Origin of the sequence: uncultured Flavonifractor sp., assembly GCF_944385615.1 — a bacterium.
Taxonomy (GTDB): domain Bacteria; phylum Bacillota; class Clostridia; order Oscillospirales; family Oscillospiraceae; genus Flavonifractor.
The window spans coordinates 1-57,671 of record NZ_CALWXV010000004.1 but is presented as its reverse complement, the minus strand read 5'-3'; the positions used below and the strand labels follow the sequence as shown (position 1 = coordinate 57,671).

Annotated in this window: 47 protein-coding genes (1 of these 47 running past the window's edge); 23 read left to right on the top strand and 24 right to left on the bottom strand. The window is 57.9% G+C overall.

Going from position 1 to position 57,671, the window contains the following annotated elements:
- The 17 genes from Q0J75_RS02450 to Q0J75_RS02370 all read right to left on the bottom strand — a co-directional run.
- Positions 1 to 62, bottom strand: partial view of a flagellar hook-basal body complex protein gene (locus Q0J75_RS02450; RefSeq protein WP_297196457.1) — the 5' end (the start) only. It extends 1,039 nt beyond the left edge of the window; only the first 62 of its 1,101 coding nucleotides appear in the window; the start codon lies at positions 60 to 62; its stop codon lies off the left edge, out of view.
- 91 nt (positions 63 to 153) lie between these two features.
- Positions 154 to 537, bottom strand: coding sequence for a TIGR02530 family flagellar biosynthesis protein (locus Q0J75_RS02445; RefSeq protein WP_297196455.1), 384 nt, complete (start codon positions 535 to 537; stop codon positions 154 to 156).
- A 33-nt stretch (positions 538 to 570) separates the two neighbouring features.
- On the bottom strand, positions 571 to 1,167 hold the full coding sequence (locus tag Q0J75_RS02440; RefSeq protein ID WP_297196453.1) for a flagellar hook capping FlgD N-terminal domain-containing protein: 597 nt from the start codon (positions 1,165 to 1,167) through the stop codon (positions 571 to 573).
- A gap of 28 nt (positions 1,168 to 1,195) precedes the next feature.
- Positions 1,196 to 2,401, bottom strand: a complete 1,206-nt coding sequence (locus Q0J75_RS02435; protein WP_297196451.1) for a flagellar hook-length control protein FliK — start codon at positions 2,399 to 2,401, stop codon at positions 1,196 to 1,198.
- Positions 2,402 to 2,435: 34 nt separating this feature from the next.
- Positions 2,436 to 2,885, bottom strand: coding sequence for a flagellar export protein FliJ (gene fliJ, locus Q0J75_RS02430; protein WP_297196449.1), 450 nt, complete (start codon positions 2,883 to 2,885; stop codon positions 2,436 to 2,438).
- A 14-nt stretch (positions 2,886 to 2,899) separates the two neighbouring features.
- Entirely contained in the window at positions 2,900 to 4,201 is a 1,302-nt protein-coding gene (locus Q0J75_RS02425; protein ID WP_297196447.1) for a FliI/YscN family ATPase, read from the bottom strand.
- Between the two features lie 15 nt (positions 4,202 to 4,216).
- Positions 4,217 to 5,038, bottom strand: a complete 822-nt coding sequence (locus tag Q0J75_RS02420) for a FliH/SctL family protein (protein WP_297196445.1) — start codon at positions 5,036 to 5,038, stop codon at positions 4,217 to 4,219.
- Entirely contained in the window at positions 5,031 to 6,086 is a 1,056-nt protein-coding gene (gene fliG / locus Q0J75_RS02415; protein ID WP_297196444.1) for a flagellar motor switch protein FliG, read from the bottom strand. The genes Q0J75_RS02420 and fliG overlap by 8 nt, the downstream gene beginning before the upstream one ends.
- On the bottom strand, positions 6,083 to 7,693 hold the full coding sequence (gene fliF, locus Q0J75_RS02410; protein WP_297196442.1) for a flagellar basal-body MS-ring/collar protein FliF: 1,611 nt from the start codon (positions 7,691 to 7,693) through the stop codon (positions 6,083 to 6,085). Before fliF ends, fliG begins: the two co-directional genes overlap by 4 nt.
- Before the next feature lie 31 nt (positions 7,694 to 7,724).
- On the bottom strand, positions 7,725 to 8,036 hold the full coding sequence (locus Q0J75_RS02405) for a flagellar hook-basal body complex protein FliE (protein WP_297196440.1): 312 nt from the start codon (positions 8,034 to 8,036) through the stop codon (positions 7,725 to 7,727).
- A 56-nt stretch (positions 8,037 to 8,092) separates the two neighbouring features.
- On the bottom strand, positions 8,093 to 8,539 hold the full coding sequence (gene flgC / locus Q0J75_RS02400) for a flagellar basal body rod protein FlgC (RefSeq protein WP_297196438.1): 447 nt from the start codon (positions 8,537 to 8,539) through the stop codon (positions 8,093 to 8,095).
- A 15-nt stretch (positions 8,540 to 8,554) separates the two neighbouring features.
- Complete coding sequence (gene flgB, locus Q0J75_RS02395) at positions 8,555 to 8,941, bottom strand: flagellar basal body rod protein FlgB (RefSeq protein WP_297196436.1); 387 nt, start codon at positions 8,939 to 8,941, stop codon at positions 8,555 to 8,557.
- Between the two features lie 668 nt (positions 8,942 to 9,609).
- Positions 9,610 to 13,056, bottom strand: coding sequence for an S-layer homology domain-containing protein (locus tag Q0J75_RS02390; RefSeq protein ID WP_297196434.1), 3,447 nt, complete (start codon positions 13,054 to 13,056; stop codon positions 9,610 to 9,612).
- Positions 13,057 to 13,340: 284 nt separating this feature from the next.
- On the bottom strand, positions 13,341 to 18,293 hold the full coding sequence (locus Q0J75_RS02385; RefSeq protein WP_297196433.1) for an S-layer homology domain-containing protein: 4,953 nt from the start codon (positions 18,291 to 18,293) through the stop codon (positions 13,341 to 13,343).
- A 54-nt stretch (positions 18,294 to 18,347) separates the two neighbouring features.
- Complete coding sequence (locus tag Q0J75_RS02380; RefSeq protein ID WP_297196431.1) at positions 18,348 to 18,923, bottom strand: PilZ domain-containing protein; 576 nt, start codon at positions 18,921 to 18,923, stop codon at positions 18,348 to 18,350.
- Complete coding sequence (locus Q0J75_RS02375; protein WP_297196429.1) at positions 18,920 to 19,264, bottom strand: EscU/YscU/HrcU family type III secretion system export apparatus switch protein; 345 nt, start codon at positions 19,262 to 19,264, stop codon at positions 18,920 to 18,922. The genes Q0J75_RS02380 and Q0J75_RS02375 overlap by 4 nt, the downstream gene beginning before the upstream one ends.
- Positions 19,251 to 20,690, bottom strand: coding sequence for a hypothetical protein (locus tag Q0J75_RS02370; RefSeq protein ID WP_297196427.1), 1,440 nt, complete (start codon positions 20,688 to 20,690; stop codon positions 19,251 to 19,253). Before Q0J75_RS02370 ends, Q0J75_RS02375 begins: the two co-directional genes overlap by 14 nt.
- A 146-nt stretch (positions 20,691 to 20,836) precedes the next feature.
- Here Q0J75_RS02370 and Q0J75_RS02365 point away from each other — a divergent pair, with 146 nt between their 5' ends.
- Genes Q0J75_RS02365 through cheB form a run of 4 tightly spaced genes read left to right on the top strand, consistent with a single transcriptional unit; the run spans position 20,837 to position 25,502 of the window.
- On the top strand, positions 20,837 to 23,032 hold the full coding sequence (locus Q0J75_RS02365) for a chemotaxis protein CheA (RefSeq protein ID WP_297196425.1): 2,196 nt from the start codon (positions 20,837 to 20,839) through the stop codon (positions 23,030 to 23,032).
- Positions 23,033 to 23,051: 19 nt separating this feature from the next.
- Positions 23,052 to 23,525, top strand: a complete 474-nt coding sequence (locus Q0J75_RS02360) for a chemotaxis protein CheW (RefSeq protein ID WP_297196422.1) — start codon at positions 23,052 to 23,054, stop codon at positions 23,523 to 23,525.
- 16 nt (positions 23,526 to 23,541) lie between these two features.
- Entirely contained in the window at positions 23,542 to 24,387 is an 846-nt protein-coding gene (locus Q0J75_RS02355) for a CheR family methyltransferase (protein ID WP_363315698.1), read from the top strand.
- Positions 24,388 to 24,407: 20 nt separating this feature from the next.
- Entirely contained in the window at positions 24,408 to 25,502 is a 1,095-nt protein-coding gene (gene cheB / locus Q0J75_RS02350; protein ID WP_297196419.1) for a chemotaxis-specific protein-glutamate methyltransferase CheB, read from the top strand.
- Positions 25,503 to 25,564: 62 nt separating this feature from the next.
- On the opposite strand, the gene Q0J75_RS02345 is transcribed toward cheB, so the two are convergent.
- Both Q0J75_RS02345 and Q0J75_RS02340 read right to left on the bottom strand, forming a co-directional pair.
- The gene (locus Q0J75_RS02345; RefSeq protein ID WP_297196415.1) at positions 25,565 to 26,521 is read right to left on the bottom strand and encodes a late competence development ComFB family protein; all 957 of its coding nucleotides are present in this window, start codon (positions 26,519 to 26,521) and stop codon (positions 25,565 to 25,567) included.
- The gene (locus tag Q0J75_RS02340; RefSeq protein ID WP_297196413.1) at positions 26,521 to 27,312 is read right to left on the bottom strand and encodes a ParA family protein; all 792 of its coding nucleotides are present in this window, start codon (positions 27,310 to 27,312) and stop codon (positions 26,521 to 26,523) included. The genes Q0J75_RS02345 and Q0J75_RS02340 overlap by 1 nt, the downstream gene beginning before the upstream one ends.
- Positions 27,313 to 27,557: 245 nt before the next feature.
- Here Q0J75_RS02340 and fliD point away from each other — a divergent pair, with 245 nt between their 5' ends.
- The 3 genes from fliD to Q0J75_RS02325 are packed head-to-tail and all read left to right on the top strand — an operon-like array spanning position 27,558 to position 30,745.
- Complete coding sequence (fliD, locus tag Q0J75_RS02335; protein ID WP_297196411.1) at positions 27,558 to 29,921, top strand: flagellar filament capping protein FliD; 2,364 nt, start codon at positions 27,558 to 27,560, stop codon at positions 29,919 to 29,921.
- A 27-nt stretch (positions 29,922 to 29,948) separates the two neighbouring features.
- Positions 29,949 to 30,323, top strand: a complete 375-nt coding sequence (locus Q0J75_RS02330) for a flagellar export chaperone FliS (RefSeq protein ID WP_297196409.1) — start codon at positions 29,949 to 29,951, stop codon at positions 30,321 to 30,323.
- An 11-nt stretch (positions 30,324 to 30,334) separates the two neighbouring features.
- Positions 30,335 to 30,745: a hypothetical protein gene (locus tag Q0J75_RS02325; RefSeq protein WP_297196407.1), complete on the top strand. Its 411-nt coding sequence runs from the start codon at positions 30,335 to 30,337 to the stop codon at positions 30,743 to 30,745.
- A 78-nt stretch (positions 30,746 to 30,823) separates the two neighbouring features.
- Here the strand turns inward: Q0J75_RS02325 and Q0J75_RS02320 are convergent, their stop codons facing one another.
- Complete coding sequence (locus Q0J75_RS02320; protein WP_297196405.1) at positions 30,824 to 31,699, bottom strand: C39 family peptidase; 876 nt, start codon at positions 31,697 to 31,699, stop codon at positions 30,824 to 30,826.
- 74 nt (positions 31,700 to 31,773) lie between these two features.
- Between Q0J75_RS02320 and Q0J75_RS02315 the strand changes: the two genes are divergently transcribed.
- The 6 genes from Q0J75_RS02315 (at position 31,774) to Q0J75_RS02290 (ending at position 41,962) form a co-directional block, all read left to right on the top strand.
- Complete coding sequence (locus Q0J75_RS02315; RefSeq protein WP_297196403.1) at positions 31,774 to 32,490, top strand: cell division ATP-binding protein FtsE; 717 nt, start codon at positions 31,774 to 31,776, stop codon at positions 32,488 to 32,490.
- A gap of 90 nt (positions 32,491 to 32,580) precedes the next feature.
- Positions 32,581 to 34,398 carry a methyl-accepting chemotaxis protein gene (locus Q0J75_RS02310; protein ID WP_297196401.1) on the top strand — a complete coding sequence of 606 codons (1,818 nt, stop codon included), beginning with the start codon at positions 32,581 to 32,583 and terminating at the stop codon, positions 34,396 to 34,398.
- Between the two features lie 263 nt (positions 34,399 to 34,661).
- Positions 34,662 to 36,707, top strand: a complete 2,046-nt coding sequence (locus Q0J75_RS02305) for a cell division FtsA domain-containing protein (RefSeq protein WP_297196399.1) — start codon at positions 34,662 to 34,664, stop codon at positions 36,705 to 36,707.
- The gene (locus Q0J75_RS02300; protein WP_297196398.1) at positions 36,704 to 37,423 is read left to right on the top strand and encodes a hypothetical protein; all 720 of its coding nucleotides are present in this window, start codon (positions 36,704 to 36,706) and stop codon (positions 37,421 to 37,423) included. The genes Q0J75_RS02305 and Q0J75_RS02300 overlap by 4 nt, the downstream gene beginning before the upstream one ends.
- Before the next feature lie 245 nt (positions 37,424 to 37,668).
- Complete coding sequence (locus Q0J75_RS02295; protein ID WP_297196396.1) at positions 37,669 to 39,657, top strand: methyl-accepting chemotaxis protein; 1,989 nt, start codon at positions 37,669 to 37,671, stop codon at positions 39,655 to 39,657.
- 307 nt (positions 39,658 to 39,964) lie between these two features.
- The gene (locus tag Q0J75_RS02290; RefSeq protein ID WP_297196394.1) at positions 39,965 to 41,962 is read left to right on the top strand and encodes a methyl-accepting chemotaxis protein; all 1,998 of its coding nucleotides are present in this window, start codon (positions 39,965 to 39,967) and stop codon (positions 41,960 to 41,962) included.
- Positions 41,963 to 42,082: 120 nt separating this feature from the next.
- Here the strand turns inward: Q0J75_RS02290 and Q0J75_RS02285 are convergent, their stop codons facing one another.
- Positions 42,083 to 42,484 carry a bacteriohemerythrin gene (locus tag Q0J75_RS02285; protein WP_297196392.1) on the bottom strand — a complete coding sequence of 134 codons (402 nt, stop codon included), beginning with the start codon at positions 42,482 to 42,484 and terminating at the stop codon, positions 42,083 to 42,085.
- Between the two features lie 260 nt (positions 42,485 to 42,744).
- Between Q0J75_RS02285 and Q0J75_RS02280 the strand changes: the two genes are divergently transcribed.
- From Q0J75_RS02280 to Q0J75_RS02235, 10 genes are all read left to right on the top strand, one after another.
- Positions 42,745 to 43,047, top strand: coding sequence for a flagellar biosynthesis anti-sigma factor FlgM (locus tag Q0J75_RS02280; protein ID WP_297196390.1), 303 nt, complete (start codon positions 42,745 to 42,747; stop codon positions 43,045 to 43,047).
- Positions 43,048 to 43,054: 7 nt separating this feature from the next.
- A complete protein-coding gene (gene flgN, locus Q0J75_RS02275; RefSeq protein ID WP_297196388.1) occupies positions 43,055 to 43,501 on the top strand; it encodes a flagellar export chaperone FlgN in 447 nt (148 codons plus the stop codon).
- Between the two features lie 12 nt (positions 43,502 to 43,513).
- Positions 43,514 to 45,169, top strand: coding sequence for a flagellar hook-associated protein FlgK (gene flgK, locus Q0J75_RS02270; protein WP_297196386.1), 1,656 nt, complete (start codon positions 43,514 to 43,516; stop codon positions 45,167 to 45,169).
- Positions 45,170 to 45,201: 32 nt separating this feature from the next.
- The gene (locus Q0J75_RS02265) at positions 45,202 to 46,329 is read left to right on the top strand and encodes a flagellin (protein ID WP_297196383.1); all 1,128 of its coding nucleotides are present in this window, start codon (positions 45,202 to 45,204) and stop codon (positions 46,327 to 46,329) included.
- A gap of 57 nt (positions 46,330 to 46,386) precedes the next feature.
- A complete protein-coding gene (locus tag Q0J75_RS02260) occupies positions 46,387 to 46,992 on the top strand; it encodes a DUF6470 family protein (protein WP_297196381.1) in 606 nt (201 codons plus the stop codon).
- Between the two features lie 15 nt (positions 46,993 to 47,007).
- Complete coding sequence (gene fliW, locus Q0J75_RS02255) at positions 47,008 to 47,454, top strand: flagellar assembly protein FliW (RefSeq protein WP_297196379.1); 447 nt, start codon at positions 47,008 to 47,010, stop codon at positions 47,452 to 47,454.
- A gap of 6 nt (positions 47,455 to 47,460) precedes the next feature.
- Positions 47,461 to 47,718, top strand: a complete 258-nt coding sequence (locus Q0J75_RS02250; protein ID WP_297196501.1) for a carbon storage regulator — start codon at positions 47,461 to 47,463, stop codon at positions 47,716 to 47,718.
- A gap of 69 nt (positions 47,719 to 47,787) precedes the next feature.
- Entirely contained in the window at positions 47,788 to 48,873 is a 1,086-nt protein-coding gene (locus Q0J75_RS02245) for a response regulator (protein ID WP_297196377.1), read from the top strand.
- A gap of 316 nt (positions 48,874 to 49,189) precedes the next feature.
- The gene (locus Q0J75_RS02240) at positions 49,190 to 54,010 is read left to right on the top strand and encodes a M60 family metallopeptidase (protein ID WP_297196375.1); all 4,821 of its coding nucleotides are present in this window, start codon (positions 49,190 to 49,192) and stop codon (positions 54,008 to 54,010) included.
- A complete protein-coding gene (locus Q0J75_RS02235) occupies positions 54,007 to 55,431 on the top strand; it encodes an S-layer homology domain-containing protein (protein ID WP_297196372.1) in 1,425 nt (474 codons plus the stop codon). Before Q0J75_RS02240 ends, Q0J75_RS02235 begins: the two co-directional genes overlap by 4 nt.
- A 68-nt stretch (positions 55,432 to 55,499) precedes the next feature.
- Here the strand turns inward: Q0J75_RS02235 and Q0J75_RS02230 are convergent, their stop codons facing one another.
- Genes Q0J75_RS02230 through Q0J75_RS02220 form a run of 3 tightly spaced genes read right to left on the bottom strand, consistent with a single transcriptional unit; the run spans position 55,500 to position 57,429 of the window.
- A complete protein-coding gene (locus Q0J75_RS02230) occupies positions 55,500 to 55,805 on the bottom strand; it encodes a hypothetical protein (protein WP_297196369.1) in 306 nt (101 codons plus the stop codon).
- Positions 55,802 to 57,259 (bottom strand): recombinase family protein, encoded by a 1,458-nt coding sequence (locus Q0J75_RS02225; RefSeq protein WP_297196367.1) that lies wholly within the window; start codon positions 57,257 to 57,259, stop codon positions 55,802 to 55,804. The genes Q0J75_RS02230 and Q0J75_RS02225 overlap by 4 nt, the downstream gene beginning before the upstream one ends.
- Positions 57,260 to 57,288: 29 nt before the next feature.
- Entirely contained in the window at positions 57,289 to 57,429 is a 141-nt protein-coding gene (locus Q0J75_RS02220; RefSeq protein ID WP_297196365.1) for a hypothetical protein, read from the bottom strand.
- Between the last annotated feature and the right edge of the window lie 242 nt (positions 57,430 to 57,671).

Genomic DNA, 57,671 nt, shown 5'->3' with positions numbered 1-57,671 from the left:
AGAGCCTGCATGTGGGTCTTCAGGCCGGAAATAGCCGCGCTCATAGCGCCTGTCATAGCCATGTGTATTTGCTCCTTTTCCAATCGTGGCGCCGCCGGGAAGCCGTCCTTCACACGGCCCCCAGAGCCTCCTTACGGTCCTGCCCTCTGTGATTCACAGGAACACGGCACCGTCAATGTTGGTAAAAATGCTGTCTTTCATCTCCGCTTCAGAAAGAGCGGTGATCACGCGGTTGTTGGGAACGTTGACAATAAAGGCCAAACTCTGATCCAGTGCCAGAATATTGGTGGCGCCCTTGGCCTGGGCTCGCTCTACCGAGTCACCCAGCCGTTCCAGAAGCGTCGGAGTCACTTCGATCCCCCGCTCCTCGGCCCGGCTCAGGGCGTGCTTGGAAAACGCCACCTGACGGGTTTGGGTACGGGCCAGCTCCTGCTGCAGCACTGAGCCAAAATTGCCTTCTCCGGAGGTCTGTGTCCTGCGGGCGTCAACCTGTCCGGTCAACCCGTTGGATCCCACCGCATGGATCGATCCCACCATGGGAACACCTCCTTTATTGTACCTTGAGGCTCCTTAGACCTCCGGCGTCTCCTGGTCGCCGCCTTCGGTACCGCCGGTACCTCCGGTCTCGCCACCTTCGCCGCCTTCGCCGCCTTCCCCTTCCTCGGGAATCTCAGGCAGAGTGCCCACAGCCATAATGCTGTTCAGGGGATACATCTCATCATCGATAAAGATCACCGGGACATTCTCATAAGTACCGGTACCCTGCACAGTGCCCACAACTTCCTCAATCTTGCCCTCTTCATTGTAGACGCCGACCGTAACGGTCTTGCCTACCAGAGAGGCCGCATAGGACATGGTGGTGGCGGCGGTCAGGTTCTCCAGACCAGTCTGCACCGTATTCATCATCTGGACCACCGACATCTGGACCATCTGGTTGAGCATATCGGAGGTATCAGCGGTGTTGTCAATGGTCTGATTCTGCAGCTGCTGGACCATAAGGTTCAAATAGTCGGTAAAGTCCAGGCCAAAATCGTTATCGTCTTTGACGGTATACCCCAGGTCCTCGACCTCTTCCACCGTCAGGTTTCCGCCGCTCTTAGCTGCGGCGTAGCTGTTGACGTTCTGGAAGGTATCCAGAGACATGGGCATGAAATCGCTGCTCTCCATAGTTGTTCACCTCTTGCTTGTGCGCCGTTTATACTGCTTCGGTCTGGCTGTCTACCAGGCCCAGACGCAGCTGGTGGAGGAAGGATTCCGCCTCCTGGCGCGGAGTATGCTGCTGTTGTTGCTGCTGTTGCTGTTGCTGCTGTTGCTGCTGCTGGTCGTCGGGCTGCTGCCACATGGACTGGCTCTGCTGAGGCTGGGGCACCTCCACCCGTACCTGGCTGTTGGTGTTCTCCTGCAGCAGCATACCCAGAGACGAGGCGTGGTCGCTCAGCAGTCTGGCGGTCTGCTCGTTCTCAGCGTGGAGCACCACGTGGAGAATACCCTCGGGGCTGCGGGTGAATTCCGCCACCACAGTACCCAGGTTGGCGGGGGTCAGCTTGATCTCCAGCCGCTGTTCGCCCTGCTGCAGCGCCGTCTTCAGCATATCGCCCAGCTTGTTTTCCACCTCCTGAGCGGGGGCGGTCATATCCACCTCGGCGTCGCCCACCCGGACAGGAGTGGCCTCCACATCCTGGAACAGCGGGGTCTGCCAGCTGCTCACCGCAGCGTCGTCCAGCTTCTGATCCTGACTATTCTGGGGCGCGGACTGGGTCAGATCCTGAGCTTGGTCCTGCTGGGACTGCTGAGCGGTCTGCTGGGTGGTCACCACGGTCTCCTGGGTCTGCTGAGCGGAAACGTTCTGCCCATTCAGAGCGTCGGCGGACTGGTTGGTCTGCTGGGTCTGCTGAGGCTCCTGAGCCTGCCCGATCACCTGCGCCTGCTGGGGCTGGACCTGCTGGGTCAGGCCATTGTCAGCCTGTACCTGGGGCATCTGGACTGCATTCCCATCCACAGCAGTCTCAACCACCGGGGTAAGGGTCTGGACCGGAGCGGTCACGGCGGCCTCGGGCGCCACCTCTCCCTGCTGCACCACAGGCGTGATCGTGACGGTTTGGTTCATCAGGAAGGGCGCCAGAGCCGCGGCCTGCAGCTCCATGGTCTCAGGCTGTTCCTCCGGCTGGGGCTGCGTGGGATCTGCCGGCTCCTGAGCGGTATTGTCCTCCGGCTTCTGTGTGCCGTTGGTCTTGTCTCCGCTCTGCTGGGTCAGCTGGTCCCGGCGCTGGTCCAACAGCTCCTGGAACGAGGTACCCTGGCTGTTGGCGCTGCTCTGGCTGCTGCCGTTGGACTGGGACACATTGGGTACCTGCCAGGCGGCCTGCATGGTCATCTGCAACAGCATATCGGTCATGTTCATCTTTTTTCACCTCCTTTCAGTGTTGGGATTATGTTCAAGAGTCGCTCCTCCCCGCCCGCACGGCGGAGACCAGCTCGTCTATGAACAACTCATCTTGTTTTTGTTCGGCCTTCCGGTAGTCCTCTTGCTTCTTTTCCTTCAGCTTCTCCAGCATAGCGGCGTCCTGGTGCGCCTGGAGCATCTGAATCCGCCGCTTTTCCGCCTCGGCCTCCAGATCCCGCAGGGCCTTGGTCTCACGGGCAATCTCCCGTTCCAAAGCCCGCAGGCCCACCTCAAAGCCCATGGCGTCGGCAATGCTGATTCCGGCGGCGGCCTCCTCCCGGAACTGCTGGTTGGTCTCCTGGTAGCGCTGCTGCACCGCCTCCAGGCGCATACGCTGCTCCTGGACCCGGCGCATGGCCTTACCATATTCATTCTGCCGCCCCTCCAGCACCTGCTGGCGGTAACTCAGTACACTATCCAGGCCAAATCGGAACTTTTTCATGGGTACTCCTTTTCTTACAACAGCTTCCGCATCATGTCCAGGTCCTCGTCATAGGAAAAGCCCTCTCCGATGCCCTGCATCAGAAATTGCTGGATGCCGTCGATCTTGCTCAGCGCGTAGTCCAGCTTGGGGTTGGTCCCCGCTTTGTAGGCGCCGATGGACACCAGGTCCAGATTCTTTTCGTAAAGCCCCATGATATCCCGGATGCGGGCCGCCAGCTGCCGGTGCTCCGGGGAGACGATATCGGTCATCAGACGGGAAATGCTGGCGCCCACGTCGATGGCGGGGAAATGGTTGCTGTTGGCCAACCGCCGGGAGAGCACGATGTGCCCGTCCAGAATACCGCGGACGGTATCGGCGATGGGTTCGTTGGTGTCGTCGCCCTCCACCAGCACGGTGTACACGCCGGTGATGGAGCCTTTCTGGAAGTTTCCGCTGCGCTCCAGCAGCTTGGGCAATTCAGAATAGATGGAAGGGGTGTAGCCTCTGGCCACCGGGGGCTCTCCCACCGCCAGGCCGATCTCACGCTGAGCCATAGCAAAACGGGTGAGGGAGTCCATCATCAGCAGCACGTCATATCCCTGGTCCCGGAAGTACTCGGCCACACCGGTGGCTACCGAGGGACAGCGTTTCCGCAGCATGGCGGGCTGGTCGGAGGTGGCCACCACCAGCACCGAACGGCTCATACCCTCCGGGCCCAGGTCCTTCTCCATAAACTCCAGCACCTCACGGCCACGTTCGCCCACCAGCGCGATGACGTTGATATCCGCCTTCACGTACTTGGCGATCATGCCCATCAGGGTACTCTTGCCTACGCCGGAACCGGCAAAAATGCCGATTCTCTGGCCCTTGCCCACAGTAAGCATCCCGTCAATGGCCTTCACCCCGAATTCCAGCCGTTCCCGGATGGGGGGGCGGGCCATGGGGTTGATGTAGGTAGCCCCATCCACGCAGAAGGGGGTCCCCCCTTGGAAGGGACCCTTTCCGTCAATGGGCTGACCCAGGGCGTTGATAACCCGCCCTTTTAAAAAGGGGCCCATATTGAGGCTCAGCCGCCGGCCGGTATTGCGCACAAAGTTGCCGGCGGAAATGCCGCTCATGTCGGAGTAGGGCATCAGCAGGATATGGTCGTTTTTGAAGCCTACCACCTCGGCCATCACCTGACCGCCCGACTCTCCATTATAAATCTGGCAAATGTCCCCTACCGCCGCCCGGCCGCCGGAGGCCTCGATGGACATGCCCACAATATTTTCAATCTTACCGGTGTAGCTGACGGTCTGGGCCTGCTGCACCCGCTGGATCATCTCTTCAAACAAGCCCGCCGCCTCCTCTCATCCGCCGCGGAGAATACCCTTCAGATTGTCCAGCTGCGTGGGGACGCTGGCATCGATGATCTCGTCGGGCATCTCAATGATGCAGGTACCCGACTCGTCGTTGGCCATGGGAATCAGTTTGATGTGGTCGGACAATCCGGCCAGAGAGGCGGTGAGCTCGGGAGCAATCTGGGCCAGCTCCCGGGTGTCGCAGCCGCCGATGTAAATGTGGACCCACTCTCTCCGCCGCAGCCGTTCGGTGGCCATCTGCACCATGCGCAGGATGACCTCCCGGCTGCTCTTCAGGCTGATATGGATCACCTTTTCCGCCACCGCGATGCTCAGGTCGCACAGCTCATCCTGGACCTGCAGCATCAGATCCTCCTTGGCCTGGGTGGCCCGTTGCAGGAAGGCTTTGATCTGCTCGGTCTGCTGCTGGAGCTGTTCCTCCAGCTTGGCCTGGTTTTCGATCTGCGCCTTGGCCATTCCATCGGTATAGCCCTGGCGGAAACCCTCCTGCTTGGCCTCTTCCTGAAGCTGCTGGATCTGTTCGGCGGCCTGCTGGCGGTATTCCTCCAGCAAAGCCTCACCCTCTCGCCTGGCCTGCGCTACGATCTCATCGGCCTGGACCTTGGCGTAGGAGAGCATGGCGGCTGCGCTTCCCTCCGGCTCAGCGTCCTCCGCCTCTGCCCCCTCCTGGTTGGAGGGGGCAGAGGGTGACTCCTCTTCCTCAGGCGGAGGCAGATCAACGGAGTCCTCCTCCAACTCAATCTCATCGGCCTGGGGGAAGCTGTATTTATCCACCTGGGGCCGAAGAAAATGTTTAAAGATGTTAGGCAATGATATCGTCCTTTCCGCCCTTGAGGATGATCAGCTCGTTCTTCTCCTCCAGGTCCCGGATCACGCCCACAATGCGCTGCTGGGCCGCCTCCACGTCCCGGATACGCACGTTGATGGTAACCTCCAGATCGTCCCGGATGCTCTGAGCCATACGGGCAGAGACGTTGGTAAAGATCTTGTTGGCCACCTCGCTGTTGGCGCCCTTGAGGGCCAGCACGATATCCTTGGGATCGCAGTCCCGGATAAAGCGCTGCACCGACCGGTCGTCCATGGTAACGATGTCCTCGAAGACGAACATCCGCTTGCGGATCTCGTCGGCCAGATCGGCGTTGTAAGAGGACAGGCGGTCGAAGATGCTCTTCTCGCTGGCACGGTCCAGATTGTTCATCACGCCGGCCACGTAGTCCACGCCGCCCACCTTTACATTGTTGGTGGTCATGATGCTGGAGAATCGCTTCTCCATCTCCGCCTCGATGACCTTCACGGCCGTGGGGGAGGCGCTCTCCATGGTGGCGATATTCTCCACCACCTTGACCTGCCGCTCCGGGTCCAGCTCGTCGATGACCGCCGCCGCCTTCTCCGGGTCCACATAGGACAGCACCAGGGCGATGGTCTGGGGCCGCTCATGCTGTAAGGCTGCGTACAGGGATTTCTCGTCCGCTTTGTTCAGGAAAGAAAACTCCCGGTTTTTCAAAGACTTGGTCACCTTGTCCAGCAGCATACTGGCCGTCTGGCTGCCGAAGGCCCGCTCCAGCACGGCCCGGGCGTACTCCAGTCCGCCCTCGGTCACCGCCTTGTTGGTCATGCACATCTGGTAGTACTCGTTGAGCACTTCCTCGGTGGTGGCCGCGTCCACATAGCCCAGCTTGGCGACCTCCAGAGTGATCTGTTCCACGTCCTCCGGGTCCATGTACTGGTACAGCTGAGACGCCTTCTCGGTTCCCAGCGAGATGATGACGGCTGCCGCCTTCTGTTGGCGGGTCAGCTCTTTTCTTGGCTGGGTGGGCGCGGCTTTCCCCTGGACCGAATCCGCTGCCATTTCACTCATGTCGCTCGTTCACCCTCTCGCAACCAGTTTTTCACCATTTGCGCCGCGATCTCCGGATTGTCCTCGGCAAACTTCCGGACATCCTGCCGCAGCTCCATACTCTTTTCAGTCTCCAGGTCCATGATCTCCGCCTGCTGGGTCTCCTGCTCAGGCTGCTGAGCAGCAGCCGCAGCTGCGGCCTCTTCCTCCAGCTTCCGGCGCTTCTTCACCCGCCGGCGGTGGATGAGGAACATCACCAGCAGCAGCAGCAGGAACAACACGCCGCCGCCAATGGCCGCGTACAGCATCCAGGCGGGAACGCTGTCCGGTGTCAGCTCGTCCACAGGCGGCGTATCGCCCTGATTGAAGGGCGCAATAAGAATGGAGATCTTGTCCTGCTCGTCCTCCGCAGAAATACCGGCAGCCCGTGCCACGTGGGGATACAGGCTGGCCGCATTGGTGTTTCCGGCCACGTTCTCGTTGATGGTGACAGACACCATCACGTCGGTGATGTATCCGGCTACCCGCTCCACCTGCTGCTTCTCGGTGTCCACCAAGTGGTCTTTCTGGCCGGAGGTACTAATGGAGGTCTCGGTACCATTGGGCTGGGCCTGATTCTCCACATAGGTATTCAGATCGGCGTTGGTGTCCGCGTTGGGCTCGGTACCCACCACGCCGCCAACGGCATCCTCCCCATCCCGGATGATCTCATTGCTCCAGATCTCAGAACCAATGATGCTGTCGTCACTTCCCTGGGCCCAATCCTCCAGAGAATAGTCGGTGGAGTCGGTATAGGTCCGATTCACATCTACCACGGTGTTGACGCTGACGCTGACGTTGCCCTCGCCGTACAGCGGGAGCAGCACCTGCATCACCCGGGTACGGATGTTGTTGTTCCACTGCTCCTCCAGCTTCAGCTTCAGCGCAGAGGCATCCTGCAAGTCGGTAAAATCGTCCTGCAATGTATAGGGGTTGCCATAGGTATCTTCAATGGCTACATTCTCCACGTTCAACCCGGCCAGACCCCGGCTGACCAGATTACGGATAGCACTGACCTGATTATCGGTAAGTGTCTTGCCGTCCTCCATGGTCACCGTTACTGTGGCGCTGGCGTCCACCTTGTTGCTGCTGTCCAGCACATAGGTGTGATCCTCGCCGGGAGTCAAAAAGACTACCGCCTCCTTGACGCCGTCAAAGTTGCGGATAACCGCCTGCATCCGGTCCTGCAGCGCATAGAGGACCAACTGATTGCGCTCGGCCTCGGTGGTCAGGCTGCCTACATTGTCAAAATAAGTATCATATCCATAGCCGGAAGAGGGATAGCCCGCCTGCAGCACCTGAGCCTTCAGCAGAGCTTCCTGGTCCTCCGGCACCAGTATGGTGTCTCCCTCTACCTTATATTGAGTCACACCGTTTTCCGACAAATAGGTAAGAATGCCAGACATATCGGTCTGGCTCAAATCAGCAAACAAGGTGGTGTAGGGCCGATTGCTCACCACCACCATGATTACCACCAACGCCACCACCAGCGCCAGCACGCCACAGCCCAAAAGCACCTTCAGCTTTCGGGATATGGACTTCCACCGCTGCCACACACCTGCGGCAACTTTTTTCACTTTATCTCCCATAACAACTCCCCCGGACCAGCTGTTCTAATGATTACAGGCTAATCCGCATCAGCTCGCTGTAGGCGTCCAGCGCCCGGTCACGCATCTGTACCAGCAGCTGAGTGGCTGTCTGGGCCTGGGACGCGGCAATGGTAGCCTCCGCCGGATTGTCCAGCTGGCCGGTCACCAAGGCATAATAGGCCTCATTCTTGGCCGCGTCGGTCTCCTTTACGTTATTCACCATAGACTGAAAGATCTGGGTAAACATAGAGCCCCCGGAGCTGCCGGCGCTTACGCCGGTAACAGCCTGCCCGGAAGCGCCCTGAAGGGCCTGGATAGGAGCCAAGGTTTGCAAACTTGTCATTTTATTTTCCTCTTTTCTCTACCGTCCTAAGGGGCGGATGGGGGCGGCCGCCCTAATTATTTTCCAATCTCCAGGCCTCTGGCTGTCACCTGCTTGAGCACATTGAAGGCAGTAACGTTGGCCGAATAGGCCTGCGAAGCGGCCATAGCGTCGGAGATCTCCTTGATCAGGTCCACGTTGGGCATTTCCACATAGCCCTCTTCGTTGGCGTCAGGGTTGGTGGGATCATACACCAGCTTGAAATCAGACGGGTCCTCCACAATCTCAGTTACCCGTACGCCGCCCTGGGAAACCGTCTCGCTCCGGGCTCTGGCCAGGGCCTGCTCAAAGGGGGTCTGGTGCTCCTGGGCCTCAAACACCACAACCTTCCGCCGGTAGGGGCCGTCCCCTCCTTCGGTACGGGTGGTGTTCTGGTTGGTAATGTTCTCTGAAATCACATCCAGACGCAGCTGCTGCGCCGTCAGGCCGGAGCCTACCACGTTCATAGAAGTCAAAAAGGCCATGACTTACGCCCCTCCTTATCCTGTAATAGCCGTGCGGATCAAGGTCAGATCACTGCTGATGGCGTTCATGACATACTGAAGCTGATAGCCGTTACGGGTCAGCTCCACCATCTGCTCGGTGATGTTGACGCCGTTCTCATCCATCCGGGTGCTCTCCTCGGCCTCCTGGACCGAAATGGATGCTCCCTGAATGGCGTCGCGCATCTCCTTCACGGCGCTGGTGCTGTCGCTATAGGCCGACTGGACGGCCTGCTGCAGCGACTCCTCAAAGGTGACATATTTGGTCTTATAGTTGGGTGTCTCCGCGTTGGCGACATTGTCCAGAATACAGCTCTGCTTGGTCCATAAAAAGTCCATGGATCTTTGCAGCATCAGCGAGGTGTTGCTCGATAAAAAGTCCATTCTTCCCTGCTCCTCCTTCCACCGGGCCTGAAAATAACGGCACCGTCCCGAAAAAAACGCTTCTCTGCAAAATCGCTCCGCATTTTCTCCATGGAATGGTGCTCTTCGACATATTTTAGCTTTTTTATTGTAACGCAGCACTTTGGATTTTGCAAGTAAAAAAGCGAAATATGATTGGTTCAATTTGCCTTTTTACAAACTTTTTTTCTTAAATTTCAAATCCATTCGGCAGGATTTTACAATGCCCTTGGTTCTTTGCTGTGTTGCCCCTTTTCTGGCGATGCAGTTCCGATTTATTTTATATTCCCTGCTTCAGCAAAGTATTTCCCACAAAAAATTCAATTGGAAGGATATTTCCAACCCTACAGAAATTTGTATACCGATTCGGTTGATTTTGTTAATTTGTATAGTTTATAGTCTTTATACCAAATAATTTTTATGTATTTAAACAAATTTTATAATTTTACCGAGAATCCCCCTCCATCAGTTTATACAAATCTATATTATGGTAATTTACGCAGGTAAATGCCAAATATTATTCATATAATATGTGATTTACCAGAATTCTCTTCAAAATCCATAGGAATTTATATAAAAAATGGCCGCCTTTCGGCGGCCATTGGAATCAATCCTCTGGTTTATTGTGGGGCATGGCTTTCAGGCCGGGGTTACAAGGTCAGGGTTCTGGCCAGGACCACCGCCATTTCGGCGCGGGTCATGGTCTGTCCCGGCATCAGTCTGCCCATGTTGTCCCCGGAAAAGATGCCGTTTTCCACCAGCACTGCCATAGAGCTTCTGGCATAGCCCGACACGCTCTGCCAGTCGGAGTAACCATACAGGGCGCTCTCGTTGCCGCTGCCCAGGCTCCAGCCGGAGACCTGCATGGCCCGGCAAATCATGACCGCAGCAGCCTCCCGTGTGATGGGAGCGTCGGGGCGCATGGTGCCGTCGGGATAGCCGGTGACCACCCCCGCGGCGTAGCAGCGCTGGATGGCCTGAGTATAGTAGGCTGAACTGGACACGTCAGAGAAGGTATAGCCGCTGGCGTCAGGCAGATGGAAGGCCCGGTCCAGCATCACCAGGAAGCTGCCGCGGGTGATCTGGGTCTGGGGGAAGTAAATGCCGCTGCCGGTACCGGTGACCACCTCATTTTCATAGAGGAAGTCCACCGCCGCCGCCGCCCAGCCGTAGGAGGTCATGTCGGTAAAGTAGCGGGAGGTGGTGTTGGGTGTGACCTGGATGCGCACCGCACCCTGGAAGGTACCGCCGTTGGAGTCGGTGCCGGTATAGCTGAGGGAAACGGTGCCCGAATAGCCCACCTTGGGCACAAAGGTCACCTCAGACAGGTTGGGGGTGCCGCTGGTAGAATAAACCGTGCTGCTGCGCACCTGACTGCTGGCAGAGCCAATCCCATTGTAACGGTAATACAGGTGTCCGCCGTAAAGGAGGCTGTCCACACCGGTGAACTGCACAGACACCAGGGAACCCTGCCCCCGCTGGGCGCAGGCGGCGGAGAAGTCGGACACCCGGAAGGTCACCGGCTGATAGGAGGTGGAATAGCTGATGGCGCCCGCCTGGCCCTGGTTTACCTTGATGGTGATGGTGCCGGTAAACTGGGTACCCTCAGTGCTCCAGCCGGTGAAGCCCATGGAGAAGGTGCCGGAATAGCTGTTGCTGGGCACAAAGCTGACCCGATCCAGATAGGGCGAGGAGGTGCGGTAGTAATTGCGGGAGGCCGTAACCTTGGTGCCGGTCTTGGTAGATGTATTGTAGTCATAGTACAGGGTGCCTCTTGCCGCGTCAGGCAGGTTGAAGCGCACATAGCTCAGACTGTTGCCGGTGGCAAGGCGGCAGTAGTTGTCAAAGTCGGCATCCTGGAAGGTGATCACATTGCCGCCGGTTACCTCATAGCTGAGGGGATCGGGGGCGCTGACCACATCGATTTCCACCGTGCCGGAGAAGCGGTCACCATCGGTGCTCCAACCGGTAAAGGGGATAGCGACCACGCCGGAGGCCGAGCTGGAGGCCACAAAGGAGACGTCATCCAGTCTGGGGGTAGAGGTACGATAGTAGTTGCGGCTGTCGGACACCTTACTGTCGTAGCTACCGGATGCGGTGTACTTATAGTAGAGGGTGCCCTGAGAGGAGGCCGGGAGGGTAAAGCGGACATAGCTCAGACGGCTGCCGGTCAAATCCCTGCACAGATTGTTAAAGTCATCGGCGTCAAAGGCGGCCTTCCCGCCCTGGAAGGTGGTATAGCGCAAAGCGCTGCTGCTCTGGGAGGAGACAGTGATCCCCACTTCCCCATAAAAGCGGTTGCCGTTGACGTCCCAAGCGGTAAAGGGAATGGAAACGGTACCCGCAAAGTCCTCCTGGGGCACAAAGGCCACGTTGTCCAGGTAGGGGGCGGAAGAGCGGTAATAGTCCCGGCTCTCACTGACCGTGGAGGTGTAATTGCCGGTGGAAGTAAAGTTGTAGTAGAGGGTACCCTGGGCGGAGTCGGGCAGAGTAAAGCGGACCCGGTCCAGGTTGTAGCCGGTCAGGGAGCGGCAGAGGCTGTTGAAGTCGCTGTCGTCAAACGTGACCCAACTGCCTTGTGCGGTTTTGTAGGTGAGGTCACCGGAGGCAGTGGCACCGGAGACTTTGATGGTAACTCTGCCCCGGAAGGTGGTGCCGTTCACGTCCCGGCCGGTATAGGGAATGGACACCTCACCGGAGGCCCCCGCCGCCGGGAGGAAATAGACATCCCCCAGGTTGGGAGAACCGGCATACTTGTACTGAGTGCTGGCCGACACCTCAGTGCCGGGATATTGCTCGGAGAGGTAATTATAGTAGAGGGTTCCCCGGCTCTCGTCAGGCAGGGAGAAGGTGACATAACTCAGGTCGCCGCCGGTCTGGTCCCGGCAGGCCCGGGCAAAGTCGGAGGCGTCAAACTGGACGGCGTTGCCGTTGGCGGCTGTGTAGGCAACGCCCTGGGAGGCGGACACGGTCACCTCGATGGTGCCCTGGAAGAACTCGGTCCCTGAGGCGTAGCCGGTATAGGAGATAACGGCGGTACCCTCAAAGTCGGACTTGGGGACAAAGGAGACCTCGGACAGGCCGTTCTGGCCGTTGCCGGGCATGAGGTAATAGTTCTGTCCGGTGCCCACACCGGCGCCGGTATCGCCCTCGTTGGTGTAGTGGTAATAGAGGGTGCCCTGGTCAGTGGAGACAGACAGGCCGCCCACATAGCTGAGGGACCTGCCCAGGACATTGGAGCACTGGTTTTGCAGCTGGTAGGTCAGGGAGGAGAAAGACAGAGGAGCACTGACACTGGCGGAGGCGTGGATGACCTGGGCATTGTTGCTTTTTACCGTGACTTTACAAGAATCGGAAAAGTTATAGCCCTCGATCTTGGCGGTAACGGTAGTCTCACCTACCGACACACCCATCAGATAACCGCTGTCCACGGTAACGATACTGGTATCCGCGCTGGTCCATACAATGGTGCTTTTTTTCAGGGCTTCGCCGTAAATGGTATATTTCAGCGTATAGCTGCCCCGCTGATTGATGGTCACATTTTCATCATCCAACACAATACCCTGAACCGTGACGGTACAAGCCGCCTCCAGCCCGTTGGCCTTGGAGGTAGCAATGATCTTGGTTTCGCCGGGGGCTACAGCGGTAACCTCACCAGTAGCCTCGTTTACCGTTGCTATGGCTGTATTTTCGCTGCGCCAGGTAACGGTCTGGTCCAAGGTATCGGGGGTAACCGCCGCTGTCAGCGTTGTTTTCTGTTCAGGCGCCAGCTCTATTTGATTCGGGGTAACACTTACCCCATCCGGAACATTGGGGGAAACCAATACATTACAGGTCTGGGGTGGCAACGCGGTACCATCTGCCCTGGTTACAGTTACTGTAATACTGACTTCCTTAATATTGTCATTTGTTTCTGCCGTTTTCAATGCCTGCACGCTGGCGGTCAGGCTGCCGGAGGCCGGGGTCACACTGACTTCTTGGGGATCGGTACTGGTCCACTCAACTTTAACCCCCTGAGGAATGGTGGTAATTTCCTGTCCCGAGGCATCTTTCAGTGTAGCTGTAAGGGTACCGTTCTCCCCCACTTTTAAGGACATGGTGGTTTGGCTCAATGAAACAGAGTTTGGTACTACAGTTTCCTGGACACCATTATCTTGGCTGCCGCCATCTTGTATGATTCCAGCACCATCTCCGCTCTCCGCTCCATCTACCGCAACTGCCGCAGGCGTTAGAGCAGCAAGCATAACAAGCGCCAAAAACAAGGACAGCAACCGTTTTCTTATGGATCTTTTCATTTCAATCCCTCCTCTGAATTTCCACACAAGAAACGGAAACGGGCGGGCAGATTCTGCCCGCCCGTTTCTTTCGATCCATATGAGATTTAATTTCCCGCTCCAGCAGCAGGACGATAATCGCCGCTGATAACAACAAATTCCGCGGTCGTCAGCCAGTCACCAATACCGCCGCTTCCAACCTTAAATTGGAGAGTAAATGCCTGCTTGGTACCGTTCATGGCTGCGTCACTCAGTACACCGATATTGGACAAGGTAAAGGTCGCCCCATCCCCAATGTCCTTAAAATCAATGGTAAACGTACGGGTTGGCGTTTTGAGCCAGCTAGAAACCGTAAATCCAGTAGGTTTACCTGCCGCATCAATTACGGAAATATGTCCTGTGCTGTCAGCCGTATTGGCTACATTTCCGTAGGGAATCTGATACACCGGCCGCAAGGTATCCTTGTCGCCATTCGTGCTGTTGGGCAGATAATCCATGTAATAAATCGGCTCATTGAACTGGAGGGTCAGTTGCCCGGTATACTTATTATTTTGGGGGTCACTTTCAGCCATATTCAATGTTCTTCCGACATACACAAGATAAGGCGGCTCACGGTCGGGGATGTGCACATTTTCCACTGCCTTAAAGGAGTACGCGCTGCCCAAGGCATTCTGTGCCGTAGCCAGACAGTAGAAGTAGGTGGCGTTTTCTTCGCTCTGCATGGCATCTGTAAAGTCAACCGACTGGGAAACTTCCTTCACTGTCTCCAGCTTACCGGTGGCCACAGGGGATCCGCCGCCGGTGCTGCGGCGCTGAATGATCTCCTGTACCCTGTCCTTCAAAGGCTGGCTGGCATAGTAATCAAAGTAGGACATTCCGGTGTCCTTATCCCAACTGGTAAGCATGGCGTCCAAAACTTTCATAGGATTGCCATCCTTATCCTTGGGTCCAACGCCGTTAAAACTGCTGTCCAGGTTCTCGCCTGTCAACTCCTCATTAGTAAATACAGAGGGCAGCTGATTGGGGGCAAACAGGGCGTAATCCAGTTTGGCGTTTTCCGAAGTTTCAAAGGACACATCCGGGTTGGTGGCCTCCAAGGTAATGTAGGGAATATCCACATCCGAGGTCACAAACCGGTAGGCATACACTTCAGAATAGGTCTGGTTGGACATACCCTGGATGACAAAATAGACGATATACTTGGTGTTTGGTTCAAGATCTTCCACAAACTCTTCAATCTCAGAAGGGCCAAGGGACGTGGAACCATATTTGATACGGGGATTGGCTCCATAGGTGGTACTGGCGTTCACAATGTCCAGACGAGCCGGCGTGGAAATCTTCTGATTGTAAACAAACTCCATGCCGTTATTGATATAGAAGCCTGCTTCGTCCAGTCTCTCATAATCCGCTTTTTCGTCCGAGAAATTCTTTGTTCCTTCCTCACCCTTCACAGTTCCCGATGTGGGTATCGTGGGAATGGGCGCCACCACATAGTAAACCGTGCCGGGACGATCCAGCATTAAGAACATATCCACCACAGAAGCGCCCGCCTCAAAGGTGGGGTGCCCGTTGGCAAACTTCGGCGGAGTTTGATCGCTGAACTGCTTGATCAGATTGAAGTCATCCGGCTGGCCGATATTGGTAAGGGCGGAAGGCACCATATTATTATAGTTGTCCACCGTCAGATTGTTGGCCAAGGTTTGCAGATTGTTGGTACTGCCCGCCAGAATATTGATCCCGATGTTGATGCGCTGGCTCCAGGTGTCAGGGTCAGTCAAGCTGCCCACCTGCGTGAAATGAATGGCATACTCATATTCGGCATTTTCCTTCAGCGTATTGAGCTGATTGAAGTCAGGCGCATTGGTCTGGTCCAGGAAATGCCGGGTCAGACTGATACCGATCCGCTCCGAGCCGTCCGGCACCGTAATCGTCTGCGTACCCAAGTATTCCCATCCGCTCTGAGCGCCGCTTTCCGTATTCCGGGCGTAGAGTTCAAATACCACGCTGGTATCCGACCAGATGATCATATCCCAGTCAATACTATCGGCAGTATTCTCCGTGGTCATAGGCGTGAGCGTCCAGCTGACATCCACACGGTTTTCAACATCAGTTTTACCAGAAAGATCCAAGCTGGTAATATTGGGATTGCTCAGATTCACGATAGCAAAAATCGTCTTAAACCGGTCCAGCGTGGTTTTACCCATGACATTTTTGGTCCCGGAGGTATCTGCAATCGTGTTTGCCTCAATCTCAAAGTAATATTCAGCGCCGCTTTTCAGATTCAACGCGCTGAAGGTATCCACCGTTTTCGTGGGGAATGTAACCACGGTTTTACCGTCTTCCAGAGTGATTTCGGCATAGCGGTAATCGATGATCCATTCATCCGTGGATTTATTGGTGGTGGCAGTTGCCTCCGGTACCAATTCCGGTCTGCCGTTTCCGGTATCCACATAAAACTTGATGCTGTTGCGGAGGAAATTCGCCATCGTTTCTCTTGCGGCAGCATCATTGCCGCCAGCCTGTGTCACATTTTGGTATAGCTGAACCAAAGTGGTATTGGTGTCTACCGTCTGTACCTCTTCACTAAATACCAAGCGAATGTCCGTATTCGGGTAAGGCGTCGTCTCATCATCCCCATTATATTTGGTAAACTCCTGGGTTACCGTGGGGGCATTGGGGTCCAGCGTATGGATGGTGATCTTACCCACCGTAGCCGAGAAGTTCCCCGCCTTGTCCTGGGCCACATAGTACAGATCATAGGCCTTTTCCGGGTCCAGACCACTGACGTTGAAGGACACATCCTTACCCTCGGTCATGTTGGTCTTGCCGCTCTTCAGGGCGTTCATGCCGTTCATGACCTGGATCTTGGCGTTCTCACTGGACAGGTCCACCGCGCCGCTCTGACCGGCCAGAGGCTTGGGATACTCCTCACCCTGGGCCACGACCACCCAGTAGAGGGTGCCGTCCTCGTTCAGGTTGGCGTACAGACCCACCGAGTTTTTCTCCACCTTGTTCACCGTGGGGTTGGTGTTAAAGACCGGCGGCGTCTTATCCACCGTGGTGAAGTCCAGTTTCTTCACCGCCGAGCTTTGTCCGTTGTCCACGTCGGTGAGCCACAGATAGAGCTCATAGCTCTCCAGCTCGGCCAAAGGCACATTGTTTACATCAAAGCTGTAAGCAGTGTTCTTTGTCACGTCCATGCTGCCAAAGCCCAGGTTGCCGGTAACAGCGTTGGCCTTGAAGTCGTTGGCCGTGGGCGCGGTGCTGCCCTTGGGCAGGACCGCCCAGTACAGCCGGCAGGTCTTGGTGGGCATCACGGTGACCTGCGCCGAAATGTTGGTGATCTTGGACATGTAGGGATAGCCCTTGGCAAAGTCCGGCTTGCTGTCGTCGGGGGTGGTGAAGGAAATGACCTTCAGGGGGCTGCGCTCCCCGCGGGCGTCCACAAACACCGTGGACAGGTAGTAAGATCCGTCGGAGGTCAGCTTGCTCAGGGCCGCTGTCCCCTCCTGACCGGAGCCGGTCAGAGCCACGGTGCCGCTCAGAACCACCTTGGGCTGGTAGGCCGAGGGGTTGATCAGTTCATCCACGCTTACCGAGCCGTCGGTCACCGCTGTCAGGGCCCAGTACACCGTGCCCTTTTTATTGGCGCTGAACACCGCTGTGGCGGTGGTGGGCGCCAGGTCCTTGATCTTGGGATAGCCCGCGTACAGCCGGGGGTCCGCCGAGGACTCCGCCGCCGCCGCGCTGTCCATCTCCTCGCCGTTGATGTTGGCGGTAATGCCCGGGCGGATGGTGATCTGATCGGGCAGCATGGGTACCGTGCTGCCGTTGGCGTTGACGGTCAGCTTGTCGATGTCGCCGGTGCCGCTGACCTCCACGCCGGTATCCAGGTTCACATTCTCCACCCGGCTGCCCCCGGCGATGTGCAGGGTGGAGTCTACAGCGGACTCATCCACCGTAATGGTGTGGGCCTGTCCGCTGGCCAGGGAGAGGCTGCTGTTGGGAACCGTGTTGAGCACTTCTTTGATGTTGCCCGCCAAGGTGAGAGACATGCCCTCTTCCCCATCCATGGTGATCTTGCTGATGCCGTAGCCGTCGGCGGTGTTGTCCTCCACATAGGCGTCGGTACGGATAAAGGCCTCATCAATGACGCCGTCGCCCTCGGTCTTCACGGACAGGGGCTGATTGCCGATATTGTCCACGATCATCTTGGGCGCGCTGACGTTGCGCAGGACGATACTGTCCTCGCCGCCCTCACTGGCGCCGCCGCCGCAGATGATGATCTCCCCCAGCACAGTCACATTTTCCAGGGTCACATGGCCCAGGTCCACGCCGGCGGTGATGTACAGATTGCCGCCCACCACCGTGTCCCGCAGGGTGGTGCCGGAGGCGGTAATGGTCACATTGCCCCACACGCTGCCCAGGCTGTAGTCGCCGGCCTCCAGCAGCGGCGTACCCAGAGCGTTGGTCAGCAGCAGCGCCGCCTGGCCCCGGGTCAGATTGTCCTGAGGTCCGAACCGGCCGTCAGGGTAGCCGTTCATCACCCCGGCGTCGGCGATAGCGGTGATGTAGCCACGGCTCCAGTTGCCCATGCTCCGGCTGTCGCTGAACTGGGTGTTCTCACCCACCTCCGGCTGCATGGCCAGCACCCGGGCCAGAATGACCGCCGCTTCCTCTCGGGTGATGCTGGCCATGGGGGAAAACAGGGAGGCAGAGGTACCCTCCATGTAGCCGATCTGGTAGGCGATGCTCACGTCGTCGGCATACCAGTCGGTGTTCTCCACGTCCGTAAAGGGGATTTCCCCTGTGCGGGCATAGCCAAAAGCCCGGTTGATCATGGTGGCAAACTCCGCGCGGGTGATATCGTTGTTCTCGTTCAGATTGCCTGCGATATCGCCCCGCATGACCCCCCAGTCCACCACTTGATTCAGGGCGGCCTGCATATCGGTGACGGCTTTTGCCTCCGGTACCATTATCACGGCAGCCAGAAGTACGGCCAGCAGTGCGGCCGCTCCGCCGCCTGCCAGACGTTTGAACCAGTTTCTCCAGCCTGTCATGCCCATCTCGTCCTTTCCAATACAGATTTCGCGTCCGGTGGTTCCTTGTTCCGGTCAGGTGCCCTGCAGCTGCAGGCTGAACACCGCCTCCCGCACCATGTTCTCCTCCTCCCGCAGCAGGGAGGGGAACCGGGCGGAGTACAATGGAGCGCCCTCCACCCCGGCCCGCCAGTGCAGGATCTCCATGTCCAGCAGCAGCGGCTGGTTGGTGACCGGAATGACCACCTGTACCAGCTCCCGCTCCTCCAGGGGCCTGGTACAGTAAAAGCCCAGTCCGCCGCAGCTCAGGTCCCGGCTGACGATGGCAGCCCGTCCCTTCCATTTGCCGGACTTGGGGTAGATAAAGCTGTCAAAGCGGACCGGGATCCGCAGGTTCCGCCGCAGGGACTGCTCCAGCGGACGGATGGGCTCCACCACGATGGTCTTGCCCTCCCGGCGGACGATCCGTACCTCCAGAGCGGGCACGGCGTCGGAATTGCCCACCAGCTCCAGGTTGGTGTGCTTGGCGATCTCCTCCAGATCACCGTCGTCAATGGTCATTCGCCATTCCGCCTGCTGCGGGGCATACTTCGAGGTGCCGTGGGCCACGGCGTCTCCCCGGCTGTCCAAAATCAAGTATTTGTAAGTCATGTCTCTTGTTCCTTCCCATTCTGCTCCAGCAGGGCCTTCCGCTCCCGCCGGAATTTTTCCGGGTCCTTAGGATCAAAATTCAAAAAGTACACATAAATATCCACTACCGCCTGATAGAGCTCCTCCGGGATCTCCCGGCCCAGCTCCATCTGGGTCAGCACGGTGGCCAGGGAGGTATCCTCGTACACCGGCACGCCGTTGTCTCCCGCCACCTCCACAATTTTTTCCGCCAGGTGGCCCATGCCGGAGGCCACGATCACCGGCGCGCCGTCTCCCGGACGGTATTGCAGGGCCGCCGCCCGCTTGGCCGGCTTGGCCGACGATGCTTCAGACTTTGACATTCACGCCCCGCTTCCCTTCAAACAGATTTGGAAACACCTGGGTCAATGTCAGCGGCGTTTCCAGCTTGGAGACCTGGATATTGCTCCCCGACAGCTGATGCCGGGCCAAAATCTCCTTCATATCCTCCGCAATGATCTTGCTCTGGTCGGAGACCGCATCCGGCCCGTAGATGCGCAGGTCCACCTGGTCCTGCCGGGCGGCCAGCGTGATCTCCAGAAAGCCCAGGGACTCCAGATCCAGCTTGAACAGAAACTGCACCTTGTCCCCGGCTCCTCCGTCTCTTTGCTTCTGCTCCTCCTCCGCGTCCGGGTCCACCCACATCTCGGAGTACATCATCTTGCCGTTCCACTCCAGGGGGAATATCATGTGGTTGAGCGGCATATACACACTCTCATGGACGAGCAGAGCCCGGACGATCTCGGCAAAGGACTCCCGCACCTCGGCGCCGTACTCCCCCCGCAGGGCCTTGGCCGCCGTATGGGCCAAGGTCTGGACAAAGGTACTGTCGGCCGAACGGGTAAAGTCGTTCTCCTGCAGCAGCTTTAGAATGGCCGCGTCGTCCAGCTTGTTCAGACCGCTGAGCAGCTCGCTGTAGCCGCCCATCTGCCGGAAGGCCCCCAGCAGCGGACCCTCCGCCCCGTTTTCATAGCGGGCGGTGTTGAGCACCAGCAGATTGAGCAGCGCCCGCAGCGGGCCCCGCTCGTGGACCCGCTCCACATAGCTGCCCAGATAGGGGATGATCTCCTTTTGCAGCAGAGCCACATTTTCTCCCCGGGCCCCGGCCTGAAGGCCGTTTTCCAGCCGGGCGGTCATCTCCTCCAGCTGGCCGTGCCAGCTTCTGGGCATATAGTCCGGCATCTGCTTGAGCAGGCTGACCAGGTTTTTTCCCAGATGTCCGGTGGAGGAAAAATCACTGTACCGCCGGGCAAATTCCAGGATAGCCTGCCGGGCGTTTTCGCTGGGCAGCTGCCGGTAGGCCTGGCGCAGCAGGGAGAACAGCGCCCCGGAGAAGCGGTTGCCTCCCCGTACCTGTTCCATGAACATCTGCTGAAAGCCCTTCTCGTCCAGCTGCAGCATCTGCATCAGCTGGGCCATCTCCTGGGCGATGCCCGCCTGAAGCCCCGGCGTGGTGGCCATGCTCCGCAGCAGCACCATGGTCTTGCCCAGCAGCTGGGCCAGCTCCGGCGTCTGCCGCAGCTGCTCCAGGAAGGTTTGCAAATTGGAATCATAGCGCAGCACATCCGACTGCAGCGCGTCGTTGGCCCCCTGCTGATCACTCCTGGCATCCGGGCGTCCCACCCGCGTGGGGTCTGGAATGTTCTGGATCTGGGGGTCATTGGGCCGAATTGCCGTTTGTGCGGCCCGGTTATTGTTCACATTATCATAGCCGGGGACACGGTTTGCCGCCCCCAAAAGGTCTGCCATAGTACGCTCCACCTCTTGCTGATGAGCTGGGGGCGCAAAAAGTCTGGCCCGCGCCCCTGGATATTTTAACAATTGCTCTTAATTTTCTGGAAATTTGAGTCGATAAGAAAATAGAAGTCCAACGCCAAGGAAGGAGCGTGCCGCTTATGAGCGCCGGCAGCGATAGCATTTTAGATGCCTTTTTATATGAAACCAACACTCTGCTGGAACAATTGGACAGCATCGTACTGGCCGCCGAACAGCAGGATAGTTTCTCTCAGGAGGACATCAACACCATCTTCCGAATCATGCACACAGTCAAGGGCTCCTCGGCCATGATGGAGTATAACTCCCTGATGACCATCGCCCACCGGGCGGAGGACCTGTTTGCCATCATCCGGGATAAAACCATGGATATCGTCCCGGAGGGGCTGCGTCCTGAGCTGTTTGACTTACTGTTTCAAACCATTGACTTTTTCCGTCAGGAGCTGGAGCACATCGAAAACGAGCAGCCCCTTACTGAAAATATCGACACCCTGCTGCAAAAAGTTAATAGACTGATCGAGCAAATTCGCTCCGGCGGTCAGCAGCCGCCGGAGGAGGCCACCGCTCAGGGAGAGGCCGCCTCCTCTGCCGGTTCCGGCCAGTCGGAATTCCCCTATGGCTTGCAGGTCTTTTTTGACGAGGGCTGCGGCATGGAAAACCTGCGGGCCTATATGCTGGCCTCCTCGGTGCGGGAAGTCTGTTCTGAAAACGACTTTATCTATGAGCCCGAGGGCGTGGATTCCGATCCCTCTACCGCCGACCAGATCGTGGAGTCCGGCTTTACCCTCTTCTTCCGCAACCAGGCTGACCGGGACAACGCTATCCACTCCGTGACCGCCACCGGCTCGGTCCGCTCCTATCAAGCAGTGGATCATTCCGCCTCTGCGGCCGCGCCGGCCGCACCTGCAGCCCCGGCGCCCGCTGCGGCTCCCGCTCCCACCCCTGTGCCCCAGCAGCCCGCCGCCCCGGTGGCTCAGGAAGCCCCGGCGCCTGCGCCGGCTCCGGCTCCCGCCCCCACTCCTGTCCCCGAGCGCCCCGCCGCTCCGGCGGCTCAGGAGCCCGCTCAGCCCGCCAAGAGCGCCCCCGCCAAGCAGACCCAGGCGACCCCCGTCTCCCAGAAGAGCGAGGGCGGCCCCCATCACAAGGAGAGCCTCATCAGCGTCAACCTGAACAAGCTGGACCAGCTGGCCGCGGTGGTGGGCGAGATCGTCATCACCGAATCCATGGTCACCGCCTCTCCCGACCTGAAGGGTCTGAAGCTGGACGCCTTCACCAAGTCCGCCCGGCAGCTGCGCAAGCTCACCGACGAGCTGCAGGACGTCTCCATGTCTCTGCGCATGGTCCCCGTGTCCGGTACCTTCCAGAAGATGAACCGTATCGTGCGGGATATGTGCAAGAAGCTGGGCAAGCAGGCCCGGCTCACTCTGGTGGGCGAGGACACCGAGGTGGATAAGACCATCGTGGACAGCATCGGCGACCCCATCATGCACATCGTCCGCAACTCCATGGACCACGGTGTTGAGGAGAACGTGCAGGACCGCATCAACGCCGGCAAGAACCCGGTGGCCGAGATCATCCTCTCGGCCCGCCACACCGGCAGCGAGGTCATCATCGAGATCAAGGACGACGGCCAGGGCGTCAACTATGACGCGGTCCTCAACAAGGCCATCCGCAACGGTCTGGCCCAGCCCGACGTGGAGTACTCCCACAAGGATATCCTCAACTTCCTCATGGCCCCCGGCTTCTCCACCAACGCCGAGGTCACCGAGTTCTCCGGCCGCGGCGTGGGCATGGACGTGGTAAAGAAAAATGTGGAAGAGGTGGGCGGTACCGTCTCCATCGCCAGCGAGCCCGGCGTGGGCATGACCACCACCCTGAAGATCCCCCTGACCATGGCCATCATGGACGGCATGGAGGTGTCGGTGGGCGGCTCTATTTTCACCATCCCCATCCATAATATCCGCCAGTCCTTCAAGATCTCCGACAACGACCTGATCCGGGACGCCACCGGCGGGGAAATGTTCAAGTGCATGGGCAGCTTCTATCCGGTCATCCGTATGCGGGATCTGTACCAGATGGAAGGCGGCGTCACCAACATCGAAGACGGCATCCTCATCTGGCTGGACTCGGGCGAGAATTCCTATTGCCTGTTTGTGGATGAGCTGCTGGGCGAGCAGCAGGTGGTGGTAAAGCCCCTGCCCTCCTATCTGAACCGCTTCAACATCAAGGCCAGCGGGATCGCCGGCTGTACCATTCTGGGCGACGGCAACATCAGCATCATCCTGGATGTGTCCAACCTGTACACCTATGCCCAGTAAGGAAGAGAGGTAATTCACCATGCAAGAGGACGTTTTATTCCAGAGGGAGCAGCCCGACTCCGAGACTGAGGAAGTCGCGGCCGTCCAGACGGAAAAATATCTGCTGTTCGTATCCGACGGGCTGCTGTTCGGCGTGCCGGCGGAGGCCGTGGTGGAGATCATCACCGGCCACACCATCACCAGACTGCCCCTGGTGCCCGGTTATATCCGGGGCATCATCAACCTGCGCGGCCAGATCATCCCCATTGTGGATATCCGGCATCTGCTGGGCCACGGGACCTGTGAAAGCGACTGCATGATGATCCTGCAGTCCAACGGCACCCAGGTGGGCATTTTGGTGGATCAGGTGCAGAAGATGGTGGATCTGGATGTATCCGCCCTGCTGCCTGTCCCGCCCCAAAGCTCCAACGAGTTGGTGTGCGGTATGTGCTCTCTGGAGGACGGAGAGACCATGCTGGCCTTTGACTGTACCCGTCTGATGGACCACGCCTAAGGGAGGGCGCCCATCCATGGAAATGATGTTTCGCGATCTGGTCATCACCGATGCGGATTTTCAGCGGCTGGTCACCTTTATCCATAAAAATTACGGCATCGACCTGAGCAAAAAGCGGCAGCTCATCACCAGCCGTCTCTCCCACTCGCTGAAGGCCAAGGGGTATCCTGATTTCAAATCCTTTCTGGAGCATCTGTTCACCAGCAAGGACCCTGAAGATCTGGAGCTGGTGCTCAATAAATTGACCACCAACTACACCTATTTCCTGCGGGAAAAGGAACACTTCACCTTTCTTCAGAACACTGTCCTGCCCGAGCTGGAGAAGCGCCACCAACGGGACAAGGTGCTGTCCATCTGGAGCGCGGGCTGCTCCAGCGGGGAGGAGCCCTATACTCTGTCCATCTATCTGAAGGAATATTTCGGCACCCAGGCCAATCAGTGGGACACCCGGATTCTGGCCACCGATATCTCTCAGCAGGCCATGGCAAAGGCCAAGGCCGCCGTCTACCAGCCGCCGGCGGATATGCCGGCGGAGTGGCTGCGGCGTTACTTTGTCAAGAACAAAACCGGCCAGGACAGCTATACCGTGGCCCCGGTCATCCGGAACAATGTGATTTTCCGCACCTTCAATCTGATGGACCCCATTCACTTCAAGCTGAAGTTTGACGTGATCTTCTGCCGCAATGTGATGATATATTTTGATCAGAGCACACGGGACGCATTGATTCAGCGTTTTTATGACGCTATGACTCCCAACGCCTATTTGTTTATCAGCCATTCGGAATCTCTGGGCCAGACCCCTCTGTTCCGCATGGTGGCTCCGGCTGTCTACCGTAAAAGCGGCGCCCCGATCCGCTCATAGGAAGGAGCGAACAACCCATAATGTTACCCTCACAGCATAAAATCCGGGTGCTGGTGGTGGACGACTCCGCAGTGGCCCGTACCTTTCTGATCAAAGGCCTGTCCAGCTTTCCCAATGTGGAAGTGGTGGGCTACGCCATCAACGCGCTGGACGCCAAAGCCAAGATCCTCCGGCTGAATCCCGACGTCATGACCCTGGATGTGGAGATGCCCGGCACCAACGGCATTGATTTTCTGGCCAAGCTGCTGCCGGAGCACCCCCTGCCGGTGATCCTGGTTTCCAGTCTGAACCTGCGGGTTTTTGACGCGCTGGCCGCGGGCGCGGTGGATTTTGTCCGCAAGCCAGACAGCGCAGAGGGCAGAGACGCCTTTTTCCGCTCTCTGCACCAGAAGATCGTGGTGGCCTCCTGCGCCAAGGTAGTGCCCCCCCACCGGTCCGAGCCCCATACAGCGGCGGCCCCTGCTGCTCCCGCTCGCTCGGCTGCTCCAGCTGCTCCCGCCGCCCCTGCCATTTTGGGCCGGAGCACCGGCCTGGATCTGGACCGGACCATCATCGGCCTGGGAGCCTCTACTGGCGGTACCGAAGCCACCCTGGAGGTTTTGAAGCGCCTGCCTGCCGATATCCCCGGCATGGTCATCGTCCAACATATGCCCCCCGGCTTTACCGAGATGTACGCCCAGCGCCTCAACAAGCTGTGCGCCATGGAGGTACGGGAGGCCAAAAACGGCGATGAGATCCACCGGGGTCTGGCCCTGATCGCCCCCGCCGATCTCCAGGCACGGGTGGTGCGCATGGGCACCCGGTATACCCTCTCCTGCCAGCCGGGGGAGAAGGTCAGCGGCCACCGCCCGTCGGTGGACGCCCTGTTCTCCTCCATGGCCACCCAGGTAAAATGCCACATGGTGGGTATTATTATGACCGGCATGGGCCGGGATGGCGCCAACGGCCTGCTGGAAATGCGTAAGGCTGGAGCCTATACCATCGGCCAGGACAAAGACTCCTGTGTGGTGTATGGGATGCCCTGTGTGGCCCACGAAATCGGGGCTGTCGCTGTTCAGGCCTCCTGCTATAACATTGCCTCGGTGCTGATGCAGCACCTGAAAAACGAGCGATAAATCGTCTAATTGGGTACAAAAATGACCGCCTTTTCAGGCGGTCATTTTTTATAGTTATGGATTTAGAGTATGTGTCTGGGGGACTCCATCACCGATTTGCAGGCCTGGATCACCTGGGCGATAACCATGGACTCAAATTTGGAGCGATACAGACTGAGAGTAGGAATGGCGGTATCCCCATTGAGCACCACATACTTGGAGGGCAGACGGGTCAGGGCCAGGGCTCGGGCGTCGGCCAGACACCGGGGGCAGGTACACAGGCCGAACATCCGCACATAGCGCTCCAGCCGTTCCTCCACCAGCAGCTCCATCACATTGACGCACACCGCCCCGTCAGGCAGCTTGACCTCCCGGGGCAGGAAGGGAGCCTCCTCCGGCTGAATGGTTGGCTCCGGCCGAGTGGCGGTCTTGGGAGTTGGGTCTGGCGCAGGTGCAGGAACAGGGTCCGGCACAGAAACAGGCTCTGGTGCGGGAGCGGGCTCCGGCACAGCAACAGCCTCCGGTGCAGGAACGGACTGGGGTACAGAAATGGGCTCCGGCGTGGGAGCAGGCGCTTCCACAGGCACAGGCTCCAGCTCCGGTTCCGGTACCGGTTCGGGCATCAGCTCGGATTCCTGCACTTGTTCCGGCTGGGTCTCGGCCAGTTCCTCTTCCAAAGCCTGGCTCAGTGCGCCCCGGATGGTCTCAGACAGAGCCTCGTGGTTGGTCCGTGCCACCTGCAAAATGGGGGCGGTGAGCCGTTCCCCTTCTCTCCGGGCAGGCTGGGCCGGGTGGGCCTCCTTCTCCTGAGCAACAGGCTCCTCTTGAACCTTCTCTTCTTCCTTTGGAGTCTCTTTTGCCCGGACAGGCGCTTTCTCCTTCTTTTCCTTGGGTGCCGGATCAGCCTTGGGCTGCTCCGGCGCCGGGGATGGGGTCTGCTCCTGCTCTGCCGTAGTCTGCGGTTCTTCTTTTCCGCCGCCGGAAAGCAGACTGAGCACATGGTCGGTCTTGCTGGTGCGGCTGCCTTTTTTGCCCGCCATCAGCCTTTGCCTCCCTTCTTAACCCGTGGGAAACGGGCGCCTGCCACCTGGTCGCACAGCTGCTCAAAGTCCTGGGCCGGCTTGGAGGAGGGAGCATAATCCACCACACTCAGCCCATGGGCCGGGGCCTCCGCCACCGATACGCTGCCCCGAATCTTGGCCTCAAAGACCACCGTATGCAGCTGCTGAGCAATCTGGCCCGCCAGCTCCAGCACTTCCCGATTCAGGTTGAATCGAGCTGCATACCTGTTCAGGAGAATCCCCAGCACCTCCAGCCGGGAGTTGAAATACTCCCGCACACTTTCAATGGTCTCCTTGATCTGGGAAACACCCAGCAGGCTGAGCACCTCAGGGGCCATGGGGATGATGAGGCTGTCCACCGCCACATAGGCGTTGACCGTCAGCAGATTCAGGGCAGGAGGGGTATCCACGATGATATAGTCATAGTTTTCCTCCACCTTGGACAGGGCGGTCTTGAGCAAATACTCCCGGCCGGGGCGGTTAAACTCCATCTCCGCCCCCGACAGCAAAATATTTGAGGGCAGCAGATCACATACGTCCGTGTGGGAGATGGCCTCTTGTGGCTCCATCTCTCCCCGGAACACGTCGTAAATCGTAGCGCACCGCTCAATATCCAGGCCCAGACTGAATCCCAGGCTGCCCTGGGGGTCCAGATCCACACCCAGCACCCGGGCGCCCCGGTTGTGCAGACTGGACAGCAGGGCGGCCGCTGTGGTCGTTTTTCCAACGCCACCCTTCTGGTTGGTGACGGCAATCATCGAAGCTGACATACTGATGGCCTCCAGTTCGTCCGCTGGGGCAGTCCGCCTGCCGTTTTTTCCCGATTCCTAGAAAAAAATGCGGCAGGCCCCTTAATCTTTCGCCATGGCGGACGATATAAGTGATGAGAGAATATATAAATACGTTCCAGGTCATTGTACTCAAAAGGCCGATTTTTGTCAATAAGGCGAGCATCTGGTACAGTGTTCCGTGATCCAGTTCTCTTTTTTGAAACTATGAAAAGGGAGTGAATGTTATGGCATCCATCAGCAGTTTGTCCGGCTCTAGTTCCTCTTCCAGCATCTATGGAAACCGTTCCTATAACATCATCTCCGGTCTGGCCAGCGGCCTGGACACGGAAGAGCTCATCTCTGGTCTGGTCCAGAGCTATCAGCAGAAAATCCAGTCTCTTCAGAACAAAAACACCAAATATCAATGGCAGCAGCAGGCCATCCAGAGCATCTCCGACAAGCTTGTAGAGTTTGACCGGAATTACTCCTCCTACATCTACTCTGACACCAACCTGTCTAGCTCCAGCTTCTTCAACAACGCCGTGAAGACCACGACCAACGGCACCAATTCCGCCCTGGTCTCCGCTTCCGGTAAGTCCAGCAGTGATATTGTACTCAATGCGGTCAGACAGTTGGCCAGCTCTGCGCGGTATACGAGCACCAAAAATATTGCCGCCAGCGGCGCCACCGGCTCTGCCATGAAAGACCTTGATGAGAAGATGCCGTTGAGCAAGCTGTCTGGTTCTCTGACCCTCTCCTATGGCTCCAAGAGCGTTTCCATCGACTTTGACAATCAAGATTTGTATGTGGATGAAAACGGTGATTTTGATGCCGCCGCTTATCAAAAAGCGATTGAGGACAAACTGTCGGAGCAAAAGATCACCACCAGTTCCGGTTCCTCCGTCACAGCAGATAGCGTGATCGGCGTCAGTGTAGACAGCAGCGGTAACGTCTCCTTTACCGATAAATCCGGCGGCGGCAACAACGTCTATGTCAGCAGCGTCACCGGAAGCCTGAAGGACATGATCAGTGGCGTCGATTCCGTGATCGGCAAGAAAGGCAGCTTTTCCCTCTCCTCTACCGATGTGGTAGATGAGGACGCCACTGTAGCGGAATATCTGGACGGCAAGTCTATTACCGTTACCCTGGACGGCCAGAGCAAGACCATCAAGCTGCCCTCTCAGGATGATCTGAAAGCAGCAGATCCCAGTGGTTCCATGTCCAATTCGGAAAAATTTGCTGCGGCTCTGCAAACCAAGCTGAACGACGCCTTTGGCGCCGATCGGATCACCGTAGGGGCTAAGGATGGCGCCCTTTCCTTCTCCCCCGTGGGAGCCGGCTCCACGGTTTCCGTCACCTCTTCTGACTCCGGCGTCGCCGCCGCTCTCGGTATGGAAGACGGTTTGACCAGCTATGTGGACACCACCAAGACTCTGGGCCAGTTGGGCATCCTTACCAGCGGCAAGCAGGACCTGGTAATCAACGGGGTGACCATTGGTACCTACGACAAAGACACCGAGCTGAACACCATCATCAACGACATCAACTCCAATACTGAGGCCGGAGTCAACGTCACTTACTCCAAAACCACCAATCAATTTGTCTTTACCGCCAAGGATACCGGCGCAGGCGGACGGATCGAAATTGCAGCAGGCGGCTTGGGAGATTCCCTGTTCGGAGCAACTCTGGATGAGAAGGGAGATCTTCGGAAGGATTTAGGTACCAATTATTCCGAGGGTCTGGACGCCAAGATCAGCGCCACCATCAATGGCCAGACCATGGAGCTGACCCGTTCTTCCAATTCCTTTGACTTAGATGGTATGAACATTACCCTGAATGGAACTTTTGAAGCCAAGACTGACGCTGATAAGGTTACCTTCACCAGCAAGATGGACGCGGATACCATTGTGGATGCGGTGAAGAAGATGGTGGATGACATGAACACCATCATCAAAGAGGTCAAGAACGCCTATTCCACCATGCCGCTGGAGAAGAATGACGGTTCCTCCTATGAGCCCCTTACCGATGAAGATAAGGAGGATATGAGCGATTCCGCCATTGAAACCTATGAGGAAAAAGCCAAGACCGGTATCCTTTTCATGGATCGGGACCTTTCCTCTCTGTACAACGATCTGCGCAACGCCATCTCTGTCAGCGGCTCCGACGGCGCTACCCTGCGCTCCATGGGCATCAGCACCTCTTACTCCGACGGCCTCACCACCATCACCTTTGACGAGAAGGCCTTCCGGGAGGCTCTGGAGAGCGACCCGGACAAGGTACAGGAGGCTTTCACCAAGTCTACGGAGAATGGCGCCGCTACCGATGGTCTGATGGCCACCTTCAAGAAGATCACCGACAAGTACGCCTCCCCCGACGGCGACGTCAAGGGTGTTCTGATTGAGAAAGCCGGTTCTAAGTACTCCCCCAGCGCCGCTTTGGACAATACCCTGCTGAACCAGATGAAGGATATTGAGGATCAAATTTCGGAGTGGCAGGACAAAATGTCCAACAAGGTGGACTATTACACCAACAAGTTCACCCAGCTGGAAATGCTCATGAATCAGATGAACTCCCAGAGCTCGGCCTTGGCTGGCCTGATGGGCGGATAACTGGCCGGGCAGAAAGGAACCGCTATCATGGATTTACGAGGCTATCAGCACTACCGGGAGGACGCTCTGAATACCATGACTCAGGGCGAACTGCTGTTGCTGCTCTATGACGAGTTGGTCAAGCGGCTGACTCAGGCCGAGCTTATGCTGGAGAAAGAGCAGTACCCAGCCTTTGAGATGGCAGTGGACAAAGCCACCGCCATTATCCACTACCTGGACGACACCTTGGATCGCCAGTACGACATTGGCCGTCAGCTGGCCCGACTGTACGAATACTTCTGCTATGAGCTTAGCAGGGTCAAGAACGGCCGCAACAAGACCGAGTTGGCCCGGGTCAAGCGGATGGCCGGCGAGCTGCGGGAGAGTTTCCGTGCCGCCGATAAAAATACCTCTGCCCGATAGGAGCCTGCACTATGTTAAGTGATCAGACCTTGGCCGCCGCTACGGCCATCCAGCGCAAAATGTATACCTCTCTGACAGAGGTGGCCGACCTCACCGATCAGCTGGCCCAGGCAGTGGACCGGCGGGATCAGGTGTCTGTGCGGATGTTTCTGTCCATGCGGCAGGAGGAGATTGACCAGTTGACCAACTGCAAAGCCATACTGCACCGTCAGTGTGCCGAGCTTCCTCCCGAGGACGGCGCACTGCTGCACCAGCTGCTCACAGGCAAGGTCAGCCAGCCCCCCACCTCACCGGACGGCCAGGCATTGCTGCAGCAGGTGGAGAGAAACCGGACCCTGCTGGAGCAGGTCCGTCGGGCAGATCGGGCCGTCAGCCGCCGTCTGGGCGGTCCCACTTCCTATTATGCCAAAAACGGGAAATAGTGCTTTTGACAGCAAAAATGCCCCCTGCCGACCGCATACCGCGCATCGACAGGGGGTTATCCCCGTTTTTTCCATGTCTCACTCTCCCAGTGTAGAAAAGCACCACAGCGGCGCTCCGTTGGTCCGGCTGGCAGACAGCTCGTCCAAAATCAGTTGGGGGTCCCACAGGGCCAGACTGCGGTCCCGGCTGTTTGGGTCGGCCACCAGGATCTCCCCTGTCAGGGACACACCCCGCAGCACAATAAAGTGCCCGCCGCTGGTAAAGTGTCCCGGCCCCATCAGCGCCACCAGCAATTCTCCCGAGGCCAGCATCTGGCACAGTTCGTCGGCGGTGATCTCTCCGCATGCCTGCGCTTCCAGTCCAAACTGCTGGCCCAATCCCTGGATGATGGAGAGATAGGAACCACTGTGGGGGGCCCAGTAGCCATTTTTACAGGCGATCTCCGCCATCTGGGCCGGGTCCACCACCTGGTCACCCAGGCTGGATACCACCATAGACATAGCGGTAGGCCCGCAGCCATAGCCGCTGATGGGATCTCGTCCGTACAGAGAATTTGCCCATGGCTCTTCGCCCTGGTTGAAGTAGACCAGTTCTACCACGCCGCCGGTCAGCACCTCCTGGCCCTGCCGGTCGGCAAATTGGGTGACCTTGGGGTCCTGAACCAGCTCTGCCTCGTCCTCCACCGGCTCTTGGATCATCTGGTTCACCAGCGGTTCCTCCGGCGCTTGGGTCGGGACGGCGGCTTCCACCGCGCTTTGCAGCTTTCCGAACAGCGCTTTGCCCTGTTCCCAGGCGCTTTGCGCCAGCTCCACCACTGGAGTGGTAATACGGTGGAACAACTCGGGTTCCGCAAACCGGCAGACAGCCAGCTCTACCCCGGCTATGCAGGCCAGCGCCAGTACCACCAGCCCCACGGTACGCAAATGTTTCCTGTGTTTCTTTGGTTTGCCCAAGCTTTTGCACCACCTTTTTGGTCGTAAAAGTCATTATAACAAATTTTTCTTTCTTTGTATATAAGGAGCACTCTATGCCGCAAATTTGTTTGGAAGGGGTAGGCAAGGACTATCCTATGGAGCACGAAAAACGGGTGATACACGCGGTCCGCGACGTAGATCTGGCCATTGAACCGGGGGAATTCGTCTTTGTGACCGGCAGCAGCGGCGCTGGAAAAAGCGTTTTGCTGAAGCTGATCGCCTGTGAGATGCAGCCCACCTTCGGCTCGGTTTTTGTCAAAGGAGTCAACGTTACCCGGCTATCCAAGCGGCAGCGGGACCACCGGCGGCTGTGTTTTGGCTATGTGCCCCAGTTCTCCACACTGGCCCGTAAGCGTACCATCGGGGAAAACCTGTCCTCCGTGGCCCAGCTGGGCCGGGGGCGGGGCCGTGGCAAGCAGTCCGTGTCCGAACGGGTACAGAAAGCACTGAATATGGTAGGCTTGGGTCATACCACCAACCGCTATCCTGTGGAGCTTTCTTTGGGAGAGAGCCGCCGGGTGGAGCTGGCCAGAGCCATCATCAATAACCCGGAAATCCTGGTGCTGGACGAGCTCACCGCCAATCTGGACGAGGACGCCGCCTGGGATATGTTTCTCTTTTTATCTGAGCTTAATCATCATGGAATCACCATTATTATGGCTACCCACGCCAAAAAATTTGTCAACCTCATGCGCCGCCGGGTCATTACGCTGGTGGACGGAACCATCTTTGGAGACGTACAGAAAGGCCGATATGGCGACGTGGTGTGACGGTTCTATCCCAGAAATTCCGGTCTGTCTGTACAGATAGGCCGCGTTATAATATAAGTCCGTTTTAAACCGTTTCAGGAGGATATCGCAATGAAAAACAGGAAGGTTGGAAGCAAGGTTTTAATTTCTTTCGCAGTCACACTAGTGTTGTCGCTGCTGATGAGCGTCCTTTCCATCAATACGATTCTCTCAGTGCGCAGCAATTACATTGGAATTCTGTCCGGCCCCATTGAAATTGTGGACGCCGCCCAGGAATGTGAGAGTGAAATCAACGCCGTCGCCCGCCAGCTGCGGGATATGGCGTTGTTTGGATATGACTCCGGCACAGCCAGTAAAATCTCTGACTCCCTGGATATTATTGATGAATCGATCAACACCATCCAGACACTCTATACCGGCACCGATGGACTAGACGATCAGTTTATCCAGGCAATTGAAAGCTGGAGATCTTCTTTTTCCGACATTGACAGCGCGCTGCAGGCCGACAACATTTCCCTGGCCCAGCAGCTGATCAAAAATGAGTGTACCCCCAAACTGAATGTGGCCATAGAGGCCGGACATGCTCTGATGGATCAGCTGGTACAAAATAGTACAGTGCAATCCAATCATGTCATGTTCACCAGCACCCGGGACGTGGTAGTCCTGGTGATTCTCATCATCCTGATCGCTGTGGTGGGCGTTCTGCTGAACCTGTATGTGGTGCGCTCCATTTCCCGTCCTCTGCGCCAGGCGGAGCAGGCCGTGGTGGCCTTCAGCCAGGGCGATCTGTCCTATGACCTGGAGTACCGGTCCAAAGATGAGATCGGCGGCATCTGCGATGCGGTGCGAACCTCTCAGGATATTCTGCACAACGCCATTGAGGACATTGTTTCCGTGACCAAGAGCCTGGCTGACGGGGATCTGGCCTGCTCCATGAGCCAGCAGTATCCCGGCGAGCTGGCCCCCATCAAGGATAACATCGAGTATCTGCTGAACCAGCTCAATGACACCATGAGCGGCATTCTCCAGTCCGCCGACCAGGTGGCCGCCGGCGCCGATCAGGTTTCCACCGGCTCCCAGGGGCTGGCTCAGGGCGCTACCGAACAGGCCAGCGCCGTGGAGGAACTGGCCGCCACCATCAACGATCTGGACCATACCGCCCGGAGCAACCGGGAAACCGCCCAGACCGCCAAGGAGCGGGCCGACCTGGCCTCCGGTCAGGTGCGCATCAGCAACGAGCGGATGCAGGAGATGCGCAAGGCCATGTCCGATATTCTGACCAGCCAGGAGAATATCAGCAAGATCATCGCCACCATCGAGAACATCGCTTTCCAGACCAATATTCTGGCCCTGAACGCCGCCGTAGAGGCCGCTCGGGCAGGCAGCGCTGGCAAGGGCTTTGCCGTGGTGGCCGACGAGGTACGCAACCTGGCCTCCAAGTCCGATTACGCTGCCAAACAGACCAAGAAGCTCATCGAGTCCTCTATGGCTGCGGTGCAGCATGGCGGCGAGCTGGCCGAGGACGTGGATGCCAACATGCAGAAGACGGTGGAGTATGCCAGTGTGGCCATTGAGTACATGGACAAGCTGGCTGAGAGCACTGTCTCCGCGGAAGAGGCCATTGCCCAGCTGACCACCGGCATGGACCAGATCTCCAGCGTGGTACAGACCAATTCCGCCACCAGTGAGGAGTCTGCCGCCGCCAGCCAGGAGCTGTCCTCTCAGGCTGTGATGATGAAGCAGATGGTCCAGCGGTTCCGGCTGCGGGACAGCGCATCCCCCTTTGCCTCCTTCACCGCTCCCTCTGCCCCTGATACCACCTCTGCCCCCACTCCCTCCTTCACCCCCACCGAGCAGGAGCACCCCGCTCCCGTTGAATCTTTTATGGAGGAGCCTGTGGCCGACGAAAATCGCTTCAGCAAGTATTAAACCCTTATTTCTGGTGGAAGCTACCATCAGAGCCTTTGGCGCGTTTTGCGCCTGGAAGAAGCCCTTGGTAAAGCGCCCTCAGGGCGCGGGTATATCATGTTCTGTCCAGTGGACAAATCATAGATGCAACGGGCTATATCCCGTCAAAAAAGTGGCATAGCCACTTTTTTGACGCTTTACGGAAACCGCCCTTTCAGGCTGTTTCCTCATTTCACACAAGTCCGGGGCCATCCCCGGTTTTCAGGAAAGGAGTTTGCTGTCTGATGTCTGAAACGGCTGTATCCTCTCCCCGCCCCCACCAGAGCCAGGAGCTGATTTATGCGCTGGATATCGGCACCAGAAGCGTGATCGGTATTCTGGGGACCAAGGAGGCGGGCAAAATCCGGGTCCTGGCCATGGAAAAGCTGCTCCACACCCATCGGGTCATGATGGATGGACAGATTGAGGACATCGCCCAGGTGGCTGCTGCGGTACGCGCGGTCACCGACCGTCTGGAGCAGGATATGGGCTGTAAGCTGGAGCGGGCCAGCGTAGCCGCCGCAGGGCGGGCCCTGCGCACCGAGCAGGGTCATGCTTTGCGGGAACTGTCCGCCCCCGAGCCTGTCACCGCCCCTCTCATTGCCCAGCTGGAGGCAGCGGCGGTAGCCGAGGCCGAGCAAACCATTCGCGCCAGCGAGGGGGACGCCCAGCAGCTGCTGCTGGTGGGGTACACCGCCATCCAGTATCAGCTGGACGGCTATCCCCTGGCTACTCTGCTGGGCCACACCGGCCGGCGGTTGGAGACCCAGGTGGTAGCCACCTTCCTGCCCAGCGGGGTCATCGACAGCCTGTATGCAGTCATGCGGCAGGCTGGTCTGGAGGTGGCCAGTCTGACTTTGGAGCCCATTGCCGCCCTCAACGCCGCCATTCCAGCGGACCTTCGCCTGTTAAACCTGTGTCTGGTAGACATTGGGGCGGGCACCTCGGATATCGCCGTGTGCCGGGACGGCAGCGTGGTGGGCTACACCATGGCCACCGTGGCAGGCGACGAGATCACCGAGGCCTTGATGAAAGAATACCTGGTGGACTACACCACCGCAGAACAGATGAAGTCCCAGCTGTCCCAATCGGACACCCTGACCTTTACCGACATTTTGGGTCAGAAGCAAAGCTGCACCAATCAGCAGGCCCAGGCCACGCTGGAACCCGCTGCCCAGCTGCTGGCCAAAGAGATCAGCCAGCGGGTATTGGATATCAATGGCTCCGCCCCCTCCGCCCTGTTTTTGGCTGGCGGCGGCAGCAAGCTGGACGGTCTGGGAGAAAAAATCGCCGCCGCCCTGGATATGGACCCCAAACGGGTGGCGGTGGCCGGCGGTCACTTCAAGACCTCCGCTTTTTCCGACATTCTCACCCTGGAGGACCCGGAGTATACCACGCCGCTGGGCATTGCCGTATCGGCGGGACTGGGCCTTATCAGTGACAGCTGTCAGGTCACCCTCAACGGTACCCGGGCCAAGCTCTTCCGCAGCGGCGATCTGTCGGCCATGGATCTGCTGATGATGAACGGTTATACCTACTTCGACCTGTTGGGCAGAAGCGGCAAGCCTCTGGTCCTCCAGGTGGATGGACGGCGCACCGTTTTTCATGGGGAACCCGCCCTGCCCGCTCGCCTGCAAATCAACGGGTCCGAGGCCCAGCCCTCCGCCCTGGTCCATGCGGGAGACCGGGTGGACTTTATCCCCGCCGTGGCCGGTCAGGACTGCCGCCTCACCGCCGCCCAGCTGGCTCAGCGCCTGGGCGCACGCTCTCTCACCGTCAACGGAGTATCTCCCCAGCCGGATGAGCTGGTGCCCTCCGGGGCCTTTGTGGTGGTCTCCAAAGAGGAAGAGCCCCCTGCGGCCCAGCCAGAAGCCCCTCCTCCGGTCCAGGAGCAAACAGAACCGGCGGACCCTGTTCCCGCCCGGCAAGAAGAAACGCCTGCTCCGGTCCAGCCTCCGGTGGAACCGGCCCGTCCGGTTCCCACCCAGGCAACAGCGCCGGCAGCTCCCGTTCAGGCCCAGCCTGTAGTAAAACCGGAAGCGCCCATCCCTGCTCCAGCTGCGCCCGCCTGCACCGTTTTTCTGAACGGCCAGCCGGTCTCTCTGCCCCCCAAGGCGGATGGCGCGCCCCATTATGTCATGGACCTGCTGGAGCGCTCCGGTATGGACTTTAAGCACGCGCAACGGCCGGTGGCCATTCGGGTCAACGGCGCGGATTGCCTGTTCCAGCAGGTGCTCCAGGCCGGTGACCAGATCAGCATTGGATATGAAGACGAGGTGAATCCCCTTTGAAGTTCGCGGTAAAAGCGGCGGCCCCTCTGTTGACGGCGGCGCTGCTGCTCTCAGGCTGCGGCGGCGGTCAGGAGCCGCCCCAGACCTATGACCTGGTGGAGAAGACCCTTCCCGCTTTGAATCAAGCAGTGACTCTGGACGATGGTTTTACCTTTGAACAGACCACAAATGAGGAGGACGGTTCGGTCACCTATATCTATTCTCAGCTGTCCAGCGGCGGCGAAACCACCCAGGCGTATACTCAAATCCTGGAGTCCGATTACGACTGCACTGTGTGGACCGATCAGGACACAGGAAAGGCGGACTTTTCCGCCGACTCCGGGGAGGCCAAAGCCGCCCAGCCCCTGGAGGACTCGGAAGAAGTCTTTCTGCTGACCATCCAATGGGATGAGACCTCCTGTTCCATCACACCCTCTCTGGCCCAGAAGGATGTGCTGCCCTCCTCCAACACCGACCTGGGGATGACGCTGGATGAAGCGGTCTCCTATTTTGAGAGCATGCCGCCTTCCTATCTGGGGCTGTCAGGCAGCAGCATGGACGAGTATCAGGTCTATCCCCAGGAGGGTACCGCCTTTTTGGACGGGGAGCCCTGCCTGCGTATGAACGTCTACCTGGCCGAGACCCATCAGCTTGAGCAGAGCTATCTGCTGACCCTTCCCGCCCGGCAGGTGTATGTCCTGGACGAGGAAACCGGACAGGCTGTGCCTCTTGGCTGAGCGTCGCCTTTTCTGACGTTCGTGCAAAGGCTCTTTCAACTTTCCATTTACTTCAAACAGGCGTGCTGTATCCATCTGGACAGTACGCCTGTCTTTTATCATCCATTGCCTGCCGGTCACCCCAGATAAATCCTGCTTTTCTACATCTTTTACCATCCCGTACTTATCTTCTGAAAAATACGGTCGATAGTTATTATGTGTTATATCAATATGCCTGCGTGGTAATTGGGAGGGAGTCTTTCAACATGAAAAGCATCCGGCAAAAACTTTTGGTCTGCTTTTTGGGCCTGGCAGGGGCCGCCGCACTCATCTGCGGTGCCGTGGGTATCGCCATGAGTTATTCCAGCAGCCAGTCGACCCTGCAGCAAAGCATGACCACAATCGCCACCCTGACCTCAGATCGCGTATCCTATCAGCTGCAATCCTACAAAAACGCCGCAGAGGCCTTTGGTATGGTGCCGAAACTGAGCGACCCAAATGCCACTGTCGAGGATAAGAAAGCGCTGCTGGACAGCTGGGTGGAGCACTACGGCATGATGCGTGGCAACGTACTGACCAGCACCGGCGTCAGTTTGTTTGACGGCAACAGTTACGCCGACCGTGAATACTTCCAACAGGCCATCCAGGGCAATACCTACATCTCCACTCCCACCATCAGCAAGATCACCGGAGAGCTGTCCATTATGGTGGCCGCTCCCCTGTGGCAGGACGGTATTCAGGACAGTAAAATCGTGGGCGTGGTCTATTTTGTACCCAAGGAGACCTTCCTCAACGATATTATGTCCACCATTCACATCAGTGAGCACAGCGGCGCCCATATGGTGGATAAGAACGGCTACACCATTGCCGACACCACCATGGAGACCATCACCACCCAGAACATTGAGCAGGAGGCCCAGAGCGACAGCAGCCTGACTGATCTGGCCTCCATGCACGCCCGTATGCGTCAGGGTCAGTCGGGCTACGGTACTTATACCATCAATGGGGTGTCCAAATATCTGGCCTACGCCCCCGTTTCGGGTACCGACGGCTGGAGCGTGGCGGTCAGCGCCTATACCTCCGACTACATGGCCACCACCATCCGCAATATTATCATCATCGCCATTCTGGTGGCAGTGGTCATTATGGTAGCCGTGATAATCTCGGTGTGGATCGCCAACAGCCTGAGCAAGCCCATCCGCATGTGCGTCTCCCGTATCCAGCAGCTTCAGGAGGGCGACCTCAGCTCCCCCATCCCAGACCTGCATCGTAAGGACGAAATTGGTCTGCTCAACAACGCCACCCGCAGCATCGTCTCGGTCCTTCAGGGCATTATCCAGGATATGGATTATCTGCTGGATGAAATGGCAAAGGGCAATCTGAACGTCCGCTCCCGCGCCCCGGAACAGTATGTTGGGGATATGTATACCGTGCTGACCAACCTGCGGAAACTGGCGCTTGGGCTGAGCGATACCATGTCCCAGATCCGTGCCGCCGCCAATCAGGTCTCCGCCGGGGCGGAGCAGGTCTCCTCCGGCGCTCAGGCCCTGGCTCAGGGCGCCACCGAACAGGCCAGCGCCGTGCAGGAGCTGTCCGCCACCATCAGCGATATCAGCAACTCTGCCAATATCAATACCACCGCCGCCAAACAGGCTCAGGAAAAGGCCAATCTGGCCGGCAGTCAGGTCATTCAGAGCAACGAGAAGATGGGCCAGCTCAAGCAGGCTATGGCGGACATCTCCAAGGGTCAGCAGGAGATCGGCCAGATCATCGAGACCATCGAAAACATTGCCTTCCAGACCAATATTCTGGCCCTGAATGCCGCCGTGGAGGCCGCCCGGGCGGGCAGCGCCGGCAAGGGCTTTGCCGTAGTGGCCGACGAGGTGCGCAGCCTGGCCTCTAAATCGGATCAGGCCGCCAAGCAGACCAAGGAAATGATCGAGCGCTCCATGAGAAACGTGGAGCGGGGCGGAAGCCTGACCGACGAGGTGAGCGCCGCTTTGGAACAGACCGTAACCTATACAGAGGACGCAGTCAACCTGATGAATCAGGTGGCGGAGAACATCGTCTCCGATACCGACTCTATCCATCAGGTCTCCGAGGGCACCGATCAGATCTCCAGCGTAGTCCAGACCAACTCTGCCACCGCCGAGCAGTCCGCCGCCGCCAGCCAGGAGCTGTCCGGCCAGTCCCTTCTGCTCAAAGAGCTGGTGGGCCGCTTCACCCTGCGCAGCGACGCAAACAGCGGTGAATGAACGTATATCCCTTTTGACCCCAAGTTTTATGACTAGAAGGGCGCGCTGCCAGACAGCGTGCCCTTCTTTTTGTCTTTTTAACAAAAGACCTGATTTCTTGTGTCCTCCTTGGAATATAAAATTTTTACCCACGCTAAGAAAATCCTGAATTCCCCATAACCGTAATAATTAAGAAACTATTTCTGATATAGAAACTTTTTTCTTTTCTTTCCGTTTTTTCTCTTATTTTTTTGACAAATCTTGTCGATATTTTTAATGGAGTTTGAGAAAATTGCCATTGGGGCAATTGGGAAGGAGTCTTACAAGTATGAAAAGCATCCGACAAACGCTTTTGGTCTGCTTTTTGCTGCTGGCCGGTGCTGCCGCACTCATCTGCGGCGGCGCAGGAATCGGCATGAGCTATTCCAGCAGTCAGACCGTTTTGGAGCAGACCATGGAGACCGTAGCCACTCAGACAGCGGCACGGGTCTCTTATCAGCTTCAGTCTTATAAAAACGCCGTAGAGGCTTTGGGCATGGTCCCGGCTATGAGCGATCCGGAAACTTCCGTTAATCAAAAGCAGAGCTTTCTGAATATCTGGGTCAAGCATTATGGCATGGAGCGGGGCAACCTGCTGAATACCGCCGGCGTCAGCCTGTTTGACGGCCAGGACTACTCTGACCGGGATTATTTCCAGCAGGCTGTTCAGGGCAACTCTTATATTTCCACTCCCACTGTCAGCAAGGTGACCGGCGAGTTGTCTATTATGGTGGCCGCCCCCCTGTGGCAGAACGGCGTTCAGGGCAGTAAAATCGTGGGCGTGGTCTATTTTGTCCCCCCGGAGACCTTCCTCAACGACATCATGGTCTCTATTCACATCAGCGAAAACAGCAGCGCCTATATGCTGGATAAAAACGGAACCACCATCGCCCACAAAAATATAGAGAATGTGCGCAATGAGGAAAACACCGCGGAGGAGGCCAAGACAAATTCCTCCCTGAGCGCACTGGCTGCGCTGGAATCCAAGATGGTGGCCGGTGAGAGCGGCTTTGGCCAGTATACCTACAACGGTGCGACCAAGTATCTGGCCTACGCCCCGGTGGACGGCACCGACGGTTGGAGTCTGGCCATCAACGCCCAGACCACCGACTTTATGGCCACCACCTACCGCAACATTGTCATTATCGTGATTCTGGTGATTCTGGTCCTTGTGGCTGCCGTGGTGATCTCCGCCCGCATTGCCGGCGGTTTGAGCAAGCCCATCCGCATGTGCGTCTCCCGCATCCAGCAGCTTCAGGAGGGCGATCTCAGTTCCCCCATCCCGGATCTGCGCCGCAAGGATGAGATCGGGCTGCTCAACGACGCCACTTCCGGTATCGTCTCCCTTCTCCAGGGCATCATCCAGGATATGGGTTATATGCTGGGTGAGATGTCCAAGGGCAATCTGAACGTCCGTTCCCGCGCCCCGGAACAGTATGTTGGGGATATGAACATGGTACTGGTCAACCTGCGGGAGCTGGAGTACGGTCTGAGCGAAACCATGGCTCAGATCAACACCGCCGCCGAGCAGGTCTCCGCCGGGGCGGAGCAGGTCTCCTCCGGCGCTCAGGCTTTGGCTCAGGGCGCCACCGAACAGGCCAGCGCCGTGCAGGAGCTGTCCGCCACCATCAGCGATATCAGCAACTCTGCCAATATCAATACCACCGCCGCCAAACAGGCTCAGGAAAAGGCCAATCTGGCCGGCAGTCAGGTCATTCAGAGCAACGAGAAGATGGGCCAGCTCAAGCAGGCTATGGCGGACATCTCCAAGGGTCAGCAGGAGATCGGCCAGATCATCGAGACCATCGAAAACATTGCCTTCCAGACCAATATTCTGGCCCTGAATGCCGCCGTAGAGGCCGCCCGGGCAGGCAGCGCCGGCAAGGGCTTTGCTGTGGTGGCCGACGAGGTACGCAGCCTGGCCTCCAAGTCGGATCAGGCCGCCAAGCAGACCAAGGATATGATCGAACGCTCCATGAGCAACGTGGAGCGGGGCGGAAGCCTGACCGACGAGGTGAGCGCCGCCCTGGAGCAGACTGTAACCTATACGGAGGACGCGGTCACCCTGATGAATCAGGTGGCGGAGAACATCATCTCCGATACCGACTCTATCCACCAGGTCTCCGAGGGTACCGATCAGATCTCCAGCGTGGTCCAGACCAACTCCGCCACCGCAGAGCAGTCCGCCGCCGCCAGCCAGGAGCTGTCCGGCCAGTCTCATCTGCTCAAGGATCTGGTGAGCCGCTTCACCCTCCGCCTGCGGGAAGAGGACGGTATGCAGCGGTAATAAAAAAGGGTCCCCGCCATCCATGGCACAGACCCTCTGTAAATCCATAAGAAATGGCCGCCTTCCGGCGGCCATTTCTTATGGATAAAATTCTGTTTTGAGAGCAAGGTATTTGGGGGCTCAGCCCTGCTCTTTGATGTAACGGGCCAGGCGTTTGTCCTCGGTACGGATGTGGGAGACCAGCACTCCCACTACCTGGTTGAGATCACCCAGCGCCTTTACGGTGGGACCTTCCTTCAGCAGCTGCTGGGCTTTGTCATTGAGCTGATGGCGATAACCGTCGTGGAAGGTCTTATGGGCGGGATAACCAGGATATTTGTGCTTGGTCTGTAAGTTCTCCTCATCCTGGAAGTGCTTGACTACATATTCGCTTAAAAATTGGACGGTCTTTTGGATTTTGTCCCGACCATGTCCCTGGGCACAGGCATCCAACAAGTCGTTGACTGCGGCAAACAGCTGGCGGTGCTCCGAGTCAATCAGTGTATTTCCGGTAATCAGGTCCTGTGTTACTTCATAGCGCATGGGGTGCTCCTTTCCTGTGGGCCGGCGGTATGCCGGTATGATGATCGCTGCAAGGGAATTTTCTCTCTGTCATTATATCGGCTTGAATTGGGGAAAAGATAATTGTAGCGCAAAAATTTCCCCTATCTTTTCCGTGGATTTTTCCTTCGCCCCCTTATTTTCTCTCTGAGATAGGCCGATATATATATTGAATGAACGACAGTACAGCACTGGGAACATCCCGGGCAAACTGCGCAAATTAGAAAGAGGGAGGGCTTGTGATGTTCCGGATCTATGCCAACGGAAGCTGTCCAGTCGGCAGCACGGCCCCTTATAACAGAAAAACCGACGCCGTTACCACGGTGCTTTCCGGGCAGCGATACGATCAGGTTCAATTTTCCTTCCACCTGGGTGAGACCGAAAAGCGGGTCAAGGAGACGGTAGGGCGTCTATCCCAGGAGGTCCGCGCCCGGGTCACCACCCAGGATGTAGACCGTCTGCGGCAGCAGGTGGCCGCCGGGACCTACCAGCCCAACGCCGGAGAGATTGCCGCCCGGATGCTGCTTGTGAGAGAGGACGGTTGACCGCCTTATGGATATGCAGAACTACCTTGGATTTTTGACGGAGCTGAACCAGGCGCTGGATACCCTGACCGCCCTGGAGCAGCGCAAGCTCAAAGCGGTTCAGAACAATGACTTACAGACTTTGGACCAGTGCATGAAGCAGGAACAGGCCGCTGCCTTGGACCTGCGGGGCCGGGAGCACAAGCGCAATGCGCTGCTCAAAGAGCTGGGGCTGGAGCAGGTGTCCCTGCGAGACCTGCCCAGCCACTGTCCCCCCCAATATAAGCATCAGGCCACCGAGATCAGCCAGCAGGTGCTGCGCAGCTATCAGGTGCTCTCCAGCACCCAGCAGGCGGCACGTACTTTGATGGAATCCAATGTGCGCCACATCCAGCAGGAGTTGGAGCGCCGGGAGACAGCGCACCAGAAGCAGCCTCCTGCCTCCAAGAAAACACAGACCGATTTCCGCGCTTGAGAGGAGTAGAACATGGGTACTTTTGGTTCTTTTACGACTGTCCGTCTGGGAATTTATTCTGCCCAGAAGGGTTTGGATGTGACGGGCAACAACATCACCAACATCAATACCGAGGGCTATACCCGTCAGCGGCTCAATCAGGTCAGCCTGATTCCCTCTGTCAACGACCGGTATTACTCCAGCTATAATACCCGCATTGGCCAGGGCGCCGTGGTTGCTGGCATCACTCAGGTTCGGGACCCCGGCTTGGACATCTCCTACCGGAAAGCCAATTCTGATGTGGGTTCCGCCAACGCCAAGCTGGATGGTCTGAATCAGATAGCCACCATTCTGGACGAGGTGGGCAAGGGCAGCCTGGACCAGGATGACGGCGTCATCCTCAGTCAGCTCAACGATATCCGGGACCTGATCAGTCAAGCCATCACCAATGGTGTGGACACCTATGACCCGCTGATTCGCGAATCGGCCGATGCACTGTGCACCTTTTTTAACTCTTATGCCGATAAACTGACTGAGCTGCAGAAAACTTATGAGGACAAGCTAAACCAACAGGTTACCGAGGTCAACGATATTCTTACCCAGATCCGAGACCTGAACGAGTCCATCCGCAATGCCGACCTGCGGGGCGACCCCGCTCTGGAGCTGCGGGATAATCGGAACAATCTGCTGGATAAGCTGAGCGGATATGTAAAGATCGACGTCAAGTACACCATGGAGGAAGTGGGCCCTGATACCGAAGTAGAAAAAATGACAGTCAGCATTGTCAGCAATGAGGGCCATACCCACACTTTGGTTGATGGTGTGTATGGTACTCAGCTGAGTTGCGACAATAACAACAATTATACCATTTCTATATCAGACCTGACCGATGCCAACGGAGTTGTACATCCTGATAATGCCGCATTGGGCGCCGGTACGGATATGGTGGATAACGATTTGTATGGCTCCATCCAATCCATTCGCGAGATCTTAACTGAAAAGGGCGAGTTTTCCTCCCAGAATGATGTGGATAATGTTGACCCTGACGCCCTTGTGAAGCGTGGCATTCCCTACTATCAGAAGGCTCTGGATTCTCTGGCTTATGAGTTTGCCACGGCGATGAATGAGCTAAATCATGTCTATGACAGCAACGGCAATCTGGTTGCCGGGGCGGGTAATCTGTTTAGCATCGGCAGTAATACCAACGATGCTGTGGCAACAGACCCTGTTACTGGTGCTAAAACTCAGATTACTGCATCCAATATCTCTGTATCCTATGGCTGGGCCAATCAGACCGTTTCTATTCAGGCCGCTTCCAGCCCGGACGCTCCCAGCGGCGATACCTCCCGGTTGGCGGAGTTCCTTGATCTATTCAGCAAAAAGCTGGATTTTGTACCTAGTCATGTGGACGGGGATGCCATAGGGGATGCCTATCACGGCACCTTCGAGGATATGCTGCTGAAGATCCAGTCCACCCTGGCCGAAGATCAAATGAGCACCGACGCCGTGCTTAACAACTATACAATAACCGCAGATAATATTTATACCGATCGAGATGGTGTCAGCGGTGTGGACCTGAACGACGAGGCTACCGGTCTTATGACCTACCAGAAGGCCTATACAGCCGCCTGCCGGTTGATGAATGTGCTCAATGAGGCTCTGGACTCCCTGATCAACGGTACCGTTTAACTCTGTGCGCCATTTTGTGAGGTGAATCAACTATGATGCGTATAACCACCAATTCTACCCTCTATACCTATCAGAAAAATCTGATGAAGTCCACCAATCAGCTCTACTCGGCCATGAGATCCCTGATGACCGGCCGGAACTTCGACTCCTACTCCGCCGACCCTGCCGCCGCCACCCGGGCGTTCAATATCCACAGTTCCCTCAACGCCACCAATGCCCAGTATTCCAATAACAAGACCGTGTTGGGCAAGTTCTCCACCGCTTGGGATATTGCCGACGATATGATCGACAAGCTGGTCAGCGATCTGGCCCAGGCGCCTGCCCTGAAGGGACTCAATGACACCAACCTGAGCACTCTGAACACTCAGGGCGACGTCATTTACTCCGGTGCGGAGGCTGTGATCCAGAGCCTGAACAGTCAGTACGGCGGTAATTTCCTCTTCAATGGAGCTGACACTAAAAATGCCCCCTTTGCCTTGGAGAAAGATGGCGACAAAACCTACGTTACCTATCGGGGCGTACGCATTGATGATCCAAATGCGGATTACTACACATCTGATTATTTGGATGAAAACGGAAATCCCGTTCCAAAAGATCCCAATGATCCAAGCAAGGGAAATTGGAAAAACGGCGAAATGCTGGACAAATGGTCTAACGAGCATCTGTATGTGGACATCGGCATTGGTTTTGAGGTGGATGCAAATGGAAATGTAGTGGATTCCACCGCCTTTGACTCCGCCATTTCCGGTGTGGACTTTATCGGCGGCTACGGTGTGGACGAGGACGGCGACCCCAAGAACATCGTCTCCATCATGGTACGTCTGTCTGAAGTATTTAAGGACTATAACACGGATACCAATACTTGGGGTCCTTCCGGAAACAGAGACGTAGCTTCCCGCCTGACCGAAAAACTTTCCAAGGCTCAGGATGCTCTGAGCAAACAGCACACCCAGCTGGACACCGAGGCCAAGTACCTCCAGACCAACCAGTCTCAGCTGGAAAGCACCTTTGACTCCCTGAACACCGAGCTGGAGGGTATTGAGCGGGTGGACCGGGTAGACGCCATCCTTGCCCTCTCCTGGGCCCAGACCAGTTACAATGCTGCCATCCAAGTTGGTTCCAACGTCATTCCTCAGTCCCTGATGGACTATCTGAACTAACAGTTGGTCCAGGATATATGAATACACACCCTGCATATGGAAGGAGTTTTTGTTGTCATGTATCCTCTGATAGAAATTCAAACAGTTCCTATTGAAATCCAGATGAAGGTTACCAATGCCCATTTGGAGTATGCCCGAGGTACCGCTCAGGTTGAGATTTCCCGGAACAAGGGTGGGCTGAACATTCGTAGCCACCCTATTCAGGTCAACCTGGATACCTTTGAAGCCCGCAATTCTGTGCAGCCTACCACTGCAACTTTGATTCGTCAGCAGGCTCAGGCCGGGGTTCAGGGCGCTTATCAGGCTACTGCTGTACTGGCACAGGAGGGTCGTATGATGATGGAAGCACGCATCGATCAGGACGTGATCCCTCAGCTGGCTAAGCAGCAGAATCTGGGCGAGCCCAACAATGTGAACATTGAATTCCTGCCCCGTGTAGGACCTGACATCAGTTGGGATGGCGGCGAAATGAGCATCCGCTATGAGATGGATAAGCTCAATTTTGACTGGCGGATGGAGCAGATGAGCTTTACCTTCGTCCCCGGCGACATCGAGTTCACTATGACTCAGCGCCCCGACGTTATCATCAAGTATGTGGGCGGGCCGCTGTATGTGCCCCCCTCCTCTGACCCCAATTACGAGCCACTGGACGTCAACGCCTGAGTGGGAGGAACATCATTGCAGCTGAATACAAAATATTTTGGCGAGATCACCTATGCCCCAGAAGATGTGCTGGAGTTTCCCAACGGACTGTTTGGCTTTGAGGGAGAAAAGCAGTTTCTGCTGCTCCCCTTTTCCGGCAGCCAGGGAAATATGCTCTGCCTGCAAAGCACAGCCGCCTCTTCTCCCGCCTTTATCCTGATGAACCCTTTCTCCCTGAAGCCCGATTATACGCCGGTGCTCTCTCCGGAGGAGCTGAAGCTGATGGGGGTCTCCCATAGTCAGGAGCTGTGCTACTATGTCATGTGCGTAGCCAAGGAGCCGGTAGGCGAGAGCACCGTTAATCTGCGCTGTCCCGTGGTGGTCAATCCGGAATTGCACAGAGCCGTCCAAGTCATTTTGGACACGGAGGAGTATCACATGCGCCACCGTCTGGACGAGTTTTCCAACAGGGAGGTGGGCTGATTGCTGGTGCTCAGCCGTAAAGAGGGGGAATCGCTGATCATTGGCGACCAGATCAGCATTACCATCCTCTCTGTGGAATCAAGCGGTCAGGTCAATATCGGCGTGTGTGCGCCCAAAGAGGTTTTGGTTCTGCGCAGTGAGCTGCAAAAGGCCGCCACCGTCAATCAGGACGCCGCCGGAACCGCTCCGGCCCTGTTGGTGGCCGAGCTGGAATCCGCCTTGTCTGAACACAAGGCGGTTCAGCCTACACCGCCCTCTGAATGAACGCTTTGGCCTTTTGGCTGACGGCGCTCACAGAGCCATTTTACTGTGTCAGCCAAAAGGAGAACACGCATGATGCGAGATACGTTATTGGTGATTGATGAAGCTCCCTTGGATCTTGCCATTCTGCGGGAGATTTTCAAGCAGCTTTTTCATGTGGAGTGCTTTGAGGAAACCCGGCCCGCCATCGCCTATTGCCACCGCAATCTTTCCAATATCTGCGCTGTTCTGCTGGGCGTCCGCCTGGGCAAGAAAAAGGGCGGTCTCCAGGTACTACAACAGCTTCAGACCGCTGAGGAAACGTCATCCCTCCCTGTGATCCTTTTGGCCTCCAATGCCAAGGAGGAGGACGTATTCAGCGCGGTGGAAAAGGGTGCGGCCGACTTTTTGATTAAGCCGGTCAATCCTATCACCGTACAGGAGCGGGTATGCGCGGCGGTACAGGCCGCCTGGCCCGCCGGCTCCACCATCTTGGACGGGAAGCTCTCTATGGAAATGCTGGACGCCCAGGCGCCCTCGCCGGAGGAGGTCCCTTTTTTAGCCGCCGAGCATTGGAAGCGGCTGTTGGAGCTGTTCTTCCTGAACCGTCCTCATTTTTCCTTTACCAAGTACCACATTTTGGGCCGTGTGAGCGCCGCACTGGCCAAGGGCTACCGAAAGGTGGTCCCTGATTGCACGTTGACGGATGAGGACGTCCAACTGATTGGCCGAGCCGCTGTTTTTTGCGATGTGGGCCTGCTGGGTATTCCCGACAATGTGATCGAGCAGGGACAGGATCAGGGCGGCGCTGGACAGGAGCTGTATTTTCGCCATACCGCTTTGGGGCATGCCCTGTTTACCACCGGTATCGCCATTCCTCAGCCTCTGGCCGGTTATGCCGCTGAAATCGCCTATTGGCACCATAAAAACTATGACGGCACCGGTTATCCTGCGGAGCAGACCCCCACTCCCATTCCCATCAGCGCCCAGTTTGTCCGCGCCGCTATCCGCTGCCTGGGCTATATGGACTATTACCACGGCTACCCTGACCGGCTGGATCGGATTCTCCGCTCTCTGGCCAGCGATGTGGGCCGGTATATTTCCCCGGAGGTATATGAGGCCGCCATGGCTGTTCAGGATGAACTGGCCGATTGCCTTTCCTCCGACCGCCTGGGATAACGCCGCTTCCCATTTTCTAGGAACGGCACACTAAGAAACCATTGTGAAAAAAGGCCGTTTTACGGGGCCTTTTTTCTTTATGCATATTCCTATAGTGCATGTAGGATTTAAGGTCTTTTTTGCCTGGTCCGACGAAAGTGTTTTCAGCCCCAGCTCCGCCCTTGCACCCTGCCCCGCCTTCAGTTATAATGGCCGCGTTGTCTTATTATGTAATCCTATTTGTGCTCTGTCCCCATGTCCTCCACACGCCTTTCCCAAAGCGTTTCTCAGGATAAGGGCTTTCACACCCCAGAAAAAGAGAGGAAGGTTGACCATCTTGATTCATTCCCGCCGCGTTATCTCCGGCCTGCTCAGTCTGGCTGTGGCCGCAGGCCCCTGCACGGCCTGGCTGCCCGCCGCCGCTGCGGCCGCTCCCCAGGAAAACTCTGTCTTGCGGGAGAGCCAAACCACCGGCTCCATCGCCCTGACCCTGTCCTTTGACCTGCCCCAGCGGGTGGCGGCGGTGGAGCAGCGCAATATCCAGCTCACGCTGACCGGAAACGGCAGACAGATCCGCCTGTCCCTGAAGGACGGAACCGCCACCGGCGCAGACGGTCTGGCTGTCTCGGTAGAGGCCCAGAATACCCAGGGCGCACCCCTGACCACCGAGCAGCGGCTGGGGGCCTATCAGGCCGTCATTTCCGGCCTGCCCCTGGGGACCTATACCATGGAAGTCACCGGCGACGGCTATACCCCCTGCTCCACCCAGTTGACGCTGGAGGACTACTCCCAGCACGTGCTGATGTCCACCAACAACGGCACCTTCTCTCTGGGTGATGTGAATGGCGATGGGGTTGTGACCGCCGCCGACCGCACCGACCTGGCCGGCCAGCTAGGCAAGACCGGCCAGCTGGACACCTACGACCTTAACGGTGACGGTGTGGTGGACATTACCGATCTGTCTTATGTAAATAAAACGGTGGACACGGCAGGCACCCCCAAGGTGCTCTCCACCGCCGCCATTGTCTCCCCTACGGTGGAAAGCGATCATTTGATTGTGGAAGGCACCCTCTCCGACCTGTTCACCGGGACCGGTACCGTGACCCTCAAGCCCACCGAGGAAACCAGCCCCCTGTCCATTCCCATCACGCTGGACAAGCCCACGGAAATGAGCGAGATCTCCATCATCTCTCCCAACGCCAACGGCGCCGTTCAGGCGGGTACCGCCCTGGTGGAAACCTCCGATGGCCTAACCCTGGAATTTCCCTTTGATAGCTCTGCCCCGGACGGCGTACAGGCCCTCAGCCGGACGGCCAACCAGAGCGTGGTGACCATCCTGCTAGGCAATAAGGTGGCGGTAAAGAAGGTCACCATCCAGGTCACCAAGGTGGCGGGCCAGACCGGCAACAAGCCCGCCTTTGCCACCGTGACTCAGATCCAGTTCCTGAAGGACATCGTATCTGAGGGCGCTGTTGCCGATACCCAGGTGAAGGGCCTGACCGCCACACCGGGAGATGGCCAGATCGCGCTGGCGTGGAACAGCGTCAACAACGTCACCGGCTACACCGTACGATACGGCACCAGCAAAGACGCGCTGAACAAGAGCGCGGCAAGCGCCACCAACCGCATCGTGATCTCGGGACTGGAGAACGGCACCACCTATTACTTCCAGGTCACCGCTGTCAACGACAGCTGGAGCGGCACCCCCTCCGCCCTTTTGTCCGCCACTCCCGTGCCCGCCTCGGTGCCCGGCGCTCCTTCCAACCTGATGGTGGAAGGAGCCGACAGCGCCCTGCGGATCCGCTGGGGCAACACCAAGGACGCCACCTACTACCAGGTCTATTACCGGGTACAGGGGGAGTCCCAGTTCCAGGCCTGGGGCAGCAATACCACCTCCACCAGCGCGGTCATCACCGGCCTGACCAACGGTACCGTCTATGAGGTGGCGGTAAAGGCGGGCAATGTCAACGGCATGGGTCCCTTCTCCTCCACCGCCGTGGGTACGCCGGAGAAGGAGAGCTTTACCATGCCCCAGCTGCCCGAAACCAACCGCATTGACAACCAGCAGGTGACCTCCATCGTGCTGGAGGACCCGTCCAACGTGGATAAAAATCTCTGCCCCGGCTTTACGGTGGGGAATCTGCTGGACAACGACCCTGGCACCTATTGGGTGGCTGCCACCTGGTGGCAGTCCAGCAACATCACCTATACCTTTGAGACTGCCCATGACATGAACTACCTGCTGGTGGTGCCCTATCTGGATGGGACCTATAAAAACCGCATTGCCAATTACACCGTCACCCTGCGGGGGGAGAATGGGGAGACCCTGGCCACCTATTATCGGGACGGGATCAACATTACCAGCGGCAACTATTATATCCTCTCCTTCCCCGAAACCAAGGGCGTGAAGAGCGTCACCCTGGGCCTGGGTGAAAAGACCGGCGGCCCCCGTGTGAGCGTTTCCGAAATTGCCTTCTACGACAGCGACACCCTCTCCGGCGACATTTCCGCCCTCTTTACCGACGGTTCCTTCACCGCACTGAAGGACACCGTAAAGCAGGAGGAGATCACCGCCCTGAAAGAGCGCCTCTCCGCCCTGGGCAGCTTCTATCTGGATCTGTCCCGGCTCACCGACGAGCTGGAGCTGGCCCAGGCTCTGCTGGAGCAAAAGGATGACGCCCTGGGTCTGGTGAAGTACGACTTCCAGAGCCGCAGCGCCAACGCCCAGGCCGACCGCGCCGCCGGTCAGATCGCCAGCGACCTGCAGCCCCTGGGGATTACCGCCCAGGCCGGGTCCACCGTGGCCATTTATGCGGAATTGCCCGACGACGCCGCCGTCTACGTGGTGCCCACCCAGTTCTATGGAGAATCCGGCGTGTGGAAGGGCACTCCCGTGGCCTTGAAAAACGGCCGCAACTATATTTCTGTGGAAAAGATCGGCAGTCTGTCCGACACCCGGGGCGGTCCCCTCTATCTGACCTACTCCGGCAGCCACCCTGAGGACATCAAGCTCCAGGTCCGGGGAGGCAGCGGCGTGTACACCATGCCGGTGCTGGAGCTGTCCGGCTGGTATACCATGGATGAGTCCGCCCGGAAAGAGGCCATCCGTACCTACATACAGGAGCTGACCGGCCTGGTGAGCAGCCTGTCCCTCAGTGGCCTTACCACCAACATCCGCAACGCCACCGAGATCTCCACCCCCAGCGTACTCCTCTCCCTCCCGGCCGACCAGGTTCTGTCCGGCCTGAGCGGCGTGGGCAACGACCAGGAGGCCATGGCGGACACCCTGTACCAGAACATTCTGGCCTGGGAGGAGGAACTTTTTGTAGCCAACCAGGTCCAGGGCATTGTTGACGCCGGCGCCGCTCTGGATACCTACACCTATCCCATGACCACCCGCCAGAATATCCGCTATATGCGTATGTTTGCCGGGGCCTTCATGTACGCCGCTGGTAACCACATCGGCGTGGAGTACGGCTCCACCTCCGCCCTGGTCCAGGGCAAGCCCACCTCCGCCACCGGTACCGGCTCCGCCAATGGGCTGTTTGGCTGGGGCATTGCCCATGAGATCGGCCACAACATGGACAAGCTGGGCCAGGCCGAGATCACCAACAACATTTACGCGCTGGCCCTCCAGGCCTGGGACGGCGGCTCCATAGCCCTGAACACCCGCCTCACCGAGGATGGGCGCTGGTCCCAGATCTTTGACAAGGTGGCCCAGAGCCGTCCCGGCTCCGCCAACAATGTGTTTGTACAGCTGGGTATGTACTGGCAGCTCCACCTGGCCTATGACGAGGCCTACCAGCCTCTGGCCTTCTACAACCAGTTCTTCCGGCTGTGGAAATCGGGGGCATACAGCGGCTACTCCTATGACGAACGGGTGGCCCTCATTGCCGCTCAGGTGGCCAACCGGGATCTGACCGCCTTCTTTACCCACTGGGGTATGACCCTCAGCGACGGGGTCAAGGCCATTCTGGATGACTACCCCGCCGAGGAGCGGGCCATCTGGTATCTGAACGACGCCTCCCGCACTTACCGGCTGGAGGGCGGCCAGGCCGCCAGCGGCTCCGCCTTCGTCACCGCTTCTGTGGAAAGGTCCAAGGTGACCCTGACCATCAGCCACACCGACAGCGACAAGGTTCTGGGCTATGAGATCCGCCGCAACGGCACCCCCATCGCCTTCACCACCCAGTCCACCTATGTGGATGATCTGGGCGCGGCCAACAATCTGACCTATACCTATTCCGTGGTGCCCGTGGACAAGCTGGGCAACCTGGGCCGGGAGGCCGAGAGTGAAGAGGTGCTGGTGGCCTATGACAAGACCATCGCTTCCAATGTGTACACCCTGGAGCGCTCCGGGGATACCGTGACCATCACCATGAAGGACGGCCCGGTGAACGTCACCGGCCTGAAGGTGACCGGCCAGGAGGAGATGAGCGGCGCCTATACCGTTACCGCTCAGGTTTCCGCCAACAACGGGCCGGAGCAGGCAGTCACCGCCAAGACCGGCACCCTGTCCGGCACCAGCCTCACCGCCTACTTTACCAAGCCGGGGGCCCAGCCTGACGATACCCGCATCTGGACCTACTCTGTCACCGCGCTCACCATTACCGGTATTCCGGAGAACGCCACCGTGGAACTGCTGGACTATCCCGGCGACCGGGTGGACTTCTACGAGGGGGCCGCGGTGGGCGTACTGAAGGACGCTTACGGCGACATTCCCGCCGGTACCCTGGTGATTCTGGGCACCTATCGGGGCGATCCGGTTTACAACTATATGGAAATGGAAGCCCGGTACAGCACCACCCCCGAGGCCGGTGAAGTGACCACCATCCAGCGGCCCATGAACGGCGATGTCTACCTGCTGGCTGAGATCCCCGACGACGGCGCGGTCAGCGATACCAGCGACGGTTTCTTCCTCTTTGTGCCCAATCTGAAGGCCGAAGCCGCCCTCAACGCCCAGGACGGGGTTACCGATCCCTATCCTCTGGAGATCCGGGTCAACCTCTACCGCACCGACGATCCCAACAGCGCGGACAGCCGCCGCCTGACCAGCCAGACCCTGTGGATCAGCTTCCCTGGGGATGAGAGCGAGAGCGGACAGAGCGCCTGGCCCATCATTGACCTGAAAAGCGATTCCACCGGAATGAAAGGATGAACGAGTTGCGTAAGACTTCTCTTTTCCCCCTGCTTTTGACTCTATGCCTGATGGCTGCCGCCCTGACCAGCTGGGCGGCGGCCGCGGGCGCGCCCCAGTTGGTGGTCTCCTCCCAGCCGTCTGCCAGCCAGTCGGTGAGCTTTACCGGCCTGCCTGATAACTGCCAAAGTTTGCAGGCCACCTTTACCCTCTCCAATGCCGGTACTGTCTATACCTTTACGGCGGACCCTGCTCTGAACGCCATGACCGGCATATACACCACCTATCAGCAGGACGGCGCCCATGTAACCGTCTACATCACCCTGAAAGAGGGCTTTCTGACCCAGACCGGTACGCTGACTTTGGGTACCCTTACCTCCAACGACGTCTCCGCTTTCACCGTGGAGAAGGCCACCGGCCTAAAGGTGCTGGACGCCTCCAGCACAGACACCCTCTTTCCCACGGTGGATCAGAACGGCGGCACCGGCGGTTCCGACCAGGGCTCCGGTAATACCGGGAACGGCAACGGCTCCGGCAGTACCGGCGGTTCCGATCAGGGTTCCGGCAATACCGGAAACGGCAGCGGCTCCGGCAATACCGGCGGCTCCGATCAGAATTCCGGCGGCACTCTGACCCATCCCGTCACCATTCCGTCCTTCGTGGGGGGCAGCGTCACCGCCAGCCCCGCCAAGGCCACGAAAGGCCAGACCGTCACCCTTGCCGTTCTCCCCAAGACCGGCTATGTGCTGAAGAGCCTCACGGTGGCGGATACGAGCGGTAATGCCGTGGCCCTCAGCGAGCAGAGCGGCGGCAAGTACACCTTTACCATGCCCGCCTCCGCCGTCACCGTTAACGCTGTCTTTGAAGCGGAGGAGCAGCCCGTGGTCCCCCAGATGCCCTTCTCCGATGTACCGGTCGGAATCTGGTATTATGATTCGGTCCAGTATGTCTTTTCAAATGGTCTGATGGGGGGTACCGGAAACGGCCGTTTCTCTCCCGATCTGACCACCAGCCGCGGCATGATCGTCACCATTCTCTACCGTTTGGAGGGCAGCCCTGCGGCTTCCGGCAGCACATTTACCGACATATCCGCCGGCCAGTGGTATTCGGACGGGGTGGCCTGGGCCAGTGCCAACGGCATTGTCACCGGCTATCCCGACGGCAGCTTTGGGCCTGACGACACCATCACCCGGGAACAGATGGCCTCCATTTTCTACCGGTACGCCCGTTATAAGGGCTATGATGTGACCGTCCGCACCCAGCTGGACCGCTATTCCGATGCCGGTCAGGTGGCCGACTACGCCGCCGACGCCATGAGCTGGGCGGTGGGCTCCGGCATCATCACCGGCACCAGCGGGACCACCCTCTCCCCCGCTGGCTCCGCCACCCGGGCCCAGGCCGCCGTTATCCTGGCCCGCTTCTGCCAGCAGATAGCAAACTGATCCCTTTCCGGCATGACAGCAGCGCCCTATGGAGTTGTTTCACTCCATGGGGCGCTGTTTTGTCTGAATCAGGCACAGGGCTGCTGCCGTCCGGTGTGGTCAATGGTGTAGTCAGTCCCACAAGTGCCCGGCAGAATGATCTGGGAGATGGGCACAAAGGTATACCCCTCCTGAAGCAGGCAGGAGATCACCCCCGGCAGGGCCTCCGGGGTGTGGATGGCGGCGTTGTGGAAGAGCACAATGGAGCCGGAGCCTACCCGGCTCACCACCCGCTGGGTGATCTCGTCCGCCGGGATCTCCTTCCAGTCCAGACTATCCCCCTCCCAAACAGCTTCAAGGCACTGGGACAACAGGGCTGGGCGGCGTCCGTTCACACCTTCCACACCACCTCCGCTGTCTCTTCGGACAGCCTGATCTCCTGAATGAACTGGGCAGCCACCAGTTTTTTCTGTTCAAAGGACAAGGCAGCCAGCTGTATTTTTTGGGGCTGGGGCACTCTGCGGGTCTGCTGGGGCCCCCGCTCGGCCAGCAGCTTTCGCCGCTGCTCCTCCAGACGCTCCATCGTCCGGTTGACGTACTGGACTGTCAGATCGCTGCTCTCGGCCAATGCCTCCACCAGCCGGTCCATCTTCCGCTCCAGCGCCTCCAGCTCCCGCTCCATGCCCTCCGGCGGCCGGTCCTGCTCTTGCTCCTGCGGACATTGTTCCAGCAGCGCCTCCAGCTCCCGCTCCACACACCGTTCCAGTTCTCGCAGATCCACCCGAATGGACTGCCGGCACAGCTTCAGATTGGATCGGCCGCTGCATATCAGGTAGTACTTTTCCTTGTCCCGGTTGACCTTCACGCTGTATCCGCAGGACCCGCACTTCAGCAGACCGGACAGCCAGGTGTGCCTGCCGCTGCCTGTCCGTCCGAGCTGCCGGTTGGCCTCCAGCTTATACTGGCACATAAGCCACAACTCTCCAGGGATGAACCCCAGATGGTTGGCCAGAGCCAGCTTTTGCTCGCTTCCATCCTGATATTTTCCCGCCAGCCGGTCCCGCTTTCCAAGCAGCATGGCCCCATGACGGCCGTCAAACGCCTCCGGCCCCATTGTACTTTGTACCCCCTTGGCTTTATAGTAGAAATAAACTGCAGGATCGGCCATCACATACAGAGGGCTATGTAAGATGCGGGACAGGGCCACGTTGTCCCAGGTGGCGCGTCTGGGCCCCGGAATGCCCTCCTCCTTCAGCATCCTTGCCACACTGCCCAGGGTGGCTCCCTCCTCCCCATAAGCCTGAAAGATATGCTCCACCACCGCCGCCTGTTCATTGGGACACAGGCCGGGGGCCAGCTTTCCATCCGGTCCGGGCTGCCTGCCCAGGGAAAAGCCATAGGGGGCCGGACCACCCGGCCAGGCCCCCAGCTTGACCCGTTGATAATAATTGTCCCGTACCCGCTGGGCAGTGGTTTCCCGTTCCAGTTGGGCAAACACCATCACAATATTCAGCATAGCCCGTCCCATGGGGGTGGCGGTATCAAAGGTCTCATTGATGGACACAAACTCCACATGGTGTTCTTTCAGAATGTCCCATAGCCGCCCGAAATCGGTAATGGAACGGGAGAAGCGGTCCAGCCGGTAAACCACGATTTTTCTGATCTCCCCCGTCTCCACATCCTCCATCAGCTGCCGGAAGGCGGGCCGGTTTGTGTTTTTCCCGGAAAAACCCTTGTCCTGATAGATTCGCACCTGCTGGCCCGTCTCCCGGCGGCACAGGTCGATTTGTCCCTGGATGGAGAGGCTGTCCGCCTTTTCCACCGATTGCCGGGCATAGATGGCATCCATACCGGCCGCCTCCTCTCCGCCTGGTTCTTTTACCGGCCTCTGGCCGTGCCCGGCTGCTCTGAACGATGTAATTCCAGCAGACGCAGACAGGCGCGGTGAATTTTCCGCAGAGCGGTCTGCCGCTCCTCCTCCCCCCGCTGGGCCATGGGGTGAATCTGTACGATACGCATAGGCATCCCTCCTTATAAGCGCCATCCCTTCCAACCTATGCGTTCATAAAAGGGATTTATGCGGGTCCTCCGATGGATGTGGACAAACAAACAGATGGGGCTGTCGCGCATTGACGCAACAGCCCCATCCGTTTCTTTTTAATCTTGGTTTTGTGTATGTTCAGGATTGGACCTGTTGACAAAGGTAACGTATGGGCTGAGAAATCATATTCTCAGCCCATATTTCATCCATAAATACCGCA

What these genes read in the sequence shown, in the direction of transcription:
- Q0J75_RS02290 (WP_297196394.1), top strand. Translation starts at nt 39,965, where the DNA reads ATGAAAAGCATCCGACAAACGCTTTTGGTCTGCTTTTTGCTGCTGGCC.
- Q0J75_RS02265 (WP_297196383.1), top strand. Translation starts at nt 45,202, where the DNA reads ATGATGCGTATAACCACCAATTCTACCCTCTATACCTATCAGAAAAAT.
- cheB (WP_297196419.1), top strand. Translation starts at nt 24,408, where the DNA reads ATGTTACCCTCACAGCATAAAATCCGGGTGCTGGTGGTGGACGACTCC.
- Q0J75_RS02380 (WP_297196431.1), bottom strand. Translation starts at nt 18,923, where the DNA reads ATGACTTACAAATACTTGATTTTGGACAGCCGGGGAGACGCCGTGGCC.
- fliF (WP_297196442.1), bottom strand. Translation starts at nt 7,693, where the DNA reads ATGGGAGATAAAGTGAAAAAAGTTGCCGCAGGTGTGTGGCAGCGGTGG.
- Q0J75_RS02315 (WP_297196403.1), top strand. Translation starts at nt 31,774, where the DNA reads ATGCCGCAAATTTGTTTGGAAGGGGTAGGCAAGGACTATCCTATGGAG.
- fliD (WP_297196411.1), top strand. Translation starts at nt 27,558, where the DNA reads ATGGCATCCATCAGCAGTTTGTCCGGCTCTAGTTCCTCTTCCAGCATC.
- Q0J75_RS02405 (WP_297196440.1), bottom strand. Translation starts at nt 8,036, where the DNA reads ATGACAAGTTTGCAAACCTTGGCTCCTATCCAGGCCCTTCAGGGCGCT.
- Q0J75_RS02440 (WP_297196453.1), bottom strand. Translation starts at nt 1,167, where the DNA reads ATGGAGAGCAGCGATTTCATGCCCATGTCTCTGGATACCTTCCAGAAC.
- flgB (WP_297196436.1), bottom strand. Translation starts at nt 8,941, where the DNA reads ATGGACTTTTTATCGAGCAACACCTCGCTGATGCTGCAAAGATCCATG.
- Q0J75_RS02370 (WP_297196427.1), bottom strand. Translation starts at nt 20,690, where the DNA reads ATGGCAGACCTTTTGGGGGCGGCAAACCGTGTCCCCGGCTATGATAAT.
- fliJ (WP_297196449.1), bottom strand. Translation starts at nt 2,885, where the DNA reads ATGAAAAAGTTCCGATTTGGCCTGGATAGTGTACTGAGTTACCGCCAG.
- Q0J75_RS02345 (WP_297196415.1), bottom strand. Translation starts at nt 26,521, where the DNA reads ATGGCGGGCAAAAAAGGCAGCCGCACCAGCAAGACCGACCATGTGCTC.
- Q0J75_RS02235 (WP_297196372.1), top strand. Translation starts at nt 54,007, where the DNA reads ATGAACGAGTTGCGTAAGACTTCTCTTTTCCCCCTGCTTTTGACTCTA.
- Q0J75_RS02285 (WP_297196392.1), bottom strand. Translation starts at nt 42,484, where the DNA reads ATGCGCTATGAAGTAACACAGGACCTGATTACCGGAAATACACTGATT.
- Q0J75_RS02305 (WP_297196399.1), top strand. Translation starts at nt 34,662, where the DNA reads ATGTCTGAAACGGCTGTATCCTCTCCCCGCCCCCACCAGAGCCAGGAG.
- Q0J75_RS02365 (WP_297196425.1), top strand. Translation starts at nt 20,837, where the DNA reads ATGAGCGCCGGCAGCGATAGCATTTTAGATGCCTTTTTATATGAAACC.
- flgC (WP_297196438.1), bottom strand. Translation starts at nt 8,539, where the DNA reads ATGGCCTTTTTGACTTCTATGAACGTGGTAGGCTCCGGCCTGACGGCG.
- Q0J75_RS02220 (WP_297196365.1), bottom strand. Translation starts at nt 57,429, where the DNA reads ATGCGTATCGTACAGATTCACCCCATGGCCCAGCGGGGGGAGGAGGAG.
- flgN (WP_297196388.1), top strand. Translation starts at nt 43,055, where the DNA reads ATGGATATGCAGAACTACCTTGGATTTTTGACGGAGCTGAACCAGGCG.
- Q0J75_RS02225 (WP_297196367.1), bottom strand. Translation starts at nt 57,259, where the DNA reads ATGGATGCCATCTATGCCCGGCAATCGGTGGAAAAGGCGGACAGCCTC.
- Q0J75_RS02325 (WP_297196407.1), top strand. Translation starts at nt 30,335, where the DNA reads ATGTTAAGTGATCAGACCTTGGCCGCCGCTACGGCCATCCAGCGCAAA.
- fliG (WP_297196444.1), bottom strand. Translation starts at nt 6,086, where the DNA reads ATGAGTGAAATGGCAGCGGATTCGGTCCAGGGGAAAGCCGCGCCCACC.
- Q0J75_RS02360 (WP_297196422.1), top strand. Translation starts at nt 23,052, where the DNA reads ATGCAAGAGGACGTTTTATTCCAGAGGGAGCAGCCCGACTCCGAGACT.
- Q0J75_RS02295 (WP_297196396.1), top strand. Translation starts at nt 37,669, where the DNA reads ATGAAAAGCATCCGGCAAAAACTTTTGGTCTGCTTTTTGGGCCTGGCA.
- flgK (WP_297196386.1), top strand. Translation starts at nt 43,514, where the DNA reads ATGGGTACTTTTGGTTCTTTTACGACTGTCCGTCTGGGAATTTATTCT.
- Q0J75_RS02280 (WP_297196390.1), top strand. Translation starts at nt 42,745, where the DNA reads ATGTTCCGGATCTATGCCAACGGAAGCTGTCCAGTCGGCAGCACGGCC.
- Q0J75_RS02340 (WP_297196413.1), bottom strand. Translation starts at nt 27,312, where the DNA reads ATGTCAGCTTCGATGATTGCCGTCACCAACCAGAAGGGTGGCGTTGGA.
- Q0J75_RS02355 (WP_363315698.1), top strand. Translation starts at nt 23,542, where the DNA reads ATGGAAATGATGTTTCGCGATCTGGTCATCACCGATGCGGATTTTCAG.
- Q0J75_RS02260 (WP_297196381.1), top strand. Translation starts at nt 46,387, where the DNA reads ATGTATCCTCTGATAGAAATTCAAACAGTTCCTATTGAAATCCAGATG.
- Q0J75_RS02330 (WP_297196409.1), top strand. Translation starts at nt 29,949, where the DNA reads ATGGATTTACGAGGCTATCAGCACTACCGGGAGGACGCTCTGAATACC.
- Q0J75_RS02310 (WP_297196401.1), top strand. Translation starts at nt 32,581, where the DNA reads ATGAAAAACAGGAAGGTTGGAAGCAAGGTTTTAATTTCTTTCGCAGTC.
- Q0J75_RS02245 (WP_297196377.1), top strand. Translation starts at nt 47,788, where the DNA reads ATGATGCGAGATACGTTATTGGTGATTGATGAAGCTCCCTTGGATCTT.
- Q0J75_RS02375 (WP_297196429.1), bottom strand. Translation starts at nt 19,264, where the DNA reads ATGTCAAAGTCTGAAGCATCGTCGGCCAAGCCGGCCAAGCGGGCGGCG.
- Q0J75_RS02385 (WP_297196433.1), bottom strand. Translation starts at nt 18,293, where the DNA reads ATGACAGGCTGGAGAAACTGGTTCAAACGTCTGGCAGGCGGCGGAGCG.
- Q0J75_RS02390 (WP_297196434.1), bottom strand. Translation starts at nt 13,056, where the DNA reads ATGTCCTTAAAAGTGGGGGAGAACGGTACCCTTACAGCTACACTGAAA.
- Q0J75_RS02435 (WP_297196451.1), bottom strand. Translation starts at nt 2,401, where the DNA reads ATGAACATGACCGATATGCTGTTGCAGATGACCATGCAGGCCGCCTGG.
- Q0J75_RS02445 (WP_297196455.1), bottom strand. Translation starts at nt 537, where the DNA reads ATGGTGGGATCGATCCATGCGGTGGGATCCAACGGGTTGACCGGACAG.